Source organism: Streptomyces sp. NBC_00726 (genome assembly GCF_045161735.1).
Taxonomy (GTDB): Bacteria; Actinomycetota; Actinomycetes; order Streptomycetales; family Streptomycetaceae; genus Streptomyces.
The window spans coordinates 1,592,148-1,648,177 of sequence record NZ_CP108983.1; the positions used below are offsets into that span (position 1 = coordinate 1,592,148).

51 protein-coding genes and 1 other RNA gene (2 of these 52 cut by a window edge) are annotated in these 56,030 nt (G+C 72.9%); 32 read left to right on the forward strand and 20 right to left on the reverse strand.

The genetic code is table 11. The features are described from left to right. Positions 1–489, forward strand: partial view of a hypothetical protein gene (locus OG338_RS07095; protein ID WP_405936503.1) — the 3' portion only. 117 nt of this gene lie to the left of the window's left edge; only the last 489 of its 606 coding nucleotides appear in the window; the start codon falls outside the window, past its left edge; its stop codon occupies positions 487–489. A 110-nt stretch (positions 490–599) separates the two neighbouring features. Then, the gene (locus OG338_RS07100; RefSeq protein ID WP_405936504.1) at positions 600–1,910 is read left to right on the forward strand and encodes an MFS transporter; all 1,311 of its coding nucleotides are present in this window, start codon (positions 600–602) and stop codon (positions 1,908–1,910) included. Between the two features lie 46 nt (positions 1,911–1,956). Here the strand turns inward: OG338_RS07100 and OG338_RS07105 are convergent, their stop codons facing one another. Continuing rightward, positions 1,957–2,193, reverse strand: coding sequence for a hypothetical protein (locus OG338_RS07105; protein WP_405936505.1), 237 nt, complete (start codon positions 2,191–2,193; stop codon positions 1,957–1,959). Between the two features lie 58 nt (positions 2,194–2,251). Between OG338_RS07105 and map the strand changes: the two genes are divergently transcribed. Beyond that, on the forward strand, positions 2,252–3,109 hold the full coding sequence (gene map, locus OG338_RS07110) for a type I methionyl aminopeptidase (protein ID WP_405936506.1): 858 nt from the start codon (positions 2,252–2,254) through the stop codon (positions 3,107–3,109). A gap of 216 nt (positions 3,110–3,325) precedes the next feature. Then, on the forward strand, positions 3,326–3,988 hold the full coding sequence (locus OG338_RS07115; protein ID WP_405936507.1) for a heme oxygenase (biliverdin-producing): 663 nt from the start codon (positions 3,326–3,328) through the stop codon (positions 3,986–3,988). A gap of 7 nt (positions 3,989–3,995) precedes the next feature. On the opposite strand, the gene OG338_RS07120 is transcribed toward OG338_RS07115, so the two are convergent. From OG338_RS07120 to OG338_RS07130, 3 genes are all read right to left on the reverse strand, one after another. Beyond that, a complete protein-coding gene (locus tag OG338_RS07120; protein WP_405936508.1) occupies positions 3,996–4,667 on the reverse strand; it encodes a PhzF family phenazine biosynthesis protein in 672 nt (223 codons plus the stop codon). Between the two features lie 82 nt (positions 4,668–4,749). After that, positions 4,750–6,315 (reverse strand): HtaA domain-containing protein, encoded by a 1,566-nt coding sequence (locus tag OG338_RS07125; RefSeq protein ID WP_405936509.1) that lies wholly within the window; start codon positions 6,313–6,315, stop codon positions 4,750–4,752. 62 nt (positions 6,316–6,377) lie between these two features. Next, on the reverse strand, positions 6,378–7,793 hold the full coding sequence (locus tag OG338_RS07130) for an HtaA domain-containing protein (protein WP_405936510.1): 1,416 nt from the start codon (positions 7,791–7,793) through the stop codon (positions 6,378–6,380). Between the two features lie 146 nt (positions 7,794–7,939). Here OG338_RS07130 and OG338_RS07135 point away from each other — a divergent pair, with 146 nt between their 5' ends. From OG338_RS07135 to OG338_RS07165, 7 genes are all read left to right on the forward strand, one after another. Continuing rightward, positions 7,940–9,004, forward strand: coding sequence for a hemin ABC transporter substrate-binding protein (locus OG338_RS07135; protein WP_405936511.1), 1,065 nt, complete (start codon positions 7,940–7,942; stop codon positions 9,002–9,004). Next, positions 9,001–10,098 carry a FecCD family ABC transporter permease gene (locus OG338_RS07140; protein WP_405936512.1) on the forward strand — a complete coding sequence of 366 codons (1,098 nt, stop codon included), beginning with the start codon at positions 9,001–9,003 and terminating at the stop codon, positions 10,096–10,098. The genes OG338_RS07135 and OG338_RS07140 overlap by 4 nt, the downstream gene beginning before the upstream one ends. Beyond that, the gene (locus tag OG338_RS07145) at positions 10,095–10,934 is read left to right on the forward strand and encodes a heme ABC transporter ATP-binding protein (RefSeq protein ID WP_405936513.1); all 840 of its coding nucleotides are present in this window, start codon (positions 10,095–10,097) and stop codon (positions 10,932–10,934) included. Before OG338_RS07140 ends, OG338_RS07145 begins: the two co-directional genes overlap by 4 nt. Positions 10,935–11,125: 191 nt before the next feature. Next, complete coding sequence (efeO, locus tag OG338_RS07150) at positions 11,126–12,262, forward strand: iron uptake system protein EfeO (RefSeq protein ID WP_405936514.1); 1,137 nt, start codon at positions 11,126–11,128, stop codon at positions 12,260–12,262. Between the two features lie 23 nt (positions 12,263–12,285). Beyond that, positions 12,286–13,551, forward strand: a complete 1,266-nt coding sequence (gene efeB / locus OG338_RS07155) for an iron uptake transporter deferrochelatase/peroxidase subunit (protein WP_405936515.1) — start codon at positions 12,286–12,288, stop codon at positions 13,549–13,551. A gap of 30 nt (positions 13,552–13,581) precedes the next feature. Continuing rightward, complete coding sequence (gene efeU / locus OG338_RS07160; RefSeq protein WP_405936516.1) at positions 13,582–14,550, forward strand: iron uptake transporter permease EfeU; 969 nt, start codon at positions 13,582–13,584, stop codon at positions 14,548–14,550. Further along, the gene (locus OG338_RS07165; protein ID WP_405940342.1) at positions 14,501–15,403 is read left to right on the forward strand and encodes a hypothetical protein; all 903 of its coding nucleotides are present in this window, start codon (positions 14,501–14,503) and stop codon (positions 15,401–15,403) included. Before efeU ends, OG338_RS07165 begins: the two co-directional genes overlap by 50 nt. 44 nt (positions 15,404–15,447) lie before the next feature. Here OG338_RS07165 and OG338_RS07170 read toward each other — a convergent pair whose 3' ends face one another. Next, on the reverse strand, positions 15,448–16,194 hold the full coding sequence (locus OG338_RS07170; RefSeq protein WP_405936517.1) for a bifunctional DNA primase/polymerase: 747 nt from the start codon (positions 16,192–16,194) through the stop codon (positions 15,448–15,450). 319 nt (positions 16,195–16,513) lie between these two features. Between OG338_RS07170 and ddaH the strand changes: the two genes are divergently transcribed. Beyond that, a complete protein-coding gene (gene ddaH, locus OG338_RS07175; RefSeq protein WP_405936518.1) occupies positions 16,514–17,329 on the forward strand; it encodes a dimethylargininase in 816 nt (271 codons plus the stop codon). Here the strand turns inward: ddaH and OG338_RS07180 are convergent. Together OG338_RS07180 and OG338_RS07185 are read right to left on the reverse strand one after the other, a co-directional pair. Beyond that, positions 17,326–18,324 (reverse strand): small ribosomal subunit Rsm22 family protein, encoded by a 999-nt coding sequence (locus OG338_RS07180; protein ID WP_405936519.1) that lies wholly within the window; start codon positions 18,322–18,324, stop codon positions 17,326–17,328. The genes ddaH and OG338_RS07180 overlap by 4 nt on opposite strands. Before the next feature lie 29 nt (positions 18,325–18,353). Further along, positions 18,354–19,646, reverse strand: coding sequence for a multidrug effflux MFS transporter (locus tag OG338_RS07185; RefSeq protein WP_405936520.1), 1,293 nt, complete (start codon positions 19,644–19,646; stop codon positions 18,354–18,356). A gap of 78 nt (positions 19,647–19,724) precedes the next feature. Here OG338_RS07185 and OG338_RS07190 point away from each other — a divergent pair, with 78 nt between their 5' ends. After that, complete coding sequence (locus OG338_RS07190; protein ID WP_405936521.1) at positions 19,725–20,723, forward strand: Gfo/Idh/MocA family protein; 999 nt, start codon at positions 19,725–19,727, stop codon at positions 20,721–20,723. Here OG338_RS07190 and OG338_RS07195 read toward each other — a convergent pair. Further along, on the reverse strand, positions 20,720–22,348 hold the full coding sequence (locus tag OG338_RS07195; RefSeq protein ID WP_405936522.1) for an alkaline phosphatase D family protein: 1,629 nt from the start codon (positions 22,346–22,348) through the stop codon (positions 20,720–20,722). The genes OG338_RS07190 and OG338_RS07195 overlap by 4 nt on opposite strands. Positions 22,349–22,726: 378 nt before the next feature. On the opposite strand from OG338_RS07195, the gene OG338_RS07200 reads away from it, so the two are divergent. The 3 genes from OG338_RS07200 (at position 22,727) to OG338_RS07210 (ending at position 26,839) form a co-directional block, all read left to right on the forward strand. After that, a complete protein-coding gene (locus OG338_RS07200) occupies positions 22,727–25,069 on the forward strand; it encodes a hypothetical protein (protein WP_405936523.1) in 2,343 nt (780 codons plus the stop codon). 28 nt (positions 25,070–25,097) lie between these two features. Then, the gene (locus OG338_RS07205; protein WP_405936524.1) at positions 25,098–25,877 is read left to right on the forward strand and encodes an SDR family oxidoreductase; all 780 of its coding nucleotides are present in this window, start codon (positions 25,098–25,100) and stop codon (positions 25,875–25,877) included. A gap of 89 nt (positions 25,878–25,966) precedes the next feature. Beyond that, the gene (locus OG338_RS07210; protein WP_405936525.1) at positions 25,967–26,839 is read left to right on the forward strand and encodes a PhzF family phenazine biosynthesis protein; all 873 of its coding nucleotides are present in this window, start codon (positions 25,967–25,969) and stop codon (positions 26,837–26,839) included. A 59-nt stretch (positions 26,840–26,898) separates the two neighbouring features. On the opposite strand, the gene OG338_RS07215 is transcribed toward OG338_RS07210, so the two are convergent. Next, the gene (locus OG338_RS07215) at positions 26,899–27,720 is read right to left on the reverse strand and encodes a ScbA/BarX family gamma-butyrolactone biosynthesis protein (protein ID WP_405936526.1); all 822 of its coding nucleotides are present in this window, start codon (positions 27,718–27,720) and stop codon (positions 26,899–26,901) included. 232 nt (positions 27,721–27,952) lie between these two features. Between OG338_RS07215 and OG338_RS07220 the strand changes: the two genes are divergently transcribed. Beyond that, positions 27,953–28,318, forward strand: a complete 366-nt coding sequence (locus tag OG338_RS07220; RefSeq protein ID WP_405936527.1) for a VOC family protein — start codon at positions 27,953–27,955, stop codon at positions 28,316–28,318. Here OG338_RS07220 and OG338_RS07225 read toward each other — a convergent pair. After that, complete coding sequence (locus OG338_RS07225) at positions 28,296–29,522, reverse strand: glycosyltransferase (RefSeq protein WP_405936528.1); 1,227 nt, start codon at positions 29,520–29,522, stop codon at positions 28,296–28,298. The genes OG338_RS07220 and OG338_RS07225 overlap by 23 nt on opposite strands. After that, a complete protein-coding gene (locus OG338_RS07230; RefSeq protein WP_405936529.1) occupies positions 29,519–30,343 on the reverse strand; it encodes a MerR family transcriptional regulator in 825 nt (274 codons plus the stop codon). Before OG338_RS07230 ends, OG338_RS07225 begins: the two co-directional genes overlap by 4 nt. Positions 30,344–30,492: 149 nt before the next feature. On the opposite strand from OG338_RS07230, the gene OG338_RS07235 reads away from it, so the two are divergent. Both OG338_RS07235 and OG338_RS07240 read left to right on the forward strand, forming a co-directional pair. Next, positions 30,493–31,929, forward strand: coding sequence for a basic amino acid/polyamine antiporter (locus OG338_RS07235; protein WP_405936530.1), 1,437 nt, complete (start codon positions 30,493–30,495; stop codon positions 31,927–31,929). 38 nt (positions 31,930–31,967) lie between these two features. Next, a complete protein-coding gene (locus OG338_RS07240; RefSeq protein ID WP_405936531.1) occupies positions 31,968–33,230 on the forward strand; it encodes an arginine deiminase in 1,263 nt (420 codons plus the stop codon). Positions 33,231–33,285: 55 nt separating this feature from the next. Here OG338_RS07240 and OG338_RS07245 read toward each other — a convergent pair whose 3' ends face one another. Continuing rightward, the gene (locus tag OG338_RS07245) at positions 33,286–34,056 is read right to left on the reverse strand and encodes a lytic polysaccharide monooxygenase (protein WP_405936532.1); all 771 of its coding nucleotides are present in this window, start codon (positions 34,054–34,056) and stop codon (positions 33,286–33,288) included. 395 nt (positions 34,057–34,451) lie between these two features. On the opposite strand from OG338_RS07245, the gene OG338_RS07250 reads away from it, so the two are divergent. Together OG338_RS07250 and OG338_RS07255 are read left to right on the forward strand one after the other, a co-directional pair. After that, a complete protein-coding gene (locus tag OG338_RS07250) occupies positions 34,452–36,161 on the forward strand; it encodes a glycosyl hydrolase family 18 protein (protein WP_405936533.1) in 1,710 nt (569 codons plus the stop codon). Positions 36,162–36,527: 366 nt separating this feature from the next. Beyond that, entirely contained in the window at positions 36,528–37,046 is a 519-nt protein-coding gene (locus OG338_RS07255; RefSeq protein ID WP_405936534.1) for a hypothetical protein, read from the forward strand. 73 nt (positions 37,047–37,119) lie between these two features. On the opposite strand, the gene rnpB is transcribed toward OG338_RS07255, so the two are convergent. The 4 genes from rnpB to OG338_RS07275 form a co-directional block, all read right to left on the reverse strand. Then, positions 37,120–37,521: RNase P RNA component class A (rnpB, locus tag OG338_RS07260), an RNA gene on the reverse strand. Between the two features lie 40 nt (positions 37,522–37,561). After that, positions 37,562–38,131, reverse strand: coding sequence for a Uma2 family endonuclease (locus OG338_RS07265; RefSeq protein ID WP_405940343.1), 570 nt, complete (start codon positions 38,129–38,131; stop codon positions 37,562–37,564). 115 nt (positions 38,132–38,246) lie between these two features. Then, complete coding sequence (locus tag OG338_RS07270) at positions 38,247–38,756, reverse strand: TetR/AcrR family transcriptional regulator (protein ID WP_405936535.1); 510 nt, start codon at positions 38,754–38,756, stop codon at positions 38,247–38,249. A 66-nt stretch (positions 38,757–38,822) separates the two neighbouring features. Then, the gene (locus tag OG338_RS07275; protein ID WP_405940344.1) at positions 38,823–40,241 is read right to left on the reverse strand and encodes an RNB domain-containing ribonuclease; all 1,419 of its coding nucleotides are present in this window, start codon (positions 40,239–40,241) and stop codon (positions 38,823–38,825) included. 179 nt (positions 40,242–40,420) lie between these two features. Between OG338_RS07275 and yaaA the strand changes: the two genes are divergently transcribed. Beyond that, the gene (yaaA, locus tag OG338_RS07280; RefSeq protein ID WP_405936536.1) at positions 40,421–41,221 is read left to right on the forward strand and encodes a peroxide stress protein YaaA; all 801 of its coding nucleotides are present in this window, start codon (positions 40,421–40,423) and stop codon (positions 41,219–41,221) included. 60 nt (positions 41,222–41,281) lie between these two features. Further along, entirely contained in the window at positions 41,282–41,905 is a 624-nt protein-coding gene (eda, locus tag OG338_RS07285) for a bifunctional 4-hydroxy-2-oxoglutarate aldolase/2-dehydro-3-deoxy-phosphogluconate aldolase (protein ID WP_405936537.1), read from the forward strand. Between the two features lie 191 nt (positions 41,906–42,096). On the opposite strand, the gene OG338_RS07290 is transcribed toward eda, so the two are convergent. The 3 genes from OG338_RS07290 to OG338_RS07300 are packed head-to-tail and all read right to left on the reverse strand — an operon-like array spanning position 42,097 to position 44,842. Next, a complete protein-coding gene (locus tag OG338_RS07290; RefSeq protein WP_405936538.1) occupies positions 42,097–43,266 on the reverse strand; it encodes a bifunctional RNase H/acid phosphatase in 1,170 nt (389 codons plus the stop codon). After that, positions 43,266–44,009 (reverse strand): zinc ribbon domain-containing protein, encoded by a 744-nt coding sequence (locus tag OG338_RS07295; RefSeq protein ID WP_405940345.1) that lies wholly within the window; start codon positions 44,007–44,009, stop codon positions 43,266–43,268. The genes OG338_RS07290 and OG338_RS07295 overlap by 1 nt, the downstream gene beginning before the upstream one ends. Next, on the reverse strand, positions 44,006–44,842 hold the full coding sequence (locus tag OG338_RS07300; RefSeq protein ID WP_405936539.1) for a Nif3-like dinuclear metal center hexameric protein: 837 nt from the start codon (positions 44,840–44,842) through the stop codon (positions 44,006–44,008). Before OG338_RS07300 ends, OG338_RS07295 begins: the two co-directional genes overlap by 4 nt. A 198-nt stretch (positions 44,843–45,040) precedes the next feature. Between OG338_RS07300 and OG338_RS07305 the strand changes: the two genes are divergently transcribed. From OG338_RS07305 to OG338_RS07335, 7 genes are all read left to right on the forward strand, one after another. Continuing rightward, complete coding sequence (locus OG338_RS07305) at positions 45,041–46,291, forward strand: hypothetical protein (RefSeq protein WP_405936540.1); 1,251 nt, start codon at positions 45,041–45,043, stop codon at positions 46,289–46,291. Positions 46,292–46,412: 121 nt separating this feature from the next. Further along, on the forward strand, positions 46,413–46,586 hold the full coding sequence (locus OG338_RS07310; RefSeq protein ID WP_405936541.1) for a hypothetical protein: 174 nt from the start codon (positions 46,413–46,415) through the stop codon (positions 46,584–46,586). A gap of 290 nt (positions 46,587–46,876) precedes the next feature. Further along, positions 46,877–47,839, forward strand: coding sequence for an ABC transporter ATP-binding protein (locus OG338_RS07315; RefSeq protein ID WP_405940346.1), 963 nt, complete (start codon positions 46,877–46,879; stop codon positions 47,837–47,839). After that, positions 47,839–48,558 carry an ABC transporter permease gene (locus OG338_RS07320; RefSeq protein WP_405936542.1) on the forward strand — a complete coding sequence of 240 codons (720 nt, stop codon included), beginning with the start codon at positions 47,839–47,841 and terminating at the stop codon, positions 48,556–48,558. The genes OG338_RS07315 and OG338_RS07320 overlap by 1 nt, the downstream gene beginning before the upstream one ends. An 11-nt stretch (positions 48,559–48,569) precedes the next feature. Further along, complete coding sequence (locus OG338_RS07325; protein ID WP_405936543.1) at positions 48,570–49,811, forward strand: sensor histidine kinase; 1,242 nt, start codon at positions 48,570–48,572, stop codon at positions 49,809–49,811. 5 nt (positions 49,812–49,816) lie between these two features. Beyond that, positions 49,817–50,449, forward strand: coding sequence for a response regulator (locus OG338_RS07330; protein ID WP_405940347.1), 633 nt, complete (start codon positions 49,817–49,819; stop codon positions 50,447–50,449). 51 nt (positions 50,450–50,500) lie between these two features. Next, a complete protein-coding gene (locus tag OG338_RS07335; protein ID WP_405936544.1) occupies positions 50,501–51,943 on the forward strand; it encodes a hypothetical protein in 1,443 nt (480 codons plus the stop codon). On the opposite strand, the gene OG338_RS07340 is transcribed toward OG338_RS07335, so the two are convergent. After that, positions 51,882–53,369: an MFS transporter gene (locus OG338_RS07340; RefSeq protein WP_405936545.1), complete on the reverse strand. Its 1,488-nt coding sequence runs from the start codon at positions 53,367–53,369 to the stop codon at positions 51,882–51,884. The genes OG338_RS07335 and OG338_RS07340 overlap by 62 nt on opposite strands. Positions 53,370–53,637: 268 nt before the next feature. Between OG338_RS07340 and OG338_RS07345 the strand changes: the two genes are divergently transcribed. Further along, positions 53,638–55,443 (forward strand): MFS transporter, encoded by a 1,806-nt coding sequence (locus OG338_RS07345; RefSeq protein WP_405936546.1) that lies wholly within the window; start codon positions 53,638–53,640, stop codon positions 55,441–55,443. A 165-nt stretch (positions 55,444–55,608) separates the two neighbouring features. Then, positions 55,609–56,030, forward strand: partial view of a class I SAM-dependent methyltransferase gene (locus tag OG338_RS07350; protein WP_405936547.1) — the 5' portion only. 223 nt of this gene lie beyond the right edge of the window; only the first 422 of its 645 coding nucleotides appear in the window; it begins with the start codon at positions 55,609–55,611; the stop codon falls past the right edge of the window.

The window sequence follows — 56,030 nt, forward strand, 5'->3', positions numbered from 1 at the left end:
CTGCTGCTGGTGGGGACCGAGGGGTACGAGCCCTGGCACCTCGCCGCCCATCTGGTGGACGAGTCCACCTGGTCCGGGCTGCCCGAGCTCCGCCCCACCCTGGTGCGCCACCGCGTGGAGCCCGGCGACCCGGCGCACCTCGCGGTCGGCCTCGGCCGGATCGAGGCGGCCGGGCGCGGCGAGACGCTGCTCGTGGTGACGCCGGACCGGCCCGGCGAGGGGCTGCTGGAGCGGGTGCACGACGCCCGGCGGGCCGGGGCGACGGTGCTCTCGCTGGACAACGGCGATCCGCAGGTGCGCGGGCTCGCCCATGAGGCGCTGTCCGTGACGGACGGCGACGACGTGGACCTGGACACCGTCCAGCACCTGGTCAGCGCCGCCGCCGGGGAGAACGGGGCGCCGGTGCCGCGCGGCGGCCGGCGCACCTTCCGTGACCGGCTGTCCCGGCTGGCCGACCAGCTGACGGCTCCCCCGCCGCCGCGCTGGTAGCGGCCCGCCCGCCCGGGGCCGGGGGGCCGGGGGGCCGCCCGCGGCCGGGCGCGGCACCCCCGCGTAATCCATTTGCATCCCCCACGTATCGCGACAGACCATGTCTCCTCGTGACCTCTCGCACCTCCCTCGCCGCCAGGCTGGCCGCACTGCTTCCCGACCTCTCGCCCTGGCGGTCATCGGCCGACTTCCGGCTGCTGTGGGTGCAGGGCATCGTCACCTACTTCGGCAGCTTCATGGCGCTCATCGCGCTGCCGCTCCAGATCAAGGACCTCACCGGCTCCCCGCTCGCCGTCGGCGCGATGGGCGCGGTGGAGCTGGTGCCGCTCGTCCTGTGCGGGCTCTACGGGGGTGCCCTCGCCGACGCCGCCGACCGGCGGAAGATCATCCTGGCCACCGAGGCCGGGCTCGGGCTGCTCGCGGTGATCCTGCTGGTGAACGCGGCGCTGCCCGATCCGATGCTGTGGCCGCTCTATGTGGTGGCGGGCGGGGTCTCCGCGCTCGCCGGGCTCCAGCGGCCCGCGCTGGACTCGCTGATGGCCCGGATCGTGCCGCACGACCAGCTGCCGGCGGCCGCCGCGCTGAACTCGCTGCGCTGGCAGGCCGGGGCGATCATGGGCCCGTCGCTGGCCGGTCTGGTGGTGGCCTACGCCGGACACGCCACCGCCTACTCCATCACCGTGGTCACCTTCGCCGCCTCGGTGCTGATGTGCCGCAGGCTCTCCCCCGCGCCGCCCGCCGAGAAGGGGCGGAAGCCGTCGCTGCGCGGCATCGTGGAGGGGGCCAGGTACGCCTGGAGCCGGCCGGTGCTGCTGGGGACGTACGCGATCGACATGGCCGCGATGTTCTTCGCGTTCCCCAACACGATCTTCCCGTTCCTCGCGGACGAGCTGGACGCCGACTGGTCGCTGGGGCTGATGTACGCGGCGGGCTCGGTCGGCTCGCTGCTGCTCGGCCTGACCAGCGGCTGGACCTCGCGGGTGCGCAGGCACGGGCTGTTCGTCGTGTTCGGCGCCGCCGTCTGGGGGCTCTCGATCGCGGCGGCCGGCTGGTTCGGCGATGTGTGGCTGGTGCTGGTGTGCCTCGGGTTCGCCGGGGCGGGCGACATGCTCAGCGGGCTCGGCCGGTCGACCATCTGGAACCAGACCATCCCGGAGGAGCTGCGCGGCCGGCTCGCGGGCATCGAGGTGCTCTCGTACAGCGTCGGACCGCAGCTCGGCCAGGTCCGGGCCGGTGGGATGGCGGGGTGGACGGGGACCCGGCCCGCGATCTGGACCGGCGGCGTGGCCTGCGTCGCCTCGGTGGCGCTGCTGGCGGCGGCGCTCCCGAAGCTCCTCACGTACGACTCGGAGACGGACGAGGACGCGCTGCGCAGGCGTGCCCAGCGCGCGAAGGGCCTGGACGTGGAACCGGCGGCCTGAGGCCGGGGCCGGCCGCCGGAGAACCGCTGCGGGCCCCGCGCCCCGGTCAGCCCGCCGTACCGTCCTCGTCCGGGCCCTTGCGGTCGTGCCATTTGGGGTCCGTGTCCCACTCCAGGTTCCGGGCCTGGGCGGTCTCCATCGCGTGCTGTGCCTCCTGCCGGGAGGCGTACGGGCCGAAGCGGTCCTTGGCCGGGCACTCGGGGCCCTCCTCGACCGATCCGTGCTCCAGGCAGTAGAACCACTCGCCCGGCTTGCCGACCGTGCGCTTCTTGAACAGGGCCATCATCGGTTCCTTTCCTCTGTGCCATGGTGCCCCGGACACGCTGGTTAGACTCGCTGGCATGTCTGGCCAGTCGCTGCTCGTACCAGGGGAGATCACTCCCGTCCGTTCCGTGCCCGGAAACATCAGGCGCCCCGAGTATGTGGGCAAGCCGGCTCCGACGCCGTACACAGGGCCGGAGGTGCAGGACACCGACACCGTCGAGCGCATGCGCATCGCGGGGCGGATCGCCGCGCAGGCGATGGCCGAGGCCGCCAAGCACATCGCCCCGGGCGTCACGACGGACGAACTCGACCGCGTCGCCCATGAGTTCATGTGCGACCACGGGGCGTACCCGTCGACGCTGGGCTACCGCGGCTTCCCCAAGTCGCTGTGCACCTCGCTCAACGAGGTGATCTGCCACGGCATCCCGGACTCCACCGTGCTGCGCGACGGCGACATCGTGAACCTCGACGTGACCGCGTACATCAACGGGGTGCACGGCGACAACAACGCGACGTACCTCTGCGGCGACGTGGCCGAGGAGTCGCGGCTGCTGGTCGAGCGCACCGAGGAATCGCTGCGGCGGGCGATCAAGGCCGTGCGGCCGGGGCGGCAGATCAACGTCATCGGGCGGGTCATCGAGTCGTACGCGAAGCGCTTCGGATACGGGGTGGTCCGGGACTTCACCGGGCACGGGATCAACACCTCGTTCCACTCCGGGCTCATCGTGCCGCACTACGACAGCCCACACGCGACGACCGTGATGCAGCCCGGCATGACGTTCACCATCGAGCCGATGCTGACCCTCGGCAGCCACGACTACGACATGTGGGACGACGGCTGGACCGTGGTGACGAAGGACCGCAAGCGCACCGCGCAGTTCGAGCACACGCTCGTGGTGACGGAGACCGGCGCGGACATCCTGACCCTGCCGTAACCCCCCGACCTGCCCGCTTCCGAAACGGCCGTCCCTTCCGGGCGGCCGTTTTCGTTTCCGTACAGTTGCCGACAAGACGTCGGCAAGCAGTTGACTTAGGTTTGCCTAAGTAGGAGGATCAGCGTATCGGTCCCCGTCACCGGCGGACAGCCGCGGCGGGCCGATATTTCCGTCTCTATCTGGACTTCCCGTCCCCCTCGGCCCCGGAGGCCCGCCTTGGACGCAACCGTCACCGCCACGCCCTTCTCGACGCTGATCCGCATCGCGTCCCACGAGCAGCACACCGAGGCGGAGACCTCGACGTTCATGGGCGACCTGCTCGGCGGGCGCCTCGGCGTCGACGCGTACACGCGCTACACCGAGCAGCTGTGGTTCGTGTACCGCGCCCTGGAGGAGGGCGCCGGGGCGCTGGCAGCGGACCCCGTGGCGGGGCCGTTCATACAGCCCGAGCTGATGCGCACCGCCGAGCTGGAGCGCGACCTCGCCCATCTGCGGGGCGACGGCTGGCGCGAGGGCCTGGCGCCGCTGCCGGCCACCGCCGCTTACGCCGAGCGGGTCACCGAGTGCGCCAGGACCTGGCCCGCCGGATACATCGCGCACCACTACACGCGCTACCTGGGCGACCTGTCGGGCGGTCAGATCATCCGGGACAAGGCGGAGAAGACCTGGGGCTTCGCACGCAAGGGCGACGGGGTGCGGTTCTACGTCTTCGAGGAGATCGCCAACCCGGCCGCCTTCAAGCGGGGTTACCGCGAGCTGCTGGACGCGGTGAACGCGGACGACCTGGAGAAGCGTCGGATCGTGGACGAGTGCAAGCGCGCCTTCGCGCTGAACACCGCCGTGTTCCGGGAGCTGGGCGAGGAGTTCCGCGCCGCCTGACCCCCTGTCATCCGTGGTGGGTCAGCACGACCCTGCCGCCGATCTCCACCGCGCCGTCCGGCGCGGGCGCCGTGAGGATCTGGGAGCCGCGGCCCTGTGTGATGTTGAGCGCGCGCCCGAGGTGCGCGCTCAGCAACAGGGCCGCGGCTCCCGTCGCTTCGTCCTCCACAATGCCGTCGTCCCGGCGCGGAAAGGCCCTGGCCCGTACACGCCCCGCCGCCTCCTCCTCCCACGCCCAGGCGTAGAGCCAGCCCTCGCCGGGCGGCGGCGCCGGGAGCGCGTCGACCTCGGCGGCCGAGGCGTACTGCTTCAGGGTGCGCGGCGGTGCCCACTCCGGGCGGGCGGTGATCCAGCAGAACTCCCCGTCGTGGCGGGCGAACACATCGCCCACCCCCAGCTCCAGGACCTCCAGGTCGAGCAGCCAGGCGGCGCCGACGACGGGGTGCCCGGCGAACGGCAGCCGGAGCCCCGGGGTGTAGATGTCGAGCCGGCCGCGCTCGGGGTCGTCCACGAACACGGTCTCGCTGAAGCCGAGCCGGCGGGCGAGTTCCTGCCGGGCGGCCCGTCCGGGGTGGCGGCGCCCGTCGCGTACGACACCGAGGGTGTTGCCGTGCCGGCCGTCCGGGCCGCAGAACACGCGGAGGATGTCGGTGCCGGCGGGTACGTCGTAGTCGTTCACGCCCGCATTCAAGCACCCGCCCGGGCACCCGCCCCAACGAAGGGCCGGTACCCGGGCGGTGTCGTCCGGTGTGTGCGGCGGGTCAGGCGGTGGTACGGCGACGGCGGGCGACGACGACCGCTCCGGCACCGGCCGCCACGATCACGCCGGAGGCGACGAGCAGCGAACCGGTCGGGAGGTCGGCGCCGGTGGAGGCCAGGGCGCCCGAGCCGCCGACCGTGCCGGCCCCGCCGACCGAGCCCGAACCGCCGGTGCCGGAGCCGCCGGTGGTGGAGGAACCGGTCGTGGTGGAGCCGGTCGTGGAGCCGGTGGTCGAACCGGTCGGAAGCGTGGCGTCCTTGTCGAGGGAGACCGCGACGGTCAGCGCGTCGAGCGCCTCGCCCGCCTGGTACATCCCGCCGAACGCCTTGGTGGCGCCGTCGGAGGTCAGGGTCGCCGGGACGCCGGAGAGGGTCACCACCCCGTCCTTGGCGGCGAGCTTGCCGGCGGGCAGCTTCAGGTCGGCGACGGCCAGACCGGTGTACGTGGACACCTTCTTGGTCGCACGGTCCTTGGAGGAGACGTCGGCGAGGAGCGTGCCCTTGCCACCGGAGACCTGGACCTTCAGGTGGGACAGCGACAGGTCGAGGGTGTAGGCGCCGTCCTCCTGGTGGCCGAGGAAGCGGACCTTCCCGCCGAAGGTGGCCTTGAGGTTCTGCCCGGCGGCGTCGAAGGTGCCGGTGGCGTCGGGGAAGCGGTAGCCGCTCGCGGTGGCCTTGGCGCCGGACGTCGTCTCGACCTTGCCCTGGGCGATGGGGCCGGTGACGTAGGAGCGGAAGGAGGCGCGCACGCCCCAGTCCAGGGTGCCGTCCACGATCTCGCCGGACTCGGCGGCCGGCTTGTCGGTGGCGGTGGGGCTGGGCTTGGTGGTGGGCTTCTCGGTCGGCTTTTCCGTCGGCTTTTCCGTCGGCTTCTCGGTGGGCTTCTCGGTGGGCTTTTCCGTGGGCTTCTCGGTCGGCTTCTCGGTGGGCTTCCCGGTCGGGGCCGCGGCCGCGGTGACGGTGAGCGTGGCCGGGTCCAGCACCTCGCCCTCCTTGTACTGCCCGTTGAACGCCTCGGAGCCGGCCTTGGTCAGCGTGGCCGGGATGTCCTTGAAGACCATCGCGCCGCCCGCGCCCTGGCCCGGCTTCACCGCCGAGAGGTCGAGGTCCGCGACGGCGACGTCGTTCTGGGTGCCCTGCGGGGTGGCCACGTCGGCGGTGATCGCGCCGCCCGTGCCGGCGGTGGAGACCTTCACGTCGGAGAGCGTGATGTCCAGGACGCCGCCGTGCGCGGAGAAGTTGACCCCGCCCTCGAACGCGGTGTCGGTGGCGTGGGTGCCGGTGTCGTAGCTGCCCTTGCCGTTGACGAACGTGAAGACGCCGTTGTTCTCGGCCTGCTTCGCGCCGTCCGTGACGGTGATCTTGCCGGCGCCGCCGATGTAGCGGCGGAAGGACTCCTTGAAGCCCCAGTCCAGCGTGCCGTCCTTCAGCTCGATGCTCGGCGCGGCGGCCGGGGCGTTCGAAGTGGAACGGTCGGCCGCGAGCGCGGGGAGGGCGAGTGCGGCGCCGAGGGTGGCCGCGGTGGCGACGGCTGCGGCAAGGGTTATGGGGCGGCGGGTGGCTGCCATGGCGGATGGTCTCCTCAGGGATGAACAGGATGTACGGGGGTGGGGACGGGTGGTGCGTGGGGTCAGGAGGCGTCCGGCGACGGCCGGTTGCGGCGTACGAGCAGCAGCACGGTGACCGCGGCCGCGGCGAGCAGTCCGGCGCCGCCGAGGGTCAGATAGAGCCCGGTGCGGGAGTCGTCGTCCTGCTCGGCGGCCGTGGGGACGGTGGCCGCCTTCGCCGCCGGGCTGCCCGTGGGCTCCGGCGACGGCGAGGCCGAGGCGTCGCTGCCCAGGTCGGGCAGGGCGGGCAGGGCCGCCTTCGCGTCGGTGGCCACGGCGAGCGAGACCGGGTCCATCGCGGTGCCCGCCTTGTAGAGCGAGCCGAAGACCTTCGCGCCGTCGGCGGTCAGGGTGGCGGGTGCCTCGGTGAGGACCGCGAGGCCGTTCTTCGGCGCGAAGTCCTCGGCCGCGAAGGTGACGAGCGGCACCGACTCGGTGGCCTTGCCGCCGCTCAGGACGTCTGCGCTCAGCGTGCCCTTGCCGGACTTCACGGCGACCGCGAACCGGGACAGCTTCAGATCGAGGCCGTCGTGCGCGGTGAAGCGGACGCTGCCCGCGAAGGCGGCCGTCAGGGTCTGCCTCTCGGGGTCGTACGTGCCCTTGCCCTTCGGGAAGCGGAAGAGCGCGCCGCCGTCCTGGGCGCCGTCGGCGAGGGTCCACTCGCCCTGGCCGATCGAACCGGTGACGTACTCGCGGAAGGTGCGGCGCACGCCCCAGTCGACGGCGGCGTCCTCGAAGCGCCCGGCCGTGGACTTCTTCTTCGGCTCGGTGCTCTTGTCCGGCTTCGCCGGGGTCTTGGAGGGCTTCGCGGCCGGGCCCTTGGTGTCCACGGAGAGGCTGACCGGGTCCAGCGGTGTGCCGGCGGTGTAGTAGCCGGCGAAGGACTTGGCGCCCTGCGCGGTGAGCGTGGCCGGGATGTTGGTCAGGGCGACGGGGGTGGTGCCGCCCCGCATGTCGATCCCGGACAGGCCGAGCGTGGCCAGCGGGACCTGGGTGGCGGTGGTGACGCGTCCGCTGCCCCGCTCCTTGCTGACCATGTCCGCGTACAGGGTGCCGCTGCCGCCCTGGATGCGGACGGTGGGGCGGCTGATGGTGAGGTCCAGCTCATAGGAGCCGTCGGACTGCTTGTGGCCCTTGAAGCGGACGCCGCCGGAGAAGCCGGCCCGGAAGGCCCCGGTCGCCGGGTCGTAGGAGCCGGTCGCGGAGTGGAAGCGGAACTGGCTGCCGCCGACCGTGGCGGCGCCGCCGGTCAGCCCCCAACTCCCCTGGGCGATGGGCCCGGTGACGTAACTCTGGAACGAGGACTTGATGCCCCAGTCCAGCCGTCCGCCCTGCACCGTGCGGCTCGCCGCCTGCGCGGCGGTGGCCGGGAGCAGCGCACCCAGCAGGACCGCGAGCAGCGCGACGGCGAGAGCGCGGGCAGGTCTGAACGGTGGCATGGAACCCCTCCGAGGACTAGTAACGCAGGTAAGGCTAACCTAAGGTACGAACATCCTGTGCCGGTACCCCCTTCCGTCACATTCTTCGCAGATCATCACCAACTGCTCGCCGTAGTACGAGCCGTAGAACGACAGGACGGTGCCCCGTGCGCTTCCCGCAGGTCTTCGCCCCACCGGGCCGTGGCGCACGGCGCACCCGCACCCTGGCGACCGCCCTCGCGCTCGCCTCGGCCGTGCTCCTGGCCGGCTGCGGCGGTACGGACGCGCCCTCGGCGAAGTCCGCCGCCACCGGGGCCTCCCCGGCGGCGGACGCGGACCGGATCGAACCGCTCACCGGCACCGCCGCGCCGGAGCTCCCGGTCACCGTGGACTCGGCGGACGGCAAGCGGACCACCATCACATCGGCGGACCGGATCGTGCCGCTCACCGGCAGCCTGAACGAGATCGTGTTCACGCTCGGGCTCGGCGAGCACGTCGTGGCCCGTGACATCACCGCCACCTTCGAACAGGCCGAGAAGCTGCCCGTGGTGACCCGGGCCCACGACGTGTCGGCGGAGAGCGTGCTGTCGCTGAAGCCGACCGTGGTCCTCGCGGACACCACGACCGGTCCGGCGGAGGCGATCGGCCAGATCCGCGACGCCGGGATTCCGCTCGTGGTGGTCGAACCCGCGAAGGAACTGTCCGACGTGAGCCGCCGGATCGAGACCGTGGCCGCCGCGCTCGGCGTACCAAAGGCCGGCCAGACCCTGAAGAAGCGGACGCAGGACCGTATCGACGCCGTACGCGAGTCGGTGCCCGCACCCGCCGACGGGAGCGCGAAGCCGCGCGTCGCCTTCCTCTATCTGCGCGGTTCCGCTTCCGTCTATCTGCTGGGCGGCCGGGACTCCGGGGCGAGTTCGCTGCTGGAGGCGGCGGGCGCGGTGGACGCGGGCAAGGCGTCCGGGCTGAAGAAGGACTTCACCGCCATCACCAGCGAGGCCCTGGCCAAGGCCGCCCCCGACGCGATCCTCGTCATGACGAAGGGGCTGGAGTCGGTCGGCGGGATCGACGGCCTGGTGAAGATCCCTGGCGTCGCGGAGACCCCGGCCGGGATGGACCGGCGGATCGTCTCGGTCGACGACGGCGTGCTGCTGAACTACGGCCCGCGCACCGACCGCGTACTGAGCGAACTGGTCGGCCAGCTCTACCCGGAAAGCGGTGCCGGCAAGTGACGACGTCCTGCGAAACACCCACCAAGACTGCCGGGCCCGAGGCTCCAGCGGCCCTGCCCCGGGCCCGGCGCTCCACCGCTTTCACGCTCACCGCCGGACTCGTCGCCGCCCTGGTCGTGGGCTGCCTGCTGTCCGCCGGGATCGGCGCGTACCGCATTCCGCTCGGTGACGTCCTGGCTTCCGTGCAGCACCGGATCGGGCTCGGCGGGCACGCCCTGGACCGGGTCGGCGAAAGCGTGCTGTGGAACGTACGGCTGCCGAGGGTCGTCCTCGCGCTGCTCGTCGGCGCCTCGCTGGGCTGCGCGGGCGCCCTGATGCAGGGCGTGTTCGGCAATCCGCTCGCCGAGCCCGGTGTCATCGGGATCTCGGCCGGTGCGGCGGTCGGCGCGGTCGCCTCGATCGCGCTCGGGCTGAGCTTCTTCGGCAACTGGACGATCACCGTCTGCGCGTTCGCCGCCGGTCTGCTGACCGTGCTGCTCGTCTACGCGCTGTCGCGGTCGGGCGGGCGGACCGAGGTGGTGACGCTGATCCTCACCGGGATCGCGGTCAACGCCTTCGCGGGCGCGCTGATCGGCCTGTTCATCTTCTTCGCGGACAACGCGCAGATCACCCAGATCACCTTCTGGCAGCTCGGCTCGCTGGCCCAGGCGACCTGGCCCAAGGTGCTGGCCGTCCTGCCGTGCGCGGCGCTGGGCCTGCTGATCGCCCCGTTCTACGCGCGCAAGCTGGACCTCCTCGCGCTCGGCGAGCGGCCCGCCCGCCATCTGGGCGTGGACGTGGAGCGGCTGCGGATCGTGCTGGTGCTGGTCGTGGCGCTGCTGACGGCGGCGGCCGTGGCGGTCGCGGGGATCATCTCGTTCGTCGGGCTGCTCGTCCCGCATCTGCTGCGCATGGCGAACGGGCCCGGGCACCGCTTCCTGGTGCCGGGCAGCGCGCTCGGCGGCGCGCTGGTGCTGGTCGCGGGCGATCTCGCGGCCCGGACCGTCGCGGACCCGGCGGAGCTGCCGCTCGGGGTGCTGACCGCGCTCTTCGGCAGCCCGTTCTTCTTCTGGCTGCTGCGCAGGACCCGTCGCAAGCAAGGTGGTTGGGCATGAAGACCCTGCGGAATCTGTTCGCCCCGCACACCCGGCGGCTGCCGGTGCCGGTGCCCGCCGGGAAACCGTCCGCCGAGGTGACCGGGCTGCGGGTCCGGCTCGGCGGCCGGCAGGTGCTGGACTCGATCGACCTGACGGCTTACGCGGGCGAGGTGCTGGCCCTCGTCGGCCCGAACGGGGCCGGGAAGTCCACGCTGCTCGCCGCGCTCGCCGCCGACCTGCCCGCCGAGAGCGGGGCCGTGCGCATCGACGGGCGCCCGGTCACCGACTGGTCCGCGCCCGAACTGGCCCTGCGCCGGGCGGTCCTGCCGCAGACCGCGGCCCTCGCCTTCCCGTTCCCGGTGGCGGAGGTCGTCCGGATGGGCCGGGCGCCCTGGGCCGGGACGGACCGGGCCGACGAGGACGATCCGGCGGTCGCCGAGGCGATGGCGGCCACCGAGGTCACCGGGTTCGCCGGGCGCCCCTTCTCCGCGCTGTCGGGCGGCGAGCGGGCGCGGGTGGCGCTGGCCCGGGTGCTGGCGCAGCGGGCCCCGTTGCTGCTGCTCGACGAGCCGACGGCCGCGCTGGACCTGCGCCACCAGGAGCTGGTGCTGCGGATCTGCCGGGAGCGGGCCGCAGCCGGGGACGCGGTGGTGGTCGTCCTGCACGATCTGGGGCTGGCCGCCGCCTACGCGGACCGGGCGGCCGTGCTGCACGAGGGGCGCATCGCGGTGGCGGGCCCGCCGGGCGAGGTGTTCTCCGGTGAGCTGCTGGGCCGGGTCTACCGGCAGCCCGTCGAGGTGTTCCCGCACCCGCGGACCGGGGTGCCGCTGGTGGTCCCCGACCGCGCTTCTTGACCTGTGCATTACCTGTGCGGGGTACGCCCATGGGTCGGCCGTGATCCGGCTGTTTCCGGGCCCGCACAGTGAGACCTGAATCACTGCGTACGGGGGTGGCCAACAGGTAAGCCTCGGCTAAGTTAGGTCCGCCTCACCCGGCTTTGTCCGGCCCTTTCCTTCTTTCTCCTTCATCCTCAAGTGGAGCCCCGATGCGAGCCGTTCGTCTCTCCGTCGTCACCGCCGCCGCGACCGCGGCCGCCCTGACCGCCGTCACGGGCTGCGCCGAGAAGAGTGACGGCAAGGGCGAGGGGGCCGTCCAGGTCGTCGCCAAGGACGACTCCTGCGAGGTGTCCAAGACCAAGCTGCCGTCCGGTCACATCGAGCTGGCCGTGCAGAACAAGGGCTCCAAGGTCACCGAGGTCTACGTCCTCTTCCCGGACGACCGCATCGTCGCCGAGCGCGAGAACATCGGCCCGGGCACCAAGGCCACCATCACCGCCGAGATCAAGGCCGGTTCGTACGAGATCGCCTGCAAGCCCGGCATGAAGGGCCACGGCATCCGGCAGAAGATCGAGGTCAGCGGCGGCAAGGTGGCCAAGCGCAGCCCCGAGATGGACAAGGCCGTCGCCGCGTACCGCACCTATGTGCAGGCGCAGGCCGACGAGACCCTGCCGAAGGTCAAGGTCTTCACGGACGCCGTCGCCGCCGGAGACATCGAGGCCGCGAAGAAGGCGTACGCGAACTCCCGCATCGGCTGGGAGCGCACCGAGCCGGTCGCCGAGTCCTTCGGTGACATCGACCCGAAGGTCGACGTGCGGGCGGACGGCCTGGAGGACGGCCAGAAGTGGACCGGCTGGCACCGCCTGGAAAAGGCGCTGTGGCAGGACAAGAAGCTCGGCGCCGAGGAGAAGGCCCTCGCGCCGGTCCTCTACAAGGACCTGGCCGACTGGCAGAAGCGCGTCGGCACCGCCGAGATCACCCCGACCTCGATGGCCAACGGCGCCAAGGAGCTCCTCGACGAGGTCGCCACCGGCAAGGTCACCGGTGAGGAGGAGCGCTACAGCCACACCGACCTGGTCGACTTCAAGGCCAACGTGGAGGGTGCCGAGCAGTCCTACCGGCTGCTGAAGCCGATCGCCTCGAAGAACGACGCCGCGCTCACCGCCACCCTGGACAAGCGGTTCGCCGAGCTGAACAAGCTGCTGGAGAAGTACCGCGCGAACCCCTCCTCGTACGACTTCACCTCCTACGAGAAGGTCGGCAAGGCGGACCGCAAGGAGCTGTCGGACGCGGTCAACGCGCTGGCCGAGCCGCTGTCCAAGCTGGCCGCCGCGGTCACCAAGTAACCGGCCGGGAAGAGGCACCGGGCATGACCGAGGAGACCCGCGAGGCACCCGCCGACGGCAGCGCCCCGTCGCGCCGCGCCCTGCTGGGCTGGGGCGGTGCCGGGCTCGCGCTCGGCGCCGCCGCGGCCGGCGTGGGCGTCGCCGCGGCCCGCTCCGGTGACGACGGCCGGGCGACCGCCGCGGACAGCGGCGCCGCGGTGCCGTTCCACGGGGCGCACCAGGCCGGGATCGCCACCGCCGTCCAGGACCGGCTGCACTTCGCCGCGTTCGACGTGACGACGAAGGACCGGGCCGAACTGGTCGCGCTGCTCAAGGAGTGGACCCGGGCGGCCGAGCGGATGACCGCCGGGCACGCGGTCGGCGACGGGGCTTACGGGGGTCTGCCCGAGGCGCCGCCGGACGACACGGGCGAGGCGCTGGGGCTGAAGCCGTCCCGGCTGACACTGACCTTCGGCTTCGGGCCCTCGCTGTTCGCGAAGGACCGGTTCGGCCTCGAAGGGCGGCGGCCCGAGGCGCTGGTGGATCTGCCGAAGTTCCCCGGTGACAATCTCGACAGGGCCCGCAGCGGCGGCGACCTGTGCGTCCAGGCGTGCGCGGACGACCCGCAGGTGGCCGTGCACGCCATCCGCAATCTCGCCAGGATCGGCATGGGCCGCGTCGCGATCCGCTGGTCGCAGCTGGGCTTCGGCAAGACGTCCTCGACCACCCCGGACGCCCAGACCCCGCGCAACATGCTCGGCTTCAAGGACGGCACCCGGAACATCTCCGGCACCGACACGGCCGCCCTCGGCGCGCATGTGTGGGTCGGGGACGGGGACGGGCCCGGCTGGATGACCGGCGGCTCGTATCTGGTGGCCCGGCGCATCCGGATGCACATCGAGACCTGGGACCGCACCTCGCTCCAGGAGCAGGAGGACGTCTTCGGCCGCGACAAGGGCGAGGGCGCGCCGGTCGGCAAGTCCAAGGAGCGCGACGAGCCGTTCCTGAAGGCGATGCTGCCGACCGCGCATGTGCGCCTCGCCCACCCGGACAGCAATGCCGGGGCGACGATCCTGCGCCGGGGCTACTCCTTCACGGACGGCACCGACGGCCTCGGCCGGCTCGACGCGGGGCTGTTCTTCCTGGCCTATCAGCGCGACACCCGCAAGGCGTTCGTTCCTCTGCAACGGCGCCTGGCGGCACACGACGCACTCAACGAGTACATCCAGCACGTGGGTTCGGCGCACTTCGCCGTCCCGCCGGGCGTCCGCGACAAGGACGACTGGTGGGGCCGGGCGCTGTTCTCGTAACGGGACTCGAAGCGGAAAGGGAACCGAGACGTGTTCAGCAACTTCCTGATCGGGCTGCGTGAGGGCCTTGAGGCCAGCCTGGTCGTCTGCATTCTCATCGCGTACCTGGTGAAGACCGGCAACCGGGACCGGCTGCTGCCGATCTGGATCGGTGTGTCGATCGCGGTCGTCGCCAGCCTGGGCTTCGGCGCCGGGCTCGAGTTCGGCTCGCAGGAGATGACGTTCAAGGCGCAGGAGGCGCTGGGCGGTTCGCTGTCCATCGTCTCGGTGGGCCTGGTGACGTGGATGGTCTTCTGGATGCGGCGGACCGCTCGCCATCTCAAGGCGGAGCTGCACGGCAAGCTCGACGCGGCGCTCGCCATGGGCACCGGCGCGCTGGTCGCGACCGCGCTGCTCGCGGTCGGCCGGGAGGGCCTGGAGACCTCTTTGTTCGTGTGGCGTGCGGTGCACGCGGCGGACGACGGCTGGCATCCGATGATCGGCGCGGTGCTCGGCATCGTCACGGCGGTGGTGCTGGGGTGGCTGTTCTACCGGGGCGCGCTGAAGATCAACCTGGCGAAGTTCTTCACCTGGACCGGCGGGATGCTGGTGGTCGTCGCCGCGGGTGTGCTGGCGTACGGCGTGCACGACCTCCAGGAGGCGGAGTTCCTGGGCGGGCTCCAGAACCGGGCGTTCGACATCAGCGCCACGATCCCGCCGGACAGCTGGTACGGGACGCTGCTGAAGGGCACGTTCAACTTCCAGCCGGACCCCACCGTCCTCCAGCTCACCGTCTGGGCGCTGTATCTGGTCCCGACCCTCGCGCTGTTCCTGTCCCCGGTAGGGTTCGGACGGTCAGTGGCGACGGATCAGAAGGCGCGGAAAGCAGCGGATGAGAAGTCTGGGGCCGGTGCGGCGGGCGACGGGTCTCGCGGCGGCGACGGTGCTGAGCCTGACGGCGAGCGGGTGCGTGACGGTGCACGGGGAGCGGGCGGCCGTACCGGCGGCGACGAGGGCTGAGGCCGCCCGGGCGCTGAAGGAGTTCACCGCCGCGTACAACGCCGCCGACAAGGCGTACGATCCGGCGCTGGACGCGGACGTGGTGACGGGCTCGCTCGGCGCCGTCAACCAGGCGGGGCTGAAGGCCCGGCACCGGATAGCGCCCACCGGCAACTCCCGGCACCGGCCGCTGAAGCTGACCGACGCCCGGTTCGTCATCCCCGAGAAGGCGGGCTGGCCGCGCTGGTTCCTCGCCGACACGGAGGCCAACCGCGACACGGACGAGGACGGCAAGCACAGCCGCTGGCTGCTGGCGTTCACCAAGACCGGCTCCGACGCGGGCTGGAAGGCCGCCTATCTGTCGGTCGTCACCGCGAACCGGCTGCCCGCCGTCGCGAAGGACGCCGCGCCGGTCGCGGCGGACGGGCCGGGACTGGTGGTGGCCCCGCGCGATCTCGGTACGCGGTACACCCAGTACCTCCAGAAGGGCACCCCGGACGTGTTCGCCCCGGGGGCGGCCACCTCGCAGTGGCGGGACGCGCGGCTGACCACCCGGCGGGCCGGGTTCGCGTACCAGTACGCCGACCAGCCGCTGGACGGGGGCGCTTACGCCCCGCTGGGGGTGGTCACCGAGGACGGCGGGGCGCTGGTCTTCTTCAGCAGCAGGCACTTCGAGCGGCAGACCGCCGCGCGGGGGCTGCGCCCGGCGGTCGACCCCGATGTGGAGGCGCTGCTCACCGGCGAGGTGAAGAGCACCCTGACCAAGGAGCGGGTCTCCAGCCAGCTGGTGTACGTGCCGAAGAAGGGCGCCGGCACGGGCAGGGTGACCGTGCTCAGCCGGCTGCCGGGGCTGACCTCGGCGAAGGGCGCGTAGGGCCGTGGGTGCCGCGAAGGCCGTAGGAGCCGTGAAGGCCCCGGCTACCGGCGCAGCGGCCAGGCCACCGATTCGTGGTCGATCTCGCTCTGGCCCTCGGAGCCGACGAACCGCGCGCAGGCGTCCGTCAGGGTCTCCAGGAGCGTCAGCGGGTCGGGCAGCGGGTGCTCGGGGCCGCGCAGCCAGGCGACGTCCAGCTCACCGGGGAGCTGGGCCGGCGGCAGCAGGACGTAGCTGCCCCGGCAGTGCCAGCGCAGGCCGGGGTGCTCGTCCATGGTCTCGGGGTGGCAGTCCAGCTCGCACGGCCACCACTCGTCCTCGTCCTCCGGGGTGCCGCGCGTCGCGGTGAAGAACAGCATCCGGTCGTCGCCGGAGCGGGCCACGGGCCCGACCTCGACCCCGGCGGCGAGGAGCCGTTCGAGGGCCTGCTCACCGGCGGCCAGCGGGACGTCCAGGACGTCGTGGATCATGCCGGTCGCGGTGATGAAGTTGGCCTGCGGCTGGCTGCGGGCCCAGCGCTCGATCTGGGCGCGGTCGGTGGTGGACTGCGTCTGCCAGGCGAAGGAGAGCGGATGGCGGGCCGGGGTGGGACAGCCGATGCGTTCGCACGAACATCGGTAGCCGACCGGGTGGGCGGCGGGTGCGATCGGCATTCCGGCCTCGGCGACAGCCAGGAGCAGCGCCTCCCGTGCGGTGTCGTCGACCTCGCGCTGCTGCGGTTTGGGCCGTCGCCGCAGCCACTGGGAAATCCTGCTCTCTGAGCCGCGACTACGGCCGAAATCGGCGCCCATCTATCCCCTTGCCTTTGCGTTGTGCCCCTGCCCATGGTCCCACCATCCTGCGCCTCAGGTGGCCAGAGTCCGGAAGCGGGTGGGACGACCGATGCCGCACGAGGGGCGCTATCACGTGCTTTGTCGGGAAAGAGCACATGTGGTGGCCGGTCCCGGCGGGGGCCGTGTCACGCGTCCGGGGTCCGCGTCGGCGCGAACCACCCGTTCGGACCACAGCGCCGGGGGCCCCGTACGGCGCACCATGAGTGCACGCACACACCCGTGCGACGCACCGGCCGCAGCGGCCACCAGCCGCCGCGACGATTCGTGAGGAGCCTCGATGCCTCGTGAAGCCACATCCCGGCACTATCTGATGTGTGCCCCTTCCCACTTCAAAGTGACGTATTCCATCAATCCGTGGATGGATCCCACCAAGCCCGTCGACCTGCCGCTGGCGCAGACCCAGTGGGAGGACCTGCGCGACCGCTACCGGGCCCTCGGCCACACCGTCGACCTGCTGGAGCCGCACCCCGACCTGCCGGACATGGTCTTCGCGGCGAACGGGGCCACGGTGATCGACGGCCGGGTGCTGGGCGCCCGCTTCGCCTATCAGGAACGGTTCGCGGAGGCGGCCGCCCACCGCGACTGGTTCCTCGGCCACGGCTTCACCGAGGTCCATGAGCCGGACCACGTCAACGAGGGCGAGGGCGACTTCGCGGTGACCGGGTCCCATGTGCTGGCGGGCCGGGGTTTCCGGTCGTCGCCGCTCTCGCACGCGGAGGCGCAGGAGTTCTTCGGGCGGCCCGTGATCGGCCTCGATCTGGTGGACCCGCGCTACTACCACCTGGACACGGCCCTGTGCGTGCTGGACGACGCGGCCGGTGAGGTCATGTACTACCCGCCGGCGTTCTCGCCGGGCAGCCGGGCGGTCCTGGCGCGGCTCTTCCCGGACGCGCTGATCGCCGGGGACGCGGACGCGGCGGCGCTCGGTCTGAACGCGGTGAGCGACGGGCTCCACGTACTGCTGCCGCAGGCCGCGACGGGGCTGTTCGACCCGCTGCGGGCGCGCGGCTTCGAGCCGGTGCCGATGGACCTGAGCGAGCTGCTGAAGGGCGGCGGCAGCGTGAAGTGCTGTACGCAGGAGCTGCGGGCCTAGGGCCTGTCGTCCGGGGGCGGCCAGGGGTCGCCCCAGCCGGTGTCCCGGGCGGCGCGGTACAGCGTGCCGTGCCGCTTGGTGACCGTGTCGCGGCGCAGGCCCTCGTCGCGGGTGCAGAGGTCGAGGAGCACCTGGCCCTTGCGGATCTGGGGCCTGCGGACGACCCGGGCGGCCACGGGCAGGGGTGTGAAGCGGGTGGCGACGACGTAGCTGAACTTCTCGTCCTCGTACGCCAGTGAGCCGCCCTTCACCTGCCGGTGCAGCGAGGAGCGGCTGACCCGGGCCGAGAAGTGGCACCAGTCGGTGCCCGGCTCGATGGGGCAGGCGCCGCTGTGCGGGCAGGGCGCGGCGACGGTGAGCCCGGCGGCGGTCAGGCGGTCGCGGGCCTCGATGATCCGGGCGTAGCCGCCGGGGGTGCCGGCCTCCACGACCACGACGGCCTGGCCGGCCGCGGCCGCGGCGTCGATGAGCGCGGTGCGGGCGGGGACGGTCAGCTCGTTGAGCACATAGGAGATCGTGACCAGGTCCGCCGGGGCGAGATCCAGGTCGGCGCCGATGCGGGCCCGCCGCCAGTCCGCCGTGCGCAGGGCGGGCGCTCCGGAGGAGGCGGCCAGTTCGCGGCCGAGGGCGAGCGCGGGCTCGGCCCAGTCCAGGACGGTGGTGCGGTGGCCCTCCCACTCCCCCGCGACGGCCCAGCTCGCCGCCCCGGTGCCGCCGCCGACGTCGGTGTGCGTGGCGGGCGCCCAGTCGGGGGCGGCCTCGCGGAGCGCGCCGAGGGCGGACCGTACCGCCTCGAAGGTGGCGGGCATCCGGTACGCCGCGTACGCGGCCACGTCAGAACGGTCGCGGAGCACCGGGGCGTCGGTGGGGATCGTGCCCCGGTAGTGGGCGATGAGCCGGTCGACGGCCTGGCCGGCCTGCTTGGGCGGCAGCCCGTCCAGGAGCCCGGCGAGGGCCGCGCGCAGGGCGTCCGCGGTGGGGAGGGTGGCGATCACCGGTGAATTGTAGGCGGGGCGGGACCCGCTCAGATCGCGGAGGGACGCTGCCAGGGGCGGCACAGGCCGAGGAAGCAGGCGAGGGCGCCGGCCGCGCAGGCCAGCTGGACGACGGCCATCGGGACCGCGGTCTCCTCGCCGGCGATCCCGACGAGCGGGGAGGCGATGGCGCCGATCAGGAACTGCGAGGTGCCGAGCAGCGCGGAGGCCGAGCCGGCGGCGTGCTTGGTACGCATCAGGGCCTGGGCGTTGGTGTTGGGCATCGCGAGGCCCATCGCCGACATCAGCACGAAGAGCCCGGCGGCCACCGGCACGAGCCCGACGTCGCCGAAGACCCCGGAGGTCATCAGGAGCAGCGCGGTCGCGGCGGCCACGATGACGACGAGCCCGAAGGTGAGGGCCTTGTCCAGGCTGACCCGGCCGACGAGCAGCTTGCCGTTGATCTGGCCGACCGTGATCAGCCCGACGGAGTTGATGCCGAAGAGCAGGCTGAAGGTCTGCGGTGAGGCGCCGTAGATCTCCTGGACGACGAACGGCGAGGCGCTGACGTATGCGAAGAGGGCGGCGAAGGCGAGGCTGCCCGCGATCATGTAGCCGGTGAAGACGCGGTCGGCGAGCAGGCCGCGCATGGTGCGCAGCGCGTCCCCGATGCCGCCGGTGTGGCGTTCGGCGGGCGGCAGGGTCTCGCCGAGCCACTTCCAGACGACGAGGGTGAGCAGCAGGCCGACGCCGGTCAGCACGCCGAAGATGCCGCGCCAGTCGGTGAGCCGCAGCACCTGGCCGCCGATGACCGGGGCGATGACGGGGGCGACGCCGGAGATCAGCATCAGCGTCGAGAAGAACCGGGCCATCGCGACGCCGTCGTACAGGTCGCGGACCACGGCGCGGGCGATGACGATGCCCGCCGCGCCGGCGAGGCCCTGGATCAGGCGGAAGGCGATGAGGAGTCCGGCGGACGGGGCGAGGATGCAGAGCGCGGTGGCCAGCACGTAGACCGCCATGCCGAGGAGCAGCGGGCGGCGCCTGCCCCAGCGGTCGCTCATCGGTCCGACGACGACCTGGCCGAGCGCCATGCCGGTGAGGCAGGCGGTCAGGGTGAGCTGGACGGTGGCGGCGGGTGCGTGCAGCGAGTCCGTGACGGCGGGGAGCGCCGGGAGGTACATGTCCATCGACAGCGGCGGGAGCGCCGTGAGGCCGCCGAGGACGAGGGTGACGAGGAGGCCGGTGCGCCGGGCGGCGGCTGTACCGGTGGCAGGGGTCCCTTGCGGGGTGGTGTCGGTGGTGCGTATGTGCGGGGCCCCGCTGAGGCCGCTCTCCGGCATTCTCGTCTCCATAGTTGTTGAATCCGGCTCTATGCTCTCAGCTCGGCGGGGATGGTCGACACCTTTTTGGGAGCGTGCATGAGCAGGACTGTCCGTTGGGGCGTGCTGGCGACCGGCGGGATCGCGGCGACGTTCACCGCCGATCTGAAGACCGTGCCCGGTGCGGAGGTGGTGGCCGTGGCGTCCCGTTCGGACGCCTCGGCGCGGGCGTTCGCGGAGCGGTTCGGGATACCGAGGGCGTACGGCGACTGGGCGGGCCTGGTCGCGGACGACGAGGTCGACGTGGTGTACGTGGCGACGCCGCACTCCGCGCACCGGGAGGCCGCCGCGCTCGCGCTGGAGGCCGGGAAGCACGTGCTGTGCGAGAAGGCGTTCACGCTGAACGAGCGCGAGGCGCGGGAGCTGGTGAAGCTGGCCCGGGACCGCGGGGTCTTCCTGATGGAAGCGATGTGGACGTACTGCAATCCGGTGATCCGGCGCCTCACCGAGCTGGTGCGGGACGGGGCGATCGGCGAGATCCGGACCGTGCAGGCCGACTTCGGCTTCGCGGCGGAGCTGGGCCCGGACCACCGGCTGCGCGATCCCCGGCTGGGCGGCGGGGCGCTGCTGGACCTGGGCGTGTACCCGGTGTCGTTCGCGCAGCTGCTGCTGGGCGAGCCGGACCGGGTGCGGGCGGACGCGCTGCTGTCACCGGAGGGCGTGGACCTGAACACCGGGATGCTGCTGGGCTGGGACTCGGGTGCCAACGCGCTGCTGTCCTGCTCGATCGTCGGGCACCACCCGACGGCCGCGACGGTGATCGGGACCGCCGGGCGGATCGACATCCCGCACAGCTTCTTCCACCCGGAGGGCTTCGTGCTGCACCGGGCGGGCGCCGAGCCGGAGGAGATCACCTCGGGCCCGGGTCCGCAGGGGCTCTCGGGGATGCAGTACGAGGCGGCCGAGGTGATGCGCGCGGTCCTGGCCGGTGAGAAGGAGTCCCCGCTGGTGCCGCTGGAGGGTTCGCTCGCGGTGATGCGGACGCTCGACGCGGTGCGTGACCGCATCGGCGTCCGCTATCCCGTGGACGCGGTCTAGGCGGGCTTCAGACCGGGGCGGCCGGCTTCGGTGACGTAGGAGCCGGCGGTGGTGACGGGGGCTCCCGGCGTGGTGACGGCCGAGACCGTACGGAAGTCGGCGCGGGCCGCCCGCTCCTGGAGGGTGACGACGGTGTAGCCGCGGCGCCCGTTGTAGAACTTCAGGTGCGGGTTGGCCGCCATCAGGTTGTTGTAGTTGGACGGCTTCTCCGCGCCGTCCTTCCCGCTGGTGACGGACGTGGTGACGATCTCGGTGCCGATGGTGCGGGAGGCCGGGTCGTCGAAGTCCCGCTTGATGTCGAAGCCGTAGTTCACGTGCACATCGCCGGTGAGGACCATGAGGTTGTCCACACCGACGCGCTCGGCACCCTTCAGGATGCGATCGCGGGAGGCCGGGTAGCCGTCCCAGGAGTCCATGGACAGCTTGAACGCGTCGGTGGGCACGTCGCGCCGCTGGGCGAAGGTGACCTGCTGCGGCACCACGTTCCAGGTGGCGTGCGAGTGGCGCCAGCCGTCGATCAGCCAGCGCTCCTGGGTGGCACCGGTCAGCGTGCGCCTCGGGTCCTCGGACTCCGGTCCGGGCTTCTGCCAGCCGTCTCCGTACGCCTGGTCGCTGCGGTACTGCCGGGTGTCGAGTACGTCGAACTGGGCGAGCCGGCCGAAGCTCAGGCGGCGGTAGAGCCGCATGTCAGGGCCGGTCGGCCGCTGGGGCGTGCGCAGCGGCTGGTTCTCCCAGTACGCGCGGTAGGCGGCGGCCCGGCGGATCAGGAACTCCTCCGGCGGCACGCTGTTCTCGGGGATGTCGCCCGCGTAGTTGTTCTCGGTCTCGTGGTCGTCCCAGGTGACGACGAAGGGGTGCGCGGCGTGGGCGGCGCGCAGGTCCGGGTCGGACTTGTAGAGGGCGTACCGCAGCCGGTAGTCCTCCAGCGTCTCCGTCTCCCGGTTGAACAGTGCGGGCAGCGTGCGGTCGGTGTAGCCGCGGGCGCCGCCGGTCGCGTTGACGGCGTACTCGTAGAGGTAGTCGCCGAGGTGGAAGACGACGTCCACGTCCTCCTGGGCGAGGTGCCGGTAGGCGGTGAAGTAGCCGTCGTGGTACGCCTGGCAGGAGACGGCGGCCAGGGCCAGTTCCCGCTTACGGGCGCCGGGCGCCGGTGCCGTACGGGTGCGGCCGGCCGGGCTCGTCCACTGTCCGGCGCGGAAGCGGTAGTGGAGGACGCGGTCCGGGGCGAGGCCCCCCACCTCGACGTGGACGCCGTGGTTGAACTCCGGGTGGGCGTACGTGGTGCCGCGCCGGACGACGCGGTGGAACCGCTCGTCGTGGGCCAGCTCCCAGCGGACCTCGACGCGGGCATCGGGGAGACCGCCGCCGGGTTCGAACGGGCGGGGCGCGAGCCGGGTCCACAGCAGCACGGAGCCGGGCAGCGGGTCGCCGGACGCGACGCCGAGCGTGAACGGGTCCTCGCTGATGCGCCGGCCGTCCATCTCGCGGGCGCTCGCGGTCCCGGCGGCGGGCAGGCCGACCGAGAAGGCGAGCGCGGCGGCGGCTCCGGTGACGGTGAGGAAGCGGCGGCGGTCGGTGTGCCGGGCGGCGTCGCGCAGCTCCTGCTGTGGCGATGAGTGCGTCATCTGTCCCTCCCCTGACTGGTGGTGTGGGGGAAGTCCAGCGGCCCGGCGCATCCGGAGGCTGACGTGTTCGCGTCGCGCGGGCGTCGCCCGGATGAGGAGTGCGGCAGGATCGTGCCCCCAGGGGCAAACTCTGTGTTCGCGGCCAAATCCTCCGCGTTCGCGACCAAATCCATGATCATCCACGGGGGTCGCGGCGGCGCGGGAATCGCCGGACCGGCGCGCGGAATCACCCCCACGTGACGCGTAGAACCGCTCCCGCGCGGGAACCCACCTGCCCTGTCCCACTCGTTCGGGTGGTTCCGGGCCCGTACCGGCGGGTTCACCCGTTTCGTGACGCACCGTGGGGTTCTACGGAAACATCCGCACGGGAGGTACGCCATGTCGCACAGCACCGGACACCACGGGGTGGTCCGCCGCAGATTCGCGCTGGCGGCGGCTGGGACGGTGGTCGCCGCCGCGCTGACGGCCGGGGCGCCGGCACCGGCCGTCAGCGCGGCGGCCGCCGACGCGCAGCCGCCCGGGAATCCGGTCGCCACCGGCGCCGCCGACGGCACGGTGACGGTCTTCGCCCGGGGCGCCGACGGCGTCCTGCACCGGCGCGTGCAGGACCGCGAGGACGGCGGCTGGAGCCCCTGGGCCGACACCGGCGGGAAGCTGGAGGGCGATCCGGTGGTGGCCCATGAGCTGAATCAGCGGCTGTCGGTGTTCGTCCGGCGGGCCGACGGCCATCTGTGGCGCCAGAGCCAGTCCGGCGACGACACCTGGGGCGGGTGGGCCGACATGGGCTCCCCGCCGGGCACCACCGTCGCCGGGGCGCCCGTGGTCGTCGCCGACGACAATGTGGCCGGCACCGCGGCACCCGGCAACGACGGTGTGGTGGCCGGCAACACGGACGGCCGCCTGGAGCTCTTCGTCAGGGGCGGCGACGGGCATCTGTGGCACCGCGTCCAGAAGGCGTCCAACGGCACGTCCTGGAGCAAGTGGGAGCAGCTGCGCGGCACCTGGGCGGGCAGCCCCGCGGCCGCCGTGGCCGGGGACGGGCGCATCACCCTGGTCGGCCGCAAACCCGACGGGACCCTGAAGGTGACGGCCCAGAAGGTCCCCAGCTCGTTCGGGACGCCGCTCCCCGACAACAACTGGCCGGACTGGAAGGAGATCGACAAGGGCTTCACGGGCAACGTCGCCCTGGTCGGCAACAACAGCGACAAGGGCACCCTGTTCCAGGTCTTCGGCAACCGCGGCGACAAGCTGTGGACCCTCACCCAGACCACGCCCGGCAAGAAGGCCAAGCCGGCCGGTGTGTGGGCCACCGCCAAGCACGTGAAGCTGGGACCCGCCGTGCAGGGGCGGCCCGTGGTCGCCGCCCACCCGGACGGCCGCCTCGCCGTCTACCGCGTCGGCACCGACGGCAGCGTCGTCTACCGGACGCAGTCCAAGGCCGCCGACGACAACAGCGTCAACGGGAACTGGCCGGCGGGCTGGCCGGCCCTGGACCCGCTGAAGGCCCGCTCGGTCACCACGATCGCCACCACCCGCGAGGGCTCCGCCTCCTTCGACGTGTTCGCCGTGGGCAAGGGCTCCGACAACCTCTACCAGCGCAGGCGGCTGGCGACGGGTGACGGGGCGGGCCGGCGCAAGGACGTCTGGCTGGAGTGGGCCGACCTGGCGCCCATCGGCTCCGACAGCTGCGCCGGCCCCGGGTCCCTGGACTGCCTGACCATCCGCAACAGCGGTCTCGACCTGGCCCTGGGCCTGGAGAGCGTGTTCAGGCCGGACAGCTATGTCACGCGCGGGATGGGAGGCGCCCTGGGCTGGCAGAAGTGGGCGCTGCGCCCGACGAACGACGCGGGCGGGGCCGTCGCCCTCTACAACACGTTCCGGAAGAAGTGCGTCGACCAGGACGGCTCGGTGGTGGGCCCGTTCCCGCTGCGGCTCGCCGACTGCGACCCGTCGAGCAGGCAGCAGCAGTGGACCATCGAGCCGGTCATGCCGCCGGGCGCCGACAAACTGACCACCACCCCGACCGACTTCCGCCTCCGGCACGGCGGCGAGACGGACCGCTGTCTGACGGCCCTGGACCACGACGTCCTGTTCTACGACTCGAAGCGCGTGTATCTGATCTCGTGCAACACGGATGACGACAACGACCACAACACCTGGAAGCTCGGCAACAACGCCGGCACCACCTCGCCCGGTGTGCTGGGCGTCGTCCTGAAGCAGGCGGCCCACTGGTGCGGGCTGGTGCCGGAAGCGACGAAGTGCACCTTCGTCCCGGTGCCCGATCCGCCCACGGCCGCGTACCAGGCGGCGCAGGGCTGTGTGGCCGGACGCGTGCTCTACAACCCGAGCACCGACCACGAGGTGGAGTACTACGTCAACTGGACGTCCTCCAGCGGCACCGAGTTCACCTTCGGCGGCAATGTCGGGATCGGCGGCAAGGACGGCGCTCTGTCCCTGGGGTTCAACGCCTCGATGACCTGGCTCCAGCAGGAGTCCACCAGCGAGCAGACCCAGATCCACGTACCGCCGCAGCACTTCGCCTGGGTCGAGATCGCCCCGGTCATGCGGGAGACCGTCGGCTACTGGAAGATCCCGCTGGGCGGCGAGTGGACCGTCCCCGGGCACAACGTCTCGTACGCGCAGAACGGCACCAACGGCGTCGATCCGCTCATCGTCCCCAAGTCCTCGAAGACGCCGCCGCTGAGCGGACACTGCGGCTGACGGGACCCGGCGCGTACGCTGCGGCCGCATGAACAACAATTTGTTGAACGAGTCGGACTCCCCGGCCAGGACCGCGGTGGTCACGGGCGCCGGCTCCGGCATCGGCCGCGCGGTGGCGCTCGCGCTCGCCGGGGCGGGCTGGTCGGTGGCGCTCGCGGGCCGCCGGCCGGGCCCCCTGGCCGAGACGGCGGCCCTGGCCGGCGAGCACGCCCGGGTGATCACCGTCCCGGCCGACGTGACCCGCCCCGAGGACGTGGCCGCGCTGTTCTCGTCCGTACGGGAGTGGGCGGGCCCGCTCGGTCTGCTCTTCAACAACGCGGGGACGTTCGGGCCCGGCGGGCCCGTCGAGGAGGTGGCGTACGAGGACTGGCGCGGGGTGGTCGATGTCAATCTGACGGGGGCGTTCCTGTGCGCGCAGGCGGCGTACCGGCAGATGAAGGAGCAGGACCCGCAGGGCGGGCGGATCATCAACAACGGTTCCATCTCCGCGCACACCCCGCGCCCGCACTCGGTGGCGTACACCGCGACGAAGCACGCGATCACCGGTCTGACGAAGTCGCTGTCGCTGGACGGGCGTCCGTACCGCATCGCCTGTGGCCAGATCGACATCGGGAACGCGGCGACGGAGATGACGGAACGGATGCGGACGGGCACCCTCCAGGCCAACGGCGAACTGGCCGTGGAGCCGGTGATGGCGGCCGCCGACGTGGCCCGCACCGTGCTGCACATGGCGGAGCTGCCGCTGGCGGCGAACGTCCAGTTCGCGACGGTGATGGCGACGACGATGCCGTACGTGGGCCGGGGCTGAGGGGCGCGCGGGCGCGCCGGGTCCGGGGCGGGTGGCATGGGCGCGCCCGGCGCGGGAATGCCGTCGTGCGGCGGGCGGTTGTGCGGTTCATGAGCGAGCACCCCGGGATCCTGCGCTACACCGCCTTCTCCGCCGACCCCGGGGGCGGGAACCCCGCCGGGGTGGTGCTCGACGCCTCCGGTCTCGACCCGGCGGCCATGCTGGCCGTGGCGGCGGACCTCGGCTACAGCGAGACCGCGTTCCTGACCGGGCGGACCGGGGCGGCGGAGCCCGGTGCGCGCGGTTACGCGGTCCGCTACTTCAGTCCGAGGGCCGAGGTGCCGTTCTGCGGTCACGCGACGGTCGCCGCCGCCCTCGCGCTCGCCGAGCGGGACGGGCCGGGCGAGGTGGAGTTCGCCACCGCCGCCGGTACGGTGCCGGTCACCGTGGTCCGCGCGGGCGACGAGTTGCGGGCGACGCTGACCAGCGTGGCACCGCGCGTCGGCGACGTGGCCGCGGGCGACCTCGCGGAGGCGCTGGCGGCGCTGGACTGGCCGGCCGCCGACCTCGATCCGGCCCTGCCGCCCCGGATCGCGTACGCCGGGGCCCGCCACCTCGTGCTGGCGGCGGCCACCCGGGAGCGGCTGGCCGCGCTGGACTACGACTTCGCGCGCCTGGAAGCGCTGATGCACCGGCTGGACCTGACGACCGTGCAGCTGGTGTGGCGGGCCTCCGGCACGGTGTTCCACGTCCGCGATCCGTTCCCGGTCGGCGGCGTGGTGGAGGACCCGGCGACGGGTGCGGCGGCGGCCGCGTTCGGGGCGTATCTGCGGGAGCTGGCCCTCGTGCCGGAGGCGGCCGTGCTGACTCTGCACCAGGGCGAGGACATGGGCCGCCCCGGCACGCTCACCGTGACGCTGGCGGCGGGCGACGCGCGGGTACGGGTGAGCGGGACGGGCACCCGGCTGCCGGACCCGGCCTGACGCGAGGGCCGGGCGGGCCGGGCGCGAGGGCCTGACCGGGTCAGCCGCCGGGTCAGCCGTCAGCCGCTTCCCAGCTCGCAGGTGAACACCGGCTCCCCGTCCTGCACCGCCCGCACCCGCACCCCGGCCGGGGCGGTGGTCGCCTCGATCCGGCAGGGGCGGTCCAGCTCCACGTACCGGAGGAAGTCGGAGCGCAGGGTGACCGGGAGGAAGCCGGGCGCGGTGGCGTGGGCCGCCTGCCGGGCCGCCTCCAGGAGCAGGATGCCGGGCACATGGTCGTTGGGGCGGCCGAACAGCGTCGGGTGCCCGGTGTCGAGCCGCAGCGGCCAGCACCCGGGCGCGACCGGGGGCGCGAGGACGACGTCCCGTTCGGCGGCCCGGCCCACGGTGTGCGGCGCGAGCGCCGGGAGCGGGGGCGGGGCGACGGCGGCGGACCGGTGGCCGCGCAGGCGGTGGTAGGCGGCGGCCGAGGTGCAGCTGATCCGCGAACCGCAGACGGCGAGCACCGCCCCGCCCCGGCGCAGCACGAAGTCGACGCCCATCGAGCCGAGGCCGCGCCCCCGGCGGCGGACGTCGGAGCAGTTCACCTCGACCATGACGTCCCACGGCTCGTCGCCGAGCACGAGGTGTTCGGCGGCGGTGGTGTAGCGCAGCTCCCACATCACGAACGCGTCGCCGAGCGGCACCCCGAGTTCGGCGTGGCAGACCAGCATCGCCGCCTGCCGCATCGTTTCCGCAATCAGCAGCGGGTCCTGGTGGCCGGCGACGGGGGCGAAGAAGCGGTGGGCGCGCGGCCAGTGCGCGGGCACGCAGAACCGGGTGTCGCTCAGCCGGGCCACGCCGGTCGGGAAGCGGTCCCGGGCGTCCGGACGGTGGGCCATCCGCCCGAGCTCCTCCCCGGTCACGCGTGAGGAGAACTGGACCATGGGGCGCCCCCGGGAGACTGCGGTTCGATGGGCCGGGTTGCCCCCGGCCCGGCTGTGACCAGGCCAGTTTGCCCCGGCCCGACCTACAGTTTCCAGCCACCCTCCCAGTCGCCTCTCAAGCCCCCCTGGAGTCGGGCCCTAATGTGGGTCGAGCGACCGAATGTCATCCATGCGACAGGAGCGACTCATGTCCGTGCACCGTGTGGTCCCCAACATCCCGGTGGAGGCCGGGCCGGACGCGTCCGCCCTGCGGGAGAACAGCGCGTTCTACGGCCTGCTCGGCTTCGAGGAGGTCATGAATCATGGCTGGATCATGACCCTCGCCTCGCCCACCCAGCCGGCCGCTCAGATCAGCTTCATGACCAAGGACGAGACCGGCCCGGTCAACCCGGACCTGAGCGTGGAGGTGGCCGACGTGGACGCGGTGCACGCCGCGCTCGTCCGCGAGGGGGCCGAGATCGTGTACGGCCCGCACGACGAGGAGTGGGGCGTCCGCCGCTTCTTCGTACGCGACCCGAACGGCCGCGTGGTCAACGTACTGACGCACCGCTGAACCGCCGGACCGCCTCCGCCACCTGGGCCGCCCCGTCCCCCGCGACCATCCGCTGCGCCCCCTTCCCGGCCGCCTCCCGGTAGACCCGCTGCCGCACGACGCGGTCGAGGGCGTCGGCGAGGCGGCCGGCGGTGAGGGCGCGGAAGGGGATCGGCTCGTCGGCGGCGCCGATGGCGGCCAGCCGGCCGGCCCAGAACGGCTGGTCGGCGGTCACGGGCACGGTCACCGCGGGGACCCCGGCCCGCAGCGCGGCGGCCGAGGTGCCGGCTCCCGCGTGGTGAACCACGGCGGCCAGGTGCGGGAACAGCAGGGCGTGCGGTACGTCCCCGATGGTGAGCACGTCGTCGCCCTCGGCGGCGAGCCCCGCGCTGCCTGACTGGAGGATGCCGCGCAGCTTGGCGCGGCGCAGGGCCCGCACGGCGAGCTCGCTGAGCCGTTCCCCCTCACCGGCCGCCATGCTGCCGAAGCCGATGAGGACGGGCGGGGCGCCGGCGCCCAGGAAGTCCGCGAGCTCCGGGGACAGTTGCCCGTCCGGGTCGTGGTGCGGCCACCAGTTGCCGACCACATGGAGGCCGGGGCGCCAGTCGGCGGGCCGGGGCACCAGGGCGGAGCTGAATCCGTGCAGGACGGGCCAGTCGGCGCGCTCCTGGCGGCGGCGCACCTCGGAGGGCTTGGCCGGGGCCAGCCCGAGCCGTTCACGGAGCGCGGTCACCGCCGGGGCGTAGAGGCGGTCGGTCATGCGGAGGGCGAAGCGCCCGGCCAAGCGGTTGCCGGGGCGGCCCAGCGAGCGGGTGCCGGTGACGACGGGCGGGAAGTCGCCGGTCGGTGCGGTGGGCTGGAGGTAGACCCCGATGGCCGGGGTGCCGGTGGCCTCGCCGAGGTGCCAGCCCAGCGGGGCGGTCGTGGTCGAGAGCAGCAGCAGATCCGTGCCGTCGGTCATCGCGTCGGCGAACCCCTGGCCCAGGTCCGTGATGAAAGCGGAGGCGGCCCGCATGAGCTCCCGCTTGTTCCCGCTCCCGCCGCCGCCCTTCGCCGGGTTGCCCGGGAGGGCGCGGAAGTCCAGCCCGGCGGCGCGGACGAGGGGCTCGAAGGTGTCCGTCGTGGCGAGGGCGACCTCATGGCCGACCGCGCGGAGTGCGGCGCCCAGGCCCGTGTAGGGGGCGATGTCACCGCGCGATCCGGCGGCGGCGATCAGTATTCTCATCGGTTCTCCTCAGGCTCGTCGGTCCACCGGGCTCGTCGGTCGTCGCCGCCGTCCACCCGGCGGGCCGCGTTGGCGTGAACGGCCTTGCACAGGTAGGCGGCCAGGCCGGGGCGTTGCCGGGTCGGCGGTACGACCAGGGCGAAGGCGCGCGGATCGGCGGCGAAGTCGTCCGCGATGCGCCGGTGCATGTCGGGCGGGCAGGCGGTGAACCAGCGGGAGATGTGCAGCCGGTGCTCCTCGGCGAGGTCCATGGCCCGTTCGCCGTCGCTCGGCTCGCCGTCGTCGAAGGCGGCCAGCAGCTCGGCGCGCCAGGCCGTGGCCTCGCCCATGAGCTGCCGCCAGTCCTCCTTGCTGTGCGCGGCGGCCCGGGCCATCGACTCCCGCTGCCCCGGTGAGTCCGCCCACTTGAGCGCCGCCTCGGTGGCGTAGCTCAAGTCGGCGGTGATCTCGCCGAACACCTCGAAGCGCTCCTGCGGAGTCAGCGGGACCCCGGTCCGCTGCACCTCGATCGCCTGCCGGGCCACCTCGGAGAGCCGCCGCAGCCTGGCGATCTCCGCCTCCAGCTGCTCCTGCCGGGCCCGCAGCTGGTCCAGGGCGTTGGCCTGCGGGTCCTTGAAGATCTCGGCGATCTCGTCCAGCGGGAAGCCCAGTTCGCGGTAGAAGAGGATCTGCTGGAGCCGGACCAGGTCCGCCTCGTCGTACAGCCGGTAGCCGGCCTGGCTGCGCCCGCTGGGCGAGAGCAGCCCCGACTTGTCGTAGTGGTGCAGCGTGCGCACCGTCACTCCGGCGAAGGCCGCCACCTGCCCCACGGAATAACTCATCCACCTGCCCTTTCCTCGCCATCGATCATCAAGCCTGACGTAAGGGGAGGGTCAAGCCGCGCCCCGATCCGGGGACACCCGCCCGACAGCGGAGCCCAACACCGTAACGAAAGGTACATTTCACCCTCCGCATCAGGAAAGGCCCGCCCATGTCCGCAGTCGCCGAGGAGCAGCCGCACACGGCGAAGCTCTCGCTGATGACGCTGTCCGCGCTGGTCGTCGGCTCCATGGTCGGCGCGGGTGTGTTCTCGCTGCCCCGCCGCTTCGCGGAGGAGACCGGTGTCGCCGGGGCGCTGATCGCCTGGACCGTCGCGGGCGCGGGCATGCTGATGCTGGCCTTCGCCTTCCAGTCCCTCGCGGTGCGCCGCCCGGACCTGGACGCCGGGGTGTACGCGTACGCGAAGGCCGGGTTCGGCGAATACCTGGGGTTCTTCTCGGCGTTCGGCTACTGGGCGAGCGCCTGCGTCGGCAATGTGACGTACTGGGTGCTGATCATGTCGACCATCGGCACGATCTGGCCGGCGCTCGGCGACGGGGACACCGTGCTCGCCGCGGCGCTGTCCTCGGCCGGGCTGTGGGGCTTCTTCCTGCTGATCCGCCGGGGCGTCAAGGAGGCCGCGGCGATCAACCGCATCGTCACGGTCGCCAAGGTCGTCCCGATCCTGGTCTTCGTCGTGCTGGCGCTGTTCTGTCTCGACACGGACGTGTTCGCGGAGAACTGGGGCGGCGCCGACTACGCCGGCTCGCTGTTCGACCAGGTGCGCGGCACCATGCTGGCCACCGTCTTCGTCTTCCTCGGCGTCGAGGGCGCGAGCGTCTACTCCCGGCACGCCAAGCGCCGCAAGGACGTGGGGCGGGCCACGGTCCTCGGCTTCCTCAGCGTGTTCGCCGTCTTCGCCTCGGTCACCATCGTCTCGTACGGCATCATGCCGATGAGCGAGATCGCCGGGCTGCGCCAGCCCTCGATGGCGGGCGTCCTGGAGCATGCCGTCGGCACCTGGGGCACGGTCTTCGTCAGCGTCGGCCTGATCGTCTCCGTCCTCGGCGCCTATCTGGCCTGGACGCTGATGGCCGCCGAGGTGCTGTACGTGGCCGCGCAGGACCACGACATGCCGCGCTTCCTGCGCCGCGCCACCGCCGACGACGTGCCGGTCCCGGCCCTGGTCATGACGACCGTGCTGGTCCAGGTGGTGCTGGTGGTCACGCTGCTCTCGGACGACGCGTTCAACTTCGCGCTGGACATGACGAGTGCGCTGACGCTCATCCCGTTCCTGCTGGCCGCCGCGTTCGCGCTGAAGCTCGCGCTCACCACGGACCCGCTGTCCCAGGGGCGGACGACCGGGCGCGACCTCGCCGTCGCCGTGCTCGCCACCGTCTACACGGCGTTCCTGCTGTACGCGGCCGGGCTCCGGTTCGTCCTGCTCTCCTTCATCGTCTACGCCCCCGCCACGATCCTGTTCGTCATGGCCCGCCGCGAGCAGGGGCGGCGCCCCTTCTCCCCCCGCGAGCTGCTGATCTGCGCCGTCTCGGTGGCCGGTGCGGTCATGGGCGTGATCGCCCTGGCGGCCGGCTGGATCAGCCTCTGAGCCGTACCGCACCCCGACCCGTAGCGAAGGACCCGCACATGACCGGTGACAGCACCTCCCGCACCCCGCTCGGAGTCCACTCCGAGGTCGGCCGGCTCCGCAAGGTCCTGGTGTGCGCGCCGGGCCTCGCGCACCGCAGGCTCACCCCGACCAACGCCGCCGATCTGCTCTTCGACGACGTGATGTGGGTGGAGAACGCCCAGCGGGACCACGCCGGTTTCGTGTCCGCGCTCACCGCGCGCGGAGTGGAGGTCGTGGAGCTCCACGACCTCCTGGCCGAGACGATGGCCGTGCCCGGCGCGCGGGACTGGCTGCTCGACCGCAAGATCACCGCCAACGAGGCGGGCCTCGGTCTGATCGACTCCACCCGGGCGTTCCTGGAGACCCTGGCCCCGCGCGCGCTCGCCGAGTTCCTGATCGGCGGCCTCGCCACCACGGACCTGCCCGACGACTACCGGCCGCCGTACGTCGCCCTGGCCCGCGAGTCGGCCGGGGTCCGCGAGTACGTGATGCCGCCGCTGCCCAACACGCTGTACACCCGGGACACCACCTGCTGGCTGTACGGCGGAGTGACGCTCAACCCGCTGTACTGGCCCGCCCGGCACGACGAGACCCTGCTGATGAAGGCCGTCTACCGCTTCCACCCCGACTTCACGGACGCCACGGTGTGGTGGGGCGACCCGGAACGGGACTGGGGCCAGGCCACCTTCGAGGGCGGCGACATCATGCCCGTCGGCAACGGCGTCGTCCTCATGGGCATGAGCGAGCGCACCTCGCGCCAGGCCGTCACCCAGGTCGCCGCCGCCCTCTTCGAGCGGGGCGCGGCGGACCATGTCGTCGTCGCGGGCATGCCGAAGCTGCGGGCGGCCATGCATCTGGACACCGTGTTCACCTTCGCGGACCGGGACGTCGTGACGCTCTACCCGCGCATCGTGGACGCCGTTCACAGCTTCTCGCTGCGCCCGGGCAGCGGCGGCCCGGTGCCCGTGGACATCGTGGACGAGGGGGCCCGGCCGTTCACCGAGGTGGTCGCCGGGGCGCTCGGGCTGCCCGGGCTCCGGGTGATCGAGACCGGCGGCGATGTGTACGCCTCCGAGCGCCAGCAGTGGGACAGCGGGAACAACGCGGTCGCGGTCGAGCCGGGTGTCGTGTTCACGTACGACCGGAACACCCAGACCAACGCGTTGCTGCGGCGGGCGGGCATCGAGGTGCTGGAGATCGTGGGCGCGGAGCTCGGCCGGGGGCGGGGCGGCGGGCACTGCATGACGTGCCCGCTGATCCGTGAGCCGGTGAGCTTCTGAGGTGACGGCCCCGGCCCGGCGGGGGTGCGGACTCCCCCGCCGGGCCGGTCGTGGGTCAGGCGCAGGCGCCGAGGTCCTCCCAGACGCCCCACTCACCGGTGGTGCCGGGCTCGTCGCCCTGCACCCACCACTTGGCGCGCCAGGTGTGACCGTCGTACGAGACGGTGTCGCCACCGGTGTACACGGCCTCGGTGCTCCACAGCGGCACGTCGCAGGCGCCCGGCTCGCCGGTCTCGCCGCCGTCACCGCCGCCGGGGGTACCGCCCTCGTCACCGCCGCCGGGGTTGCCGCCCTCGTCGCCACCACCGGTCCCGCCGATGTTGACGTCGACGCACGCGTAGAAGGCGTTGGCCGTGTCGGCGATGTTCCAGACGGCGAGGACCTTCTGGCGGCCGGTGAAGCTGCCGAAGTCCACCTCCTGGCTCACGTCGGCGGCCGGCTGGGCGTGGTTGCCGTCGAACTCGGCGATCTTCTGGTCGCCGATGAAGTACTGCCAGTTCTCCGTGGCGTGACGGGCCGTGTGGTGCCAGGTGAAGGTGAACTTCTGGCCGACCGGGGTGACCTCCCAGCCCTTGTTGTCGTCGTCCAGCTCGGCGAACGCCGCGTTGCCACCGCTACAGCTCTTGAGGCCCTTCGGGCCCTCGACGCTCTGCGGCTCGTACTTGATCTGGCCGCAGTCGACGACGCCGGCGGCGCACTGGGCCTGGCGGCTCGTCGGCGCGGTGACCCAGCCGTGGGCGCTGGCGGTGCCCGCCTGGATGCCGAGGGCGAGCACGGGGGCGACCAGCGCTCCGATGGAAACGGCCAACCGTCGCTTGGTGTTCATGCCACGTCACTTCCTTCGATGGTACGGGGGTTGGGCGTCCACCTGCGCATTGCGGACGCCCCTGGTCCAGACCTGGCCGATTCAGGTCTAGACCTTAGTGACGGATGGGGCCCGGTCAAGGGGATGAACGACGTCGGTTCGCGCCTCCACTTTTCAGCGTTGAGTGGTTCGGCACTGAACTACTCGCGGCGCCATTTTTAAGTGATCCTTAAGCCGCTGGTCACCGGCGGCGCCCGGCGGCCACCCGGCGGCGACGCACCCTTAACTCACCCCATGAACCGTCAAATTGGTCTAGTCCTAATCTTGTTGGAATCGTTGACGCGCAGGTCACGGGCCGGTTATCACTGCTCCAGCCCATCAACAGCACCACCTGCTCCCCCGCTGGAGGCCCGCACGTGCACCCCCGTAAAACTCTGATCGCCGCGCTCCTGAGCACGGCCCTCGCCACCGGCGGCCTCGCCGCGACCGTAGGCATCGGCACCGCGCAGGCGGCCGACACACCGGCTTCCGCTTCGGCGGGCAACGTGCGCATCGCGTACTACGACCAGTGGAGCGTCTACGGCAACGCCTTCTACCCGAAGCAGCTCGACACCCGGGGCATCGCCGGCAAGCTGGACATCATCAACTACTCGTTCGGCAACATCCACCCGACCGACCTCACGTGCTTCGAGGCCAACAAGGCGGCGGGCGACGACAACAACCCCAACGCGGGTGACGGCGCGGGCGACTCGTACGCCGACTACCAGAAGTCCTTCAGCGCGGCGGACAGCGTCGACGGCGTGGCCGACAAGTGGGACCAGCCGATCGTGGGCGTCTTCAACCAGTTCAAGGAACTGAAGGCGAAGTACCCCCACCTGAAGATCAACATCTCGCTGGGCGGCTGGACGTACTCCAAGTACTTCAGCGACGCGGCGAAGACGGACGCGAGCCGCAAGAAGCTGGTCTCCTCCTGCATCGACCAGTACATCAAGGGCAACCTGCCCGTCGAGGGCGGCTTCGGCGGCCCCGGCACGGCGGCCGGCATCTTCGACGGCATCGACATCGACTGGGAGTACCCGGCCTCCGCCGGCGGCCACCTGGGCAACCACTACGCCCCCGAGGACAAGCAGAACTTCACGCTGCTGCTCGCCGAGTTCCGTAAGCAGCTCGACGCGTACGGCGCCGCCAACGGCGGCAAGAAGTACCTGCTCACCGCGGCCTTCGGGGCCGGCCAGGACAAGATCGCGAACATCGAGACCGACAAGATCGGCCAGTACCTCGACTACGCGAACCTGATGACGTACGACATGCACGGCGCCTGGGACGGCGACGGGCCGACGTACCACCAGTCGCCGCTCTACTCGGGCAGCAACGACCCGTCCGACCCGGTCGCGCCCGGCACCGAGAAGTACTCGATCGACAACGCGGTCGACTCCTGGCTCGACGGCAAGCCGGCCTACGGCATCGCCGGCGGCTTCCCCGCGGACAAGCTGACCCTGGGCTACGAGCTCTACTACCGCGGCTGGAAGGGCGTCCCGGAAGGGACCACCCACGGTCTGACCCAGTCCGCGACCGGCGGCTCCGCCCCCCGCCCGCTGAGCCAGCAGGCCGGCATCGCGCACTACAAGGAGCTCGGCGGCATCGTCGACAACCCGGCGACGACCTACTGGGACGACGAGGCGAAGGCGTCCTACTTCTACAAGGACGGCGAGTTCTTCACCGGCCTGGACCAGAAGTCCATCCAGGCCAGGGCCGACTACGCCAAGCAGCGCGGGCTGGCCGGCGCGATGATGTACTCCCTGCTCGGCCTGGACGAGAACACCACCCTGCTGAACCAGATCAACACCGCGATCGGCGGCTCCACCACCGAGCCCACCACCCCGCCGACCACCGACCCGACGGACCCGCCCACCACAGACCCGACGGACCCGCCCACCACCGACCCCACGGACCCGCCCGCCGGTGACTGCGGCTCGGTCCCGGCGTACGTGGCCGGCACGGTCTACAACGCGGGCGACGAGGTCTCCTACGACGGCCGCAAGTACAAGGCCCAGTGGTGGACCCAGAACGAGACCCCCGGCAGCACCGGCGACTGGGGCGTCTGGAAGGACCAGGGCGCCTGCTGAGCAGCCCCACCCGTAGCGAGCCCCCCGCCGGTCACCGGCGGGGGGCTCGTGCATGGATCGCCCCCGACCCGTCCCTGATCGACCGCGGGGCCGGCCCCGGCGAACAGGCTGTCGCTGGACGCCCTTTCCGAGCGGGGCGCGCCTCCGGGGACACCGGGTCGGCCGAGGCCCCGATACGCGACTCCGAGATTCCGCACGGTCAGGTGATCGATTTCCCCGACACGACGTGGATCCCGTTCATCGAGGCCGTCCGAAAAAACGGAATACCCGGCATCCCGGGGCTTGAAGGTATCTAGGCCCGCATGCCAGGATGCAGATAGTCCACAGGGCGGGGAGCCCTGGGTATCCATTCATTGGGGGTCATTCATGCTGCACATCACCCTGGGCACCAGACGGTACGTCAATCCGCAGGACGACCAGCTCGGCCGCAACATCGTCGGGTTCGACCCGGTCATGGACGACAGCGCCCTCTTCCACGCCAACCGCGGCTGCTGGGTCCTCGGCGAACGCGCCGAGAAGGAACGCTACGCGCTGCTCTCCCACGAGGGCGAGGTCCGCATGGCCATCGAGATCGACAGCCTCACCCCCGTGGCCGGCGGCCGCAAGGCGATCGAGGGCCGGTACCTCACGCCGGGCGACGAGGTCTACGACGCGTACGTGGGCAAGCCCACCCCCGTCGAGACGACCCGCAATCCGATCACCTACTTCGACTCCCCCCACGGCGCCCGCACGTGCTACTGCGGCTGCGGCGAGCCGGCGACCAGCGGCTGGTTCGTCATCGGCCACGACCAGCGCGCCCTGCACGCCCGCATCGCGAAGATCGGAACCGTGCGCGAGTTCATCGACTGGTTCGACAGCACCTACGAGGAGCCGACCGAAAAGTAGCGGCCTCGACCGGCGAAGGGCCTCCGGCACGGTTCGATCGGAGGCCCTTCGCGGGCGAAGCCACGAGTGGCGGCAGACGAGTCGGGCTGTACGCCGGGTTCTGTCGCCCGGTCGCCTCGCGGCGGCCGGGGAGACGGCCATCCATCTAGGACCGGCATTGCTGCCGGCCTCGTGCGGTCTACCCGCGAACTCGGGCGGGCAGCCCTCGAACGTTCGCGCAGGGCCGTCTCGCGACGGCCCCTCTTGACCTTGCTCCGGGTGGGGTTTACCTAGCCGCCTGGGTCGCCCCAGGCGCTGGTGGTCTCTTACACCACCGTTTCACCCTTACCCGGGACCGAGGTCCCGGGCGGTCTGTTCTCTGTGGCACTGTCCCGCGGGTCACCCCGGGTGGCCGTTAGCCATCACCCTGCCCTGTGGAGCCCGGACGTTCCTCGGGAGAATCCGAAGATCCCCACGCGGCCGTCCGCCCGGCTCGTCTGCCGTGGGGGCCATGCTACCCGGCCATGAGGGGTGGCTCAGAGGAAGTCCTCCGTCTTCAGCTCCAGCTCAAAGGGGGACGGCAGACGGATCGGCTTCCCGAAGGGCACGGTGCAGTGCTGGCGGTAGTCGTCGCCCTCCGGGACGCTGAACAGCGTCACCGACGAGTCCTCCCGGTCGACCAGCAAGTACAGGGGGATCGGCCCCCTCGCGTAGCAGTGCCGCTTGGCCTCCCGGTCGGAGGCCGGTTTGGACGACGTGACCTCCACGACCATCGCCACCCCCTCGCACGGCATCCACGGGTCCGCGCCCCGGTAGAGCCGTAGTGCCGTCGGCGCGAACGTGCCGTCGGGGATGGCGTGGTTCTTCGGGCAGCCTCCGCCGCTTCTCAGCTTCAGGCCCTTGTTCCCGGAGAAATCCATGTCGGTCGTCGCGTGCCTGACGACCTGCTTCAAGATCACACTGATGTAGTCCTCATGATCCCCGTCCGGCGGCGGTGTCACGACGATCTCCCCCTCGATCAGCTCCGCCCGGAAGCCCTCCGGCGTATCCAGCGCCAGGAAGCCCTCAAGCAGGACGTCCGCCTGCGAGAGCGGTTCGTGCGGCATGGCAGTCATGTCACGCCCCTTCCTCGGTCGTTCGCCAGAGTGGTCCATCGCGGAACCAGCCGTCCGTGAGATGGGAGGGTTTCCCCCGATCGTGGCACAGGAGGGCCCCGCACGGTCAGAGGCGGCTCGATGCCAGTGCCGTGATGCCCGCCGTCCAAGCCGTGGTGACCGACTCCGGGGTGGGGAAGCGGTTGTTGAGTTCCATCATGACCATGCCGTGGGCGAAGGCCCAGGCCGCTCGGGCCAGGTGGGTGTCGGGGGCCAGGGCGCGGAAGAGGGGGGCTGCGGCGCGGGTTTCCAGGTGGTGGGGGTGGGGGCGGGATGTGGTGAGGCGGTAGAGGTGGGGGTGGGCCAGGGCGTGGGCGCGGTAGGCGGTGGCCAGGGCCGGGAAGGAGCCCGGGGCCGCCGTCTCCGCCGCTTCCAGGGTCTCCGCGGTCTCCGTCAGCATCGCGTCGGCCAGCGCGTCGACCACCGAGGACTTGTCCGGGAAGTGCTTGTAGAGGGACGGGGCCGTGATGCCCAGCAGGCCCGCGAGCCGGCGCATGGTCAGCGCCTCCGGGCCCTCCTGCTCCAGGAGCATGCGGGCGGCGGCCAGGATCTGGTGCTGGCGGGCACGGTCGGTCACGCCGGTCCTTCCGTCGTACGGGCGCGGGGCGCGGGGGCCGCGAACTCGCGATCGTACGAGATGTCGTCAGGCCGGGACGAACAGGGCCTTCGCCGTGCCCGGGGCGGCCTGGGACAGGCGGACGCGCAGGCGCTCGCCCAGGGGGAGGGGTTCGGTGCCCTCGATGCGGGCGACGATCGCCGGGGTGTCGATGTGGACGGTGCCGGTGGCCGGTTCGTTGTCCTTCACGTCCACCACGTAACCGTCGAAGACCTCGCCCACCCGGTCCTTGAGCAGCGCCGCCTCGACCAGGTCGACGGACTCGCGTTCCACGGAGTTGGCGCGGCGGGTGCCCTCGGCCATCTCCTGGGGCAGGGCGGGCAGGGCGGCCAGGACCCATTCGGGCGGGTCCCGGTCCTCGCAGGCCGCGACGCACAGCTCGGAGGCGTAACGGTCCACGAGGCGGCGCAGTGGCGCCGTGCAGTGGGTGTACAGGTCGGCCACCGCCGCGTGCACGGCGGGCACCGGCAGGTCGCCGCCGTCGAAGACCGTGTAGCCCGCGCCGCGCAGCAGCGTCGTGCAGTCCTGGAGGAACGCCGCGTGGTCCGTGCGCCCCGGGTCGAGGGAGCGGACGAGCTCGGCGTACGGGACGTGGTGCGGCCAGTCGATGTGCAGGGCCTCGGCGCTGCGCCGCAGCCGGGCCACCGCGCCGTCGGGCGCGACCGGCAGCGTACGCAGGATGCCGGTGCCGATCTCCGCCATGAGGTGGGCGGCCGCCATGCCGGTGAGCAGGGAGATCTGGGCGTTCCAGCCGTCGGCGGGGAGCGGGGTGCGGTAGGCCAGGCCGTAGCGGCCGTCGCGCTCGGTGATCTCCTGCTCGGGCACGTTGAGCGAGATGCCGCCCCGGGCCACCTCCTGCTCCTCGCGGAGCGTGCCGATGTCCCGGAGCAGGGCGAGGGGTTCCTCGGCGGTGCCCGTGTCGATCCGCCGCTGCACGCCCGCGTAGTCCAGCTTGGCGCGGCTGCGTACGAGGGCCCTGCGCACCCGGGTCGCGACGACCGCGCCCTCCGGATCGAGGTCGGTCTCCCAGAGGACCGCGGGGCGGACCCGGCCGGGCAGCAGGCTGGCGGCGTCCTCGGACAGGACCTCCGGGTGGAGGGACACCCGGCCGTCCGGGAGGTAGAGCGTCGTCACCCGGCGGTGGGCCTCGGCGTCGAGCGCGCCGCCGGGGCGCACGAACGCGGCCACGTCCGCGATGGCGTAGTGCACGCGGTAGCCGTGGCCGCGGCGTTCCAGGTGCATGGCCTGGTCGAGGTCCGTGGACGTGGGCGGGTCGATGGTGAGGAAGGGGAGGTCCGTCGCGTCCGCGTGCGCGGCGAGCTCCGGGCCGCGCGCGGCGTCCGCCGCCTCGGCGAGTACGTCGGGCGGGAAGTCGTCGGGGAGCGACAGTTCGGTGCGCAGGCCGCGCAGGGCCGCCCGCAGCGGGGTCCGGGCTGCGCCGGTCATGTGCAGATGGCGGCGGGGCATGGTCCCGAGCGTAGGGCGGGGCACGGAACACGGCATTCCGAACGGAGGGCTTTGTGCCCGTACGATGCGCCCCCTCCGCCCCCGTACGCTGACCTGGGGGGTCCGCGCGGTCCGCACACCGCCGGTGCCTCTCCCCGTACGTACGAAGGAGAACCGCCGTGCTCGTGCTGTTGCCGCCCTCCGAAGGAAAGGCCGCCTCGGGGCGCGGGGCACCCCTGAAGCCCGAGTCCCTGTCGCTGCCCGGGCTCGCCGGGGCGCGGGCCGAGGTGCTGGACGCGCTCGTGGAGCTGTGCGTGGCCGACGAGGAGAAGGCGCGGGAGGTGCTGGGGCTCAGCGAGGGGCTGCGGGGCGAGATCGCGAAGAACGCGGAGCTGCGGACGGCGGGGACGCGTCGGGCCGGGGAGCTGTACACGGGTGTGCTGTACGACGCTCTCGGCCTGGACTCGCTCGACGCGGCCGCCCGCCGCCTCGCCGGGAAGTCGCTGCTGGTGTTCTCCGGGCTGTGGGGCGCGGTCCGGGTGGGCGACCGGATTCCGCCGTACCGCTGCTCGATGGGCGTGAAGCTGCCCGGGCTCGGCGCTCTCGGGGCGTTCTGGCGTACGCCGATGGCGGAGGTGATGCCGGAGGCGGCGGGCGACGGGCTCGTGCTGGACCTGCGCTCGTCCGCGTACACGGCGGCGTGGAAGCCGAAGGGGGCGGTCACGGAGCGCACGGCGAGCGTGCGGGTGCTGCACTCACAGCTCGTGGACGGGGTGGAGAAGCGGTCCGTGGTCAGCCACTTCAACAAGGCGACCAAGGGCCGCATGGTGCGCGATCTGCTGCTCGCGGGGGCGCGTCCGGCCGGTCCGGCCGAGCTGGTCACCGTCCTGCGGGACCTCGGATACGTCGTCGAGGCCGAGGTGCCCGCGCGAGCGGGGCGGCCGTGGCAGCTCGATGTGGTCGTGACGGAGATCCACTAGGCCGTTGCACTATGCGCAACGCTCGTTGCGTCCTGTGGCGGGCCCGGGCAGGATGGGGGCATGACCTCCTCCTCCGTGCTGGACCTCGCCCCCGTCGTGCCCGTCGTCGTCCTGGAGGACGCGGCCGACGCGGTGCCGCTCGCCCGGGCTCTGGTCTCGGGCGGGCTTCCGGCGATCGAGGTGACCCTGCGCACCGCCGCCGCCCTGGACGCGATCCGGGCGATCGCGGCGGAGGTGCCGGACGCGGTCGTCGGGGCGGGCACGGTGATCTCGGCGCGCAATGTCGCGGACACCGTGACGGCGGGGGCCCGGTTCCTGGTCAGCCCGGGCTGGACGGACGCGCTGCTGGACGCGATGAAGGGGTCGGGGCTGCCGTTCCTGCCGGGTGTCTCGACCACCTCCGAGGTGGTCGCGCTGCTGGAGCGCGGGGTCACCGAGATGAAGTTCTTCCCGGCCGAGGCGGCGGGCGGCACCGCTTATCTGAAGGCGCTCTCCGCGCCGCTCCCCCAGGCCCGGTTCTGCCCGACGGGCGGCATCTCGGCCGCCTCCGCACCCTCGTATCTGGCGCTGCCCAACGTCGGCTGTGTGGGCGGGAGCTGGATGGTCCCGGGGGACGCGGTGGCGGCCCGGGACTGGGCGCGCGTGGCGCGGCTGGCCGCCGGGGCGGCGGCGCTGAGGGGGTGAACGGGGCGGCGGGGAAACCCGTCGCACCTCGCCGTGCATGCTCCCCGGTATTCGGGGCACGACCCTTGTAGGGGACGTAGCCCGCATGCCGGGTGACCCGGGTTCCGGCCGGTAATCCCCCGACCCGCCGGAACCGCCTCGGCCCCACCGGCCTCCCCCCGCCGGTGGGGCCGAGTGCTGTCCCGGTGCCTTTATCGCAGGTGGGACGTGTCGTTCAGCAGGCGTACGGAGGCGTTGCCGTCGGCGTAGTACGCGACGGACGAGACGGACGCCGCCGACAGCTCCATCCGGAACAGCGCCTCCGGGGGTGCTCCCAGGGCGAGCCGGACCAGGGTCTTGATCGGGGTGACGTGCGTGACGACGAGGACCGTGCGGCCCGCGTAACGCGTGACGAGGGCGTCCCGGGCGGCCGCCACGCGGCCGGCGACCTCCGCGAAGCTCTCGCCGCCGCCGGTGGGGGCGGCGTCCGGGGAGGCGAGCCAGGCATCCAGGTCGTCTCCGTACCGCTCCCTGACCTCGCCGAATGTGAGCCCTTCCCAGGCCCCGAAGTCCGTCTCGCGCAGGCCGTCCTCGACGCGGGGCTCCAGGCCGAGCCGGGCCGCGACCGCCCCGGCCGTCTCGCGGCAGCGGCGCAGCGGTGAGCTGACGATCTCCTGCACGGTGCCCCGGGAGGCGAAGGCGGCGGCCGCCCGCTCGGCCTGTTCGCGGCCGGCGGCGGACAGCTCGGGATCGGTGCCGCCGCTTCCGGAGAACCGCTTCTGCGGGGTGAGGGCCGTCTCGCCGTGCCGCAGCAGGACGAGGGTGGCGGGCGCGCCCAGGTCGGGCGCCGCGCCCCAGCCCACCTGCGGGGTGACGGGGCCGGCGGCCACCGATGCGCGCGGGGTGTCCAGGGCGGCCGTGGACGCCGAGGGCTCCCACTGAGCGCCGCGCCGGCCCGCGTCCATGGCCTCGTTGGCCAGCCGGTCTGCGTGTTTGTTCCGCTCGCGCGGAATCCACTCGTAGGTGAGGTCCGCGCCGGGCAGGACCGCCGCCGCCTCGGCCGCGAGCGGCTTCATGTCCGGGTGCTTGATCTTCCAGCGGCCGGACATCTGCTCCACGACGAGCTTGGAGTCCATCCGGACGCGCACCTGGACCCCGGTGCCCACCGGACCGTCCGCGAGGAGGGCGCCGACCGCGCGGAGGCCGGCGACGAGGCCCTTGTACTCGGCGACGTTGTTGGTCGCGACGCCGATGTACTCGGCGGTCTCGGCCAGCGTCTCGCCGGTGTCCGGGTCGATGACGACCGCGCCGTAGCCGGCGGGGCCCGGGTTGCCCCGGGAGCCGCCGTCGGCCTCGACCACGAACCGGCGCGGCAGGCTCACTACAGGCCCGAGTCGGCGGTGCGGACCAGGATGCGGCGGCAGTTCTCGCAGCGCAGCACCGTGTCGGGGGACGCGGCCTTCACATCGTTGATCTCGGTGATGTTGAGCTCCAGGCGGCAGCCCTCGCAGCGGCGCTGGTAGAGGCGGGCGGCGCCCACCCCGCCCTGCTGGGTGCGGAGCTTGTCGTACAGCTTCAGCAGGTCGGCGGGGACCGAGCCGGCGACGACCTCGCGCTCCTTGGTGACCGTGCCGACCTCCGTGTCGAGCTCCTGGGTGGCGGCGTCGCGGCGGGCGGTGGCGTCGTCCACCTTGGCCTGCACGGCGGCGACCCGGTCGGTCAGCTCGGCGACGCGCTCCTGCGCGGACTCGCGGCGCTCCATGACCTCCAGGACGACGTCCTCCAGGTCGCCCTGGCGCTTGGCGAGCGAGGCGATCTCGCGCTGAAGGCTCTCCAGGTCCTTCGGCGAGGTGACCGCGCCGGAGTCCAGGCGCTGCTGGTCGCGGGCGGCGCGCTGGCGGACCTGGTCGACGTCCTGCTCGGCCTTGGTCTGCTCGCGGGCGGTGTCGCTCTCCTCGGTGGTCGAGGCGACGAGCAGGTCGCGGAGCTGGGCGAGGTCGGCCGTCAGCGACTCGATCTCGGCATGCTCGGGCAGGGACTTGCGGCGGTGCGCGAGCTGGGAGAGGCGCTGGTCGAGCGCCTGGACGTCGAGAAGTCGGATCTGGTCGGCGGGCGCGGCGTTCAGTTGGGGGCTCCAGAAGAGTGGTGGGCGGTCCAGGGGTCGGTGACCTGCTTCGAGACATGGACCCTGAGGTCCCATCCGAGGCGGTCGGAAATCGCTTCGAGCTGTGCCGCGGCCTGCTCGCACCACGGCCACTCGGTGGCCCAGTGCGCGGCGTCGACCAGGCCGAGCGGCGAGTGCTGGGTGGCCTCGGAGGCCGGGTGGTGGCGCAGGTCGGCGGTGAGGAAGGCATCCACACCGGCGGCGCGCACCGCGTCGAAGAGGCCGTCGCCGGAGCCGCCGCTCACCGCGACGGTACGCACCAGCGCCTCCGGATCACCGGCCAGGCGGATGCCCTGCGCGGTGGCGGGCAGCCGGGCCGCGGCGCGGGCGGCGAACGCGCCCAGGGTCTCGGGGTGGTCGAGCACGCAGATCCGGCCGAGCCCGCGGCGGCCGGCCGGGTCCGCCGGGTCCGGGACGAGAGGGCGCTCGACGCGCAGGTCGAGGGCGGCGGCCAGGGCGTCGGAGACGCCGGGGTCCGCGGTGTCGGCGTTGGTGTGGGCCACGTGCAGCGCGATGCCGTCGCGGATCATCGTGTGCACGACGCGGCCCTTGAAGGTGTCCGCCGCGACCGTCGTCGTACCGCGCAGGTAGAGCGGGTGATGGGTCACGACGAGGTGCGCGCCCAGCTTCTTCGCCTCGTCGGCGATCTCCCGCACGGGGTCGACGGCGAACAGCACCCGGTGGACCTCGGCGTCCGGATCACCGCAGACGGTGCCGACCGCGTCCCATCCTTCGGCCCGCTCGGGCGGCCAGAGGGCGTCGAGCTCGGAGATGACTTCAGACAGACGGGGCACGGAGGAAAGGCTACCTGCCCGCCGCGCCCCGGGAAGCCCCGGGAACGGGCCGCCCGCAGCCCGGCCCCGTACAGCACACGCACCCTCGGCCGCACAGCGAAATCCGGCCATCACCACCCTTATGTGTGAAGTGGGGGAGGTCGTGTTGTTCGGCTGGAAGTGCGAAAACTAGCTTCGGTTGCCGGAGGTGATGAGTCGATGACTGCCTGTGCCATCGAGGAGGGGACCACCACGGGAGACGACGGACCGGCGGAGCCGGAGCCCGGCCCGGCGGAGGGTGCCCCGGCCGGGGGCTCCCCGGAGGCTGTCGTACCGGCTGCCGCGCCCGAGGCGGACACGCCCGCCGAAACGGTTCTGCCCGCCTTCACGCTCACCGCCGACGGCGCGTACGGCGCACGGCTCACCACCGCCCCGGTGCCCGGTGCCGGCACCGCCTGGTACGCCGAGCGCTGGACGCTCGGCGGGCCCGAGCCGTATGCCGTGCCGCTGCCCACCGATCAGCCGGAGGAGGCCGAGGCGCAGGTGGTGCCGCTCGCCGACGGGCGGGTGCTGATCCGGCGCCGGGTCGCCGAGCGGCACACCTTCTCGCTGCTCTATCCGACCGGCCCCGGCACCGGCGAACTGCTGCTCGGGGCCGTTGAGCGGGACGCGCTCGCCCTGCTGCCGCCGTCGCCGGACGGGGTGAGCGCGTACGCCCTGGCGGTCGGCGCGTATTCCACGGAGCTGTGGCGGGTGGCGGGCGGGACGGCCGGTCCCGAGCATCTGGCGGACCTGCCGGGGCGCTGCTCCGGCGGCGTCTGGCTGGACCGGGCGGGGCGCATGCTGGCCCTGGACCGGGAGCCGGCCGGGGGCGGTCCGGTGAAGACGGTGGCGGTGGACCTGGGGCGGGGCGCCGAGATGACCCCGCTGCTCCAGATCGCGCCGGACAGCGACGACCGGCTGCTGCTCGCGGACCCGGACAGCGGGCTGCTGCTGATCCGCTCGGACGCGCCCGGCCACGACCGGCTCGGCTGGGGGGTGCTCGGCAGCTGCCTGCCGGTGCGGTTCCCGGAGTGCCTGCGGCTGCCGGACCGCTCGGTGGAGCCGTTCGCCGTGCAGCCGGGGCAGATGCTGATGCCGGAGAGCTGCGCGGTGGCCCTCCGGATCGACGGGGCGGCGGGCAGCTGGGTCGGCCTGTGGCGCCCGTCGGGCCGCCGGCTGCACCAGCTCGCGGCGCCCGGGGGCTGGCTGGCGGGCAGCGGGGTCTGGTCCCGTGACGGGGTGCTCAAACTCCCTTACGCGGACGGGGACACGGCGTGCGCGGTGGCCCTGCTGGAGATGCCGGAGGAGGCGGAACCGGCGTGCGGGACAAGCGGTACGCAACCTTCCGCCCCGGCGGTGAATCCTCCTGTGTGTACACCGGTTCCACTGGGGCAGGCGCCTCTCGTGGGACGTACGGTCCCTGACTAAGCTGGGGACGGGCTCACGCACCGTGCGTCTCGGTCACCGACCGTGGCCTCTTCCCGGACGGGCGCGGCGTGACGCTCCGGTTGACACACACGTAAGCGATCACAACGGGGTGACTTCCCACATGTCTGAAGCCCACACCGACACGGCCCAGACGCTGCCGCCTTCGGCGGACGCGCAGCGGGGCGACGCCGGCGGCGCCGGAAAGCACCGAGGGGGTGTGGCGACGGAGGACACGGCGGCAGCACCGGCCGGCCGTCATCGCCGCCCCGCCGAGGAAGGCGGCGCGGCGGCCTGACCGCCGCATCGAGGAGGGGAACGCGGTGCCCCCGCCGCCGGGACGGCTTCCCGGGCGGCGGGGGCACCGCTCCGTACACCCGGGGAAGCGGCCGGAAGCGGACCCCTCCGTACGCCCACGGAAGCCCCGGAAGCGGACCCTCCGTACGCCCAGGGAAGCGTGCGGAGGCGGACCCTCCGCGTCCGCGATGACAAATGTCATGGCAGACCGAGTACATACACATCTGCCGCCACATGCTCACGCTGCGTAACGTCGTAGACATGACGCAGACAAGGGACGACGAGGCCGCGGTGGTCTTCACCGGGGCGGTGAAGACGTTCGGGCGGGCCGGGCGGAGCGTGCGGGCCGTCGACGGGGTGGACGTGCGGATCGGGCGCGGCGAGACCGTGGCCCTGCTGGGGCGCAACGGGGCGGGGAAGTCCACGGCCATCTCGCTGCTGCTCGGGCTGAACGAGCCGGACGAGGGGGCCGTGCGGGTCCTGGGCCGTTCCCCCGAGCGGGCGGTGCGGGCGGGCCTGGTCGGCGCCATGCTCCAGGAGGGGCGGCCGATACCCAGGGTGACCGTGCGCGAGCTGGTCTCCTTCGTCGCCTCGACCTATCCGCGTCCGCTGCCGGTCACCGAGGCGCTGGCCCTGGCGGGCGTGACGGAGTACGCGGACCGGCGCATCGACAAGCTCTCGGGCGGCCAGACCCAGCGGGTGCGGTTCGCCGTGGCGCTGGCGGGGAATCCCGAGCTGATCGTGCTGGACGAGCCGACCGCCGCCCTGGACGTGGAGGGGCGGCGCGCGTTCTGGGAGTCGATGCGGGCCTACGCCCGGCGCGGCAACACCGTGCTCTTCTCCACGCACTATCTGGAGGAGGCCGACGAGAACGCGGACCGGATCGTCGTCATCGACCGGGGCCGGATCGTCGCGGACGGCAGCGGCGAGGCGATCAAGGACGCGGCCGGGCACAGCCAGGTCTCCTTCGACCTCGCGGGCCGCGCCACCGAGGGCCTGGACCGGCTGCCCGGTGTCGTCGGCGTCGAGGTGACCGGCGACCGCGCCCTGCTGCGCACCGACGACTCGGACGCGACGGTCCTGGAGCTGGCCCGGCTGGGCCTGGTCCGGGGCCTCCAGGTCTCCCGGGCCACGCTGGAGACCGCCTTCCTGGCACTCACCACGCCCGGGGAGCCCGCGCCCGCCGACACCGCCCCGCCCGGGGACACCGCCCGCGCGAGGACCGCGCCCGACACCGAGAAGGAGACCGTCTGATGTTCCGTTACATCCTGCTCGAAATGCGCCGGACCCTGCGTGACGCCGGATTCCTGATCTTCGGCACGGGCATGCCGGTGATGATGTATCTGATCTTCACCAACATCGGCGCCGACAGCGCCGACGGCTGGAAGACCGCGTCCATGGTCGGCATGGCCGCGTACGGCGCGCTCGGCTCCGCGATGTCGATCGGTACGGGCGTCGCCTCCGACAAGTCCCTCGGCTGGCTCCAGCAGTTGAGGGTCACCCCGCTCTCCCCGTCGCACGCGGTGGTGGGCCGGGCGGTCAGCGGATCGGTGACCGTGCTGCCGGTGATCCTGACCGTGCTGCTGGCCGGCGGGCTGCTCAACGGGGTACGGATGGCGGCCTGGCAGTGGGCGGTGCTGGTACTGCTGCTGTGGATCGGCGCGCTGCCCTTCACCCTGCTCGGCCTGGGCAACGGCTACCGGCTGACCCCGCAGGGCACCGGCGTCGTCAACGTCGCCTGTCTGATGGGCTTCGGGGTGGTCGGCGGGCTGTGGTTCCCGCTGGAGATGCTGCCCGAGTGGCTGCGCTCGGTCGGCCGGTTCACCCCGGCCAACCGGTTCGCGGACCTGGGCTGGGCGACGACCGACGGGCACGCGCCGGGCGCCATGACCATAGGCGTGCTCGCCGCGTGGCTCCTGCTGTTCGGCGGGTACGCGGTGATCTCGTACCGTCGGTCCGCCAGGACCGTGTGACGGGAGCGAACATGCCGGGGAACGGACGACCATCGTTCAGGGAGCGCCGCCGGACGCGGAAGGAGAACCGCAGGCCGGGCCCGCCCTCTCCGTACGCCCTGCTGCCGTGGCTGCTGATGGGCCTGGGCGCCTTCTCCAACCTCTTCCAGGGCGAGACCCCCACCCCGTGGATCGCCGGAGCCGGTCTGCTGGCCTTCAACTCGCTGTACATCTCGGTGGTGTTCCGGGGCTTCAGCAAGGAGAAGCGCGAGAGCCCGGTGACGTACGTCCTGCTGGGCGCGCTGGCCGCGGTCACCTTCGGCCTGGCCATCGGTTACGGGGGCAGCTGGCTGCTGTTCTTCCCGCTGCTCTCGCTGGCCGCCGGCACCGTGCTGCGGCACCGGCTGCTGGCGGTCGGGCTGCTCGGGCTCGCGGTCGCCGCCTGCGCGGTCGCGGTCTGGCGCGACGACAGCGCCTCGCCGCCGTGGACGCTGGGGTACGGGACGTTCATCTCCGGGGCCGTGACGTCGGCGATCCTCCGGCTGGCGGAGACCGTGACGGAGCTGCGGGCCACCCGGCAGGAGCTGGCCCGGGCCGCGGTCGAGCAGGAGCGGCTGCGGTTCTCGCGCGATCTGCACGACCTGCTGGGCCACACGCTCTCGGTCATCGTGGTGAAGTCGGAGGCCGCGCGCCGGCTCGCCCCGCGCGATGTGGACGCGGCGCTGTCCCAGGTCACCGACATCGAGTCCGTCGGGCGGCAGGCGCTCACCGAGATCCGCGAGGCCGTCACCGGTTACCGCGAGGGCAGCCTCGCGACCGAGCTGGACCGGGCCAGATCCGCGCTGACCGCCGCCTCGGTCGAACCGGTGGTCCGGCGCTCCGGGCCGCCGCTCGCCCCGCAGACCGAGGCGCTGCTGGGCTGGGTGGTGCGGGAGGCCGTCACCAACGTGGTGCGGCACTCGACGGCGACGCGCTGCGTGTTCGAGGTCGCCGGGACCGGCGAGAAGGTCCGGCTCACGGTGACCGACGACGGCCGGGGCAGGCCGGAGGGCCCCGCGCCCACCCCGGGCATCGGCGGCACCGGTCTGAAGGGGCTCACCGAACGGCTCGCGGCGGCGGGCGGCTCCCTGGTGGCGGGCCCCGGCCCGGACGGCGGCTTCGTGGTGACCGCCGAGCTGCCGGTGGACGCGGGCGGGGAGGACGGCGACGCCGACGCGACGCCGGCGCCCGGAGCCGGGGACGACCCGGCCTGCTCGCCTACCCTGGGCCGGTGAACGAGATGCCTCAGGAGCACCCCCCGGCCAAGTCCGTCCGCGTCCTGCTCGCCGAGGACCAGGGGATGATGCGCGGCGCGCTCGCCCTGTTGCTCGGGCTCGAACCGGACATCGAGGTGGTGGCCCAGGTCGGCGCGGGCGACGAGATCGTGGCGGCCGCGCTGGCCGCCCGGCCGGACGTGGCGCTGCTCGACATCGAACTGCCGGGGCGCAGCGGCCTGGACGCGGCGGCCGATCTGCGCGAGGAGGTCCCGGACTGCCGGGTGCTGATCCTCACCACCTTCGGCCGGCCCGGTTATCTGCGCCGGGCGATGGAGGCGGGGGCGGCGGGCTTCCTGGTGAAGGACGGCCCGGTGGAGGATCTGGCCGAGGCGATCCGCCGGGTGCTGGCCGGGGAGACGGTGGTCGATCCTGCGCTGGCGGCGGCCGCGCTCAGCTCGGGGGCGAGTCCGCTCACCGCGCGGGAGCGGGACGCGCTGGTCGCGTCGGCGGACGGGGCGACGGTCGCCGACATCGCCGCCAAGCTGCATCTGTCGGAATCGACGGTCCGTAACTACCTGTCGTCGGCGATCGGCAAGACGGGCACCCGCAACCGCATGGAGGCGGTGCGCGCGGCCCGGCAGCAGGGCTGGCTCTGACCGCGTCCGCGCACTGTCCGTACCGTCACCACCCGGGGGTCCGTCCGCTTCATGTCGTCTCGAATACCCGTGCTCCGGCGCGCTGTTCCGCTCTGGGCCGTGCCGGCGCTCTGGACTGTGGGCCTCGGGCTCTGGGGGCTCTCGCGGCAGGGCAGTCTGTGGCGGGACGAGGCGGCGACCTGGCAGGTGGCGCTGCGGTCCGCCGCCGGGATACGGGCCATGCTGGCCAACGTGGACGCGGTCCACGGGCTCTACTACCTGCTGATGCACGGGCTCTTCGACTGGTTCGGGCCGACGACCACGACGCTGCGGCTGCCCTCGGTGCTGGCGATGGCGGTGGCGGCGGCCTGTGTGACCGTCATCGGGGAGCGGCTGGCCGGGCGGTGGGCGGGCCTGGGCGGCGGGATGGCGCTCGGCCTGCTGCCGGCCGTGCAGTTCTACCTCCAGGAGGGCCGCCCGTACGCGCTGGTCGCGGCGGGCGCCGGGGTCTCGACACTGCTGCTCGTGACGCTGCTCGGCGGGCGCGACCGGTGGGGGCGCTGGGCGGCGTACGCGGGGACGGTGCTGCTCTGCGCACTGCTGAACTGGTTCTCGCTGCTGGTCCTGCCCGCGCACGCGGCGACGCTGGCGTGGAGCGGGGCCGGGCGCCGGGTGTGGGCGCGCTGGGCGGCGGCCTCGGCGGGGGCCGTCGCGGGGGCGCTGCCGCTGATCCTGTTCACCTCCGGCCAGTCCGGGCAGGTGTCCTGGATACCGCCGCTGACCTGGCACATGATGATCGGCCCCGCGGTGCTGCTGGCGGTCGGCGGCCTCGGGGCGCTGGTGGACCGGCCGGGCGGGCGGCGGCTCTCGGTGGCGTCGGTGGGGCTGCCGCTGCTGGCGGTCCCTCAGCTCGGCCTGGCCGCCGTCTCGTTGGGCAAGCCGCTCTTCCTGGACCGCTACATCCTGTTCAGCCTGCTCGGCCTGGCGCTGCTCATCGGTTCGCTGCTGGGGGCGGCGGTACGGGTGGTGGCGCCCCGGTTCCCGGCGGCGGGGCGGTGGCTCGTACCGGTGGTGCTGGTCTGCGCGGTGGCGGCGCTGCTGCCGCAGTCGCTGGCCAAGCGGTCGCCGTCGAGCCGGGTGGACGATGTGCTGGCGATGGCGGCGGATGTGCGCCGGATGAAGGAGCCGGGCACCGCGGTGGTGTTCCTGCCCGGTGCCCGGCGCGACGCGCGGCTGGTCTCGCCCGAGGCGTTCAGCGGTCTGCGGGACATAGCGCTGGCCCGCGGCCCCCGCGCGTCCGGGACGCTGAACGGGGTGGAGGCGGAGCCCGCCCGGATAAGGGAGGCGATGCTCGCCCAGCGCCGGATACTGCTGGTCACGGACGCGCCGGAGGCGGCGCGCCCGGAGAACGGGCGGCGGGAGAAGGTGAAGGCGGCCGTCCTGAAGGGCTACTTCACCGTGATCGCGGACGAGCGGGTGCGGGGGCGTCGGGTGACGCTGTACGAACGGGTGTGAGGCGTTCCGGCCGGTGGCGCGGGAGCCACAGCAGCATCAGCAGCAGGCCGCCGAGCAGGACGATGCCCGCCGTGCGGAAGGCCAGCGCGTAACCGGCGGTGAGCGCGGCCGGGTCGGCCCCGCCCCCGGTGCGGGCGGCGGCGACCGTGGAGAGCACGGCGAGCCCGAGGGCGCCGCCCATGGTGCGCGAGGTGTTGACGAGCCCAGAGACGAGCCCGGCCTCCCCCGGCGCCGCGCCCGACGTGGCCAGCGAGGCGAGCGGGGTCGAGGCGAGCCCGGCACCGGCCATCATGAGCACGCCGGGCAGGCAGACCGCGGTGAGGTAGGAGCCGTGCACGGTCATCGTGGACTGCCAGCCGAAACCGGCCGCGGCGACGGCGGTGCCGATCAGCGCGAGGTTCTTCGCCCCGACGCGGGCCATCAGCCGGGGCGCGCTCTTGGAGCCGAGGACCACGGCCAGCGAGGACGGCATCAGGGCGAGCCCGGCCGCCAGCGCGCTGTAGTCCAGCACGTTCTGCGCGTACACCGTCATGAAGTACCACATGGAGAACGTGGCCGAGCCGATGACGAGCATCGCCACGTTCGCCGAGGCCACCGCCCGCGACCCCAGCACCCGCAGCGGCATCAGGGGCTTGGCCGTGCGCGTCTCCACGAGGGCGAACAGGGCGAGCAGCACGGGTCCGCCGAGCAGTGGGACCAGGGTCGCGGCGGCGGTCCACCCCGCCTCCTCGGTCTGCACGATGCCGTATGCCGTGGCGGCGAGGCCCGCCGTGACGAGGACGGCGCCCAGCAGGTCGACGCGGCTGCGCCCGCCGGTGCGGCCCTCGGCGAGCCAGAGGGCGGCGCCGGTCAGCACGAGCACCCCGACGGGCACGTTGATCAGCAGCACCCAGCGCCAGGACAGCGCGTCGGTGAGCACCCCGCCGACGAGTCCGCCGGCCGCGCCGCCGCCCGCCCCGACCGCCATCCAGGTGCCGATGGCCTTGGCGCGGGCGGGGCCCTCGGGGACGGCGGCGGTGAGCAGGGTGAGGGTGGCGGGGGCGAGGACGGCCGCGCCGAGGCCCTGCGCGGCGCGGGCGGCGAGCAGCTGCCAGCCCTCCTGGGCGAGCCCGCCGGCCAGCGATGCGGCGGTGAACAGGCCGAGGCCGACGAGGAACATCCGCTTGCGGCCGTACAGGTCGGCGGCGCGCCCGCCGAGCAGCATGAAACCGGCGAAGGCGATCGAGTACGCGTTGAGCACCCATTGAAGTCCGGTGGAGCTCAGCCCGAGGTCCGCGCGCATCGACGGGAGGGCGACGTTGACGACGGACACGTCGAGCACCACGAGGAACTGCCCGACGCAGGCGGCGAGGATCACCGCCCAGGTGCGGACGGGGTTCCGGTCGGTGGGCGGTGCGAGCATGGGGACGTCGGCCATGGGCGTCATACTCGCAGCCCGGCTGTGCCCCGTACATCGGTTTCAGGTCGTCCCGCCTCTCGGTCCAGCGGCGTAGGACCCCGCGGGCCGGCCCGGCATCGCCTCGGTCGCGCACGCGCCCCGCGCGCGGGCGGGGCGGATTCGCACCCCGCGCCCCGGAATACGCCGTAGCCGAAGAAGGTTCACCCTGCACAGACTTGGCGGTCGGTGCTGCCCTCGGCACCGGCCGCAACCGTACGTACGCCGCACTTCCCACCGCCGCCCGGAGGCCGCACGCATGCCGCAGACGACGCACGAACAGCCCGGCGCGGAGCTTTCCGATCCGCGCGCGAAGGCGGGCCGGGGGATCGTCCCCGTGCTCGCCTTCGCGGGTATCACCGTCGCCGTGATGCAGACCCTGCTCGTCCCGGTCATCAAGGATCTGCCCGCCCTTCTGCACACCTCCCCGTCCAACGCGACCTGGGTGATGACCGCCACCCTGCTCGCCGGGGCCGTCGCCACCCCGATCATGGGGCGGCTCGGAGACCTGTACGGCAAGCGCGGGATGCTGCTGGCCAGCCTCGCCGTGATGGTCGTCGGCTCCCTGATATGCGCCTTCACCGACGACCTCGTCGTCATGATCGTGGGCCGCGCCCTCCAGGGCTTCGCGATGGGTGCGATCCCGCTGGGCATCGGCATCATGCGCGACGAGCTGCCGCGCGAGAAGCTCGGTTCGGCGATGGCACTGATGAGTTCGTCCATCGGGGTGGGCGGCGGACTCGCGCTGCCGGCCGCCGCGCTCGTCGCCCAGCACACCGACTGGCACGCGCTGTTCCTCGGCTCGGCCGGGCTCGGCGTGCTGGCCATGGCGCTGACCGTGTTCGCGGTGCCCGAGACCACGCTGCGCGCCCCCGGCCGCTTCGACACGGTCGGCGCGCTCGGGCTCTCGCTCGGCCTGGTGCTCCTGCTGCTGCCGGTCACCAAGGGCGGCGACTGGGGCTGGGGATCGCCCACCACGCTCGGGCTGATCGCCGCCTCGCTCGTCGTGCTGGTGCTGTGGGGCCTGTTCGAGCTGCGCAGCGACGCGCCGCTGGTCGATCTGCGGACCACGGCCCGCCGTGAGGTGCTGCTCACCAACCTGACCTCGATCATGGTCGGCGTCGCCTTCTACGCCGTCTCGCTGGTCCTGCCCCAGCTGCTCCAGCTACCCACCTCCACGGGCTACGGCCTCGGCCGGTCGATGGTGGTCGCGGGGCTGTGCGTGGCCCCGCTCGGCCTGACGATGATGTTCGTCGCCCCGCTGTACGCGCGGATCTCGGCCCGCAAGGGCCCCAAGGTCTCGCTGATGCTCGGGATGCTGGTCATCGCCATCGGTTACGGGGCCGGGCTCGGCCTGATGAGCGCCGCCTGGCAGACCGTGCTGATCGCCGTTCTCCTCGGCGCCGGCATCGGGCTCGCCTACTCCTCGCTGCCCGCCCTGATCATCGGCGCCGTCGACCCCTCGGAGACCGGCGCGGCCAACGGCCTCAACACCCTGATGCGCTCCATCGGCACCTCGGTGTCCAGCGCGGTGATCGGCATGGTCCTGGCCCACACCTCGACCCGGATGGGCCCGGTCGAGGTGCCCACGATGAAGGGCTTCCGGATCTCGTTCCTCATCGCGACGGGCGCCGTGGTCGCCGGTCTCGTCCTGGCCTCGTTCCTGCCGTCCCGGCGCACGGCCACCGCGCCGGTCCTGCTGGCGAGCAGCGAGGGCGACGAGGCGGTCCGGCGCGCCGCCGAGGACGTCGAACCGCTCCCCCTGACGGCCCCGGAGGGCTTCCGCGGCCGGGTGCTGGCCGCGGACGGGGCGCCGGTCGCCGGGGCCAATGTGACCCTGATCGACCGGCAAGGCCGGCAGGCGGGGCTGACCACCACGGACACCCTGGGCCGCTGGGCGCTGGCGGCCCCGGAGGCCGGCTCGTTCGTCCTGGCGGCGTCGGCCACCGGCCACGCACCGCGCGCCTGCCCGGCCGCCTGCCCGGCGAACGGCGGACCGGTGGACACCGATCTCGTCCTCGCGGGGGCCAGCGCGCCGGAGCGTCGAACCGCGGTTCCGTCCTGAGCCGCGAGGGCACGGCCGACCTGCTGCTGCCGCCCGACCTGGACCACGGCCGCCTCTGGCAGAGCCGCTGACTTCCCCGCGTACGCTCCCTCACGCCCCCGCCGGTACCTTCGGCGGGGGCGTACGGCACGATGGCGCCCTACCCGTCCCACCAGGAGGAACACCGTGGCCGCCGAGCCCAAGCCGGAGATTCTCGCCGCATTCCAGGCCGCCAAGGGCTTCATGCCGGTGGTGGAGGGGCTCGCGCTGTACGCGGCGGCCGCCGAGGCCGCCGCGCTCGGCCTGCCGCTGCTGGAGGTCGGCACCTACTGCGGGCGCTCCACGATCCTGATCGCCGACGCCGCGCGGGCGGCCGGCGTCACCGCGCTCACCGTCGACCACCACCGGGGCAGCGAGGAGCAGCAGCCCGGCTGGGAATACCACGACCCGACCGTGGTGGACCCGGAGGTCGGCCGGATGGACACCCTGCCCACCTTCCGCAGGACGCTGCACGCGGCGGGCCTGGAGGACCACGTGGTGGCGCTCGTGGGGCGCTCGCCGCAGGCGGCGGCGGTCTGGGGCGGCCCGCTGGGCTTCGTCTTCATCGA

Excerpts from the sequence above, each read along its gene's own strand:
- OG338_RS07105 (WP_405936505.1), bottom strand. The coding sequence starts at position 2,193 with ATGGCCCTGTTCAAGAAGCGCACGGTCGGCAAGCCGGGCGAGTGGTTC.
- map (WP_405936506.1), top strand. The coding sequence starts at position 2,252 with ATGTCTGGCCAGTCGCTGCTCGTACCAGGGGAGATCACTCCCGTCCGT.
- OG338_RS07125 (WP_405936509.1), bottom strand. The coding sequence starts at position 6,315 with ATGGCAGCCACCCGCCGCCCCATAACCCTTGCCGCAGCCGTCGCCACC.
- OG338_RS07130 (WP_405936510.1), bottom strand. The coding sequence starts at position 7,793 with ATGCCACCGTTCAGACCTGCCCGCGCTCTCGCCGTCGCGCTGCTCGCG.
- OG338_RS07145 (WP_405936513.1), top strand. The coding sequence starts at position 10,095 with ATGAAGACCCTGCGGAATCTGTTCGCCCCGCACACCCGGCGGCTGCCG.
- efeO (WP_405936514.1), top strand. The coding sequence starts at position 11,126 with ATGCGAGCCGTTCGTCTCTCCGTCGTCACCGCCGCCGCGACCGCGGCC.
- efeB (WP_405936515.1), top strand. The coding sequence starts at position 12,286 with ATGACCGAGGAGACCCGCGAGGCACCCGCCGACGGCAGCGCCCCGTCG.
- OG338_RS07170 (WP_405936517.1), bottom strand. The coding sequence starts at position 16,194 with ATGGGCGCCGATTTCGGCCGTAGTCGCGGCTCAGAGAGCAGGATTTCC.
- ddaH (WP_405936518.1), top strand. The coding sequence starts at position 16,514 with ATGCCTCGTGAAGCCACATCCCGGCACTATCTGATGTGTGCCCCTTCC.
- OG338_RS07185 (WP_405936520.1), bottom strand. The coding sequence starts at position 19,646 with ATGCCGGAGAGCGGCCTCAGCGGGGCCCCGCACATACGCACCACCGAC.
- OG338_RS07190 (WP_405936521.1), top strand. The coding sequence starts at position 19,725 with ATGAGCAGGACTGTCCGTTGGGGCGTGCTGGCGACCGGCGGGATCGCG.
- OG338_RS07195 (WP_405936522.1), bottom strand. The coding sequence starts at position 22,348 with ATGACGCACTCATCGCCACAGCAGGAGCTGCGCGACGCCGCCCGGCAC.
- OG338_RS07200 (WP_405936523.1), top strand. The coding sequence starts at position 22,727 with ATGTCGCACAGCACCGGACACCACGGGGTGGTCCGCCGCAGATTCGCG.
- OG338_RS07205 (WP_405936524.1), top strand. The coding sequence starts at position 25,098 with ATGAACAACAATTTGTTGAACGAGTCGGACTCCCCGGCCAGGACCGCG.
- OG338_RS07210 (WP_405936525.1), top strand. The coding sequence starts at position 25,967 with ATGAGCGAGCACCCCGGGATCCTGCGCTACACCGCCTTCTCCGCCGAC.
- OG338_RS07215 (WP_405936526.1), bottom strand. The coding sequence starts at position 27,720 with ATGGCCCACCGTCCGGACGCCCGGGACCGCTTCCCGACCGGCGTGGCC.
- OG338_RS07220 (WP_405936527.1), top strand. The coding sequence starts at position 27,953 with ATGTCCGTGCACCGTGTGGTCCCCAACATCCCGGTGGAGGCCGGGCCG.
- OG338_RS07225 (WP_405936528.1), bottom strand. The coding sequence starts at position 29,522 with ATGAGAATACTGATCGCCGCCGCCGGATCGCGCGGTGACATCGCCCCC.
- OG338_RS07230 (WP_405936529.1), bottom strand. The coding sequence starts at position 30,343 with ATGAGTTATTCCGTGGGGCAGGTGGCGGCCTTCGCCGGAGTGACGGTG.
- OG338_RS07235 (WP_405936530.1), top strand. The coding sequence starts at position 30,493 with ATGTCCGCAGTCGCCGAGGAGCAGCCGCACACGGCGAAGCTCTCGCTG.
- OG338_RS07240 (WP_405936531.1), top strand. The coding sequence starts at position 31,968 with ATGACCGGTGACAGCACCTCCCGCACCCCGCTCGGAGTCCACTCCGAG.
- OG338_RS07245 (WP_405936532.1), bottom strand. The coding sequence starts at position 34,056 with ATGAACACCAAGCGACGGTTGGCCGTTTCCATCGGAGCGCTGGTCGCC.
- OG338_RS07255 (WP_405936534.1), top strand. The coding sequence starts at position 36,528 with ATGCTGCACATCACCCTGGGCACCAGACGGTACGTCAATCCGCAGGAC.
- OG338_RS07265 (WP_405940343.1), bottom strand. The coding sequence starts at position 38,131 with ATGCCGCACGAACCGCTCTCGCAGGCGGACGTCCTGCTTGAGGGCTTC.
- OG338_RS07275 (WP_405940344.1), bottom strand. The coding sequence starts at position 40,241 with ATGACCGGCGCAGCCCGGACCCCGCTGCGGGCGGCCCTGCGCGGCCTG.
- eda (WP_405936537.1), top strand. The coding sequence starts at position 41,282 with ATGACCTCCTCCTCCGTGCTGGACCTCGCCCCCGTCGTGCCCGTCGTC.
- OG338_RS07305 (WP_405936540.1), top strand. The coding sequence starts at position 45,041 with ATGACTGCCTGTGCCATCGAGGAGGGGACCACCACGGGAGACGACGGA.
- OG338_RS07310 (WP_405936541.1), top strand. The coding sequence starts at position 46,413 with ATGTCTGAAGCCCACACCGACACGGCCCAGACGCTGCCGCCTTCGGCG.
- OG338_RS07320 (WP_405936542.1), top strand. The coding sequence starts at position 47,839 with ATGTTCCGTTACATCCTGCTCGAAATGCGCCGGACCCTGCGTGACGCC.
- OG338_RS07325 (WP_405936543.1), top strand. The coding sequence starts at position 48,570 with ATGCCGGGGAACGGACGACCATCGTTCAGGGAGCGCCGCCGGACGCGG.
- OG338_RS07330 (WP_405940347.1), top strand. The coding sequence starts at position 49,817 with ATGCCTCAGGAGCACCCCCCGGCCAAGTCCGTCCGCGTCCTGCTCGCC.
- OG338_RS07335 (WP_405936544.1), top strand. The coding sequence starts at position 50,501 with ATGTCGTCTCGAATACCCGTGCTCCGGCGCGCTGTTCCGCTCTGGGCC.
- OG338_RS07340 (WP_405936545.1), bottom strand. The coding sequence starts at position 53,369 with ATGACGCCCATGGCCGACGTCCCCATGCTCGCACCGCCCACCGACCGG.
- OG338_RS07345 (WP_405936546.1), top strand. The coding sequence starts at position 53,638 with ATGCCGCAGACGACGCACGAACAGCCCGGCGCGGAGCTTTCCGATCCG.